Consider the following 56452-nt stretch of genomic DNA (forward strand, 5'->3'; position numbering starts at 1 on the left):
GGCGGCCGTTGACCCGCGCGCCGATGACGGCGTGGGCGTCCTCGCCGTACTGCGCGTAGGCGGCGTCGACGCAACTGGCGCCCGCGGGCAGTCCGATGGTGCCGCCGTCGGGCCGGAAGACGGTGATCTCGCGGTCCTGGGCGAGGTCCTCGCGCAGCGTCGACCAGAAGGTGTCGGTGTCGGGCGCGGACTGCTGCCAGTCGAGAAGGCGGGAGAGCCAGCCCGGCCGGGTGGGGTCGGAGCGCTCGCCCTCGGTGTCCAGGTGCTCCTCGGCGGAGGGCGCGTACGGGTTGCCGAGCGCGACGACGCCCGCCTCCGCCACCTTGTGCATCTGGTGAGTGCGGATGAGGACCTCGGCGACCTCGCCGTCGGCCCGCGCAACCGCGGTGTGCAGGGACTGGTACAGGTTGAACTTCGGTACGGCGATGAAGTCCTTGAACTCCGAGACCACGGGCGTGAAGCAGGTGTGCAGCTCGCCGAGGACGCCGTAGCAGTCGGCGTCCTCGGAGACGAGGACGAGCAGGCGGCCGAAGTCGGCGCCGCGCAGCTCGCCGCGTTTGCGCAGCACTCGGTGGACGGAGACGGCGTGCCGCGGCCGGATGAGGACCTCGGCGCTCAGCCCGGCCTCGCGCAGCACGCCGCGCACCTCGTCGGCGATGTCCGCCAGGGGGTTCTCCGGGCGGGCGGTGTCGGCGGCGATGAGGGCCTGCGTCCGCCCGTGCTCCTCGGGGCGCAGGATGGCGAAGACGAGGTCCTCCAGCTCGGTCTTCAGGGCCTGCACGCCGAGGCGCTCGGCGAGCGGGATGAGGACGTCGCGGGTGACCTTGGCGATGCGCTCCTGTTTCTCCTGGCGCATGACGCCGAGGGTGCGCATGTTGTGCAGGCGGTCGGCGAGTTTGATCGACATGACGCGGACGTCGTTGCCCGTCGCGACCAGCATCTTGCGGAAGGTCTCGGGCTCGGCCGCGGCGCCGTAGTCGACCTTCTCCAGCTTGGTCACGCCGTCGACCAGATAGGCGACCTCGGTGCCGAACTCGCTGCTGACCTGGTCGAGCGTGACCTCCGTGTCCTCGACGGTGTCGTGGAGGAGGGAGGCGGTCAGCGTCGTGGTCTCCGCGCCCAGCTCGGCCAGGATCAGGGTCACGGCCAGCGGGTGGGTGATGTACGGCTCGCCGCTCTTGCGCATCTGACCGCGGTGCGAGGACTCGGCCAGGACGTAGGCACGGCGCAGCGGCTCCAGATCGGCGTCCGCGAAGTGGGCCCGATGGGCCTCGGCCACATGGCCGATCGCGTCCGGCAGCCGGTCGCGGCCGGCCGGGCCGAGCAACGCGGCGCGGCCGAGACGCCGCAGGTCGATCCGGGGACGGCCACGCCTTCGCTGGGCTCCGGGCGTGATCGGCCCCGGGGTCGCGGGGTTGGTCGCCTCCGCACTCATGAGCACCTCCGGCTGCGTCGACCGGTGGCGGGCTGGCGGGGGCACCCGTCCGGACCGGTGCTTGATGCTACCGAGCCCATCACGTGGTGCAGTCCCGCTCTCGCCCAGCGTGAAACGGATCACCCATTCGAGCGACGGTTCACGGGTTTACGGTTTCGATTGCAGCGAACCAGTCCGTGTCGATCTCGCCCTCGGCGACGATCACGGCCGGTCCGGTCATCTCGATCTCGCCGTCGGGCCGCTCGGTGATGGTGAGCCGCCCACCGGGCAGATCGATCTCGTACGTCACCGGGGTCCCGGTGACGGTGGGGTCGACGCCATCGCGGCGGGCCGTGGCGACGGCCACCGCGCAGGCGCCGGTGCCGCAGGAGCGGGTCTCGCCGGAGCCGCGCTCGTGCACGCGCATGGCGACGTGGCCCGGGCCGCGGTCGACGACGAATTCCACGTTCACCCCCTGCGGATAGGCCTCGGCCGGGGCGAACGGCGGCGGGTCGAGCAGGCGGCCCGCGTGCGCGAGGTCGGCCACGAAGGCGACGGCGTGCGGGTTGCCCATGTTCACGTTCCGCGCGGGCCAGGAGCGGCCGTCGACCGTGACCGTGACCTCGCCCTCGGGGAGCACGGCCCGGCCCATACCGACCGTGACCAGGCCTTCCTTGTCGATGTGGACCTTCTTGACGCCGCCGCGGGTGGCGACGGCGAGGTCGCCCTCAGCGACGTGTCCGGCGTGCTGGAGGTACCGGGCGAAGACCCGGACCCCATTGCCGCACATCTCGGCGATCGACCCGTCGCCGTTGCGATAGTCCATGAACCACTCGGCCTCGTCGGCCAGGTGCTTCGCCTCGGGGTGGGCGGCGGAGCGCACGACGTGGAGGACACCGTCACCGCCGAGACCGGCGCGGCGGTCGCAGAGCGCGGCCACGGCCGCCGGGGGCAGCTCGATCGCGTTCTCCGGGTCCGGGATGATCACGAAGTCGTTCTCGGTCCCGTGACCCTTGAGGAAGGTCGTCATCTGTCGATCGTACGAGATCGGTCCGGCATCCCGGGAAGCGGTGCGCTCGCTCAGCGCAGCCGGGCCACGCGCCAGACGGCGAGGACGGTCACGGCGGCCACCACGACCACGTACGCGCCCACGACCCGCCAGTCGGGCCAGCGGCCCGAGCCGCGCGGCGGGAGACCGGGCAGCGCGTAGCCCACCCGGCGGGCGGCCATCAGGCCCCAGCCCGCCGCGCAGGAGCTGATCAGCAGGCCCAGCATGGCCACGACCGCGCCGCCGTCGCCGAACTCGAAGAACAGCGGGAAGGCGAACATCAGGGAGCCGAGGGTGGCGAGCATCACGATGGGGGCGAGCTGCCAGATCCGGAGCCTGCGCTGCGGGCGCAGCTCGACCTCGACCTCCGCCGCCTCGTTCTGCGCGGCGATCTCGTCGGCCGTGGGGCCGTCGGCGATCACGCCGTCGGGGGTCGTCCCAGGCCCGTCGGAGCTGAGCTGCTCCCCGCCTGGTGCGGTGTCACGAGGGCCGGCCTCCATCGCCACGCGCCCTCCCACTCCGGACTGTCTCGGTCGATCGAGGTCGATGATGGCACGCCCGCGGGGGCCGGGATGACCGCCCGGGCGTCCCGATGCCATCACGTGATCAGGCTGTAACCGGTCGTTCGACCAACGCCATTGCGCGGGCCGGGAGTTCCGTGCGATCGGCCACGGCCCCACTGAGCCAATGCACCCGCGGGTCACGGCGGAACCACGAGTCCTGGCGGCGCGCGAAGCGCTTGGTGGCGCGGACGGTCTCGGTGCGCGCCTCCTCCTCGGTGCACTCTCCGGCGAGCGCGGCGAGGACCTGCTGGTATCCGAGGGCGCGGGAGGCGGTGAGGCCCTCGCGCAGGCCCTGGGCCTCCAGCGCGCGCACCTCGTCGACGAGCCCGGCGTCCCACATGCGGTCCACGCGCGTGGTGATGCGTTCGTCGAGTTCGGGCCGCTCGACGTCGACCCCGATCTGGACAGTGTCGTAGACGGAGTCGTGTCCCGGCAGGTTGGCCGTGAAGGGCTTTCCGGTGATCTCGATGACTTCGAGGGCGCGCACGATGCGCCGGCCGTTGCTCGGCAGGATCGCGAGGGCGGCCTCCGGGTCGGCTGCGGCAAGGCGGGCGTGGAGGGTGCCGGAGCCGTGTTCGGCCAGCTCGGCCTCCAGGCGGGCGCGGACGTCGGGGTCGGTGCCGGGGAACTCCATCTTGTCGACGGCGCCCCGCACGTAGAGCCCCGATCCGCCGACGAGGACCGGCCAGCGGCCCGCGGCGAGGAGGCGGTCGATCTCGGCGCGGGCGAGTCTCTGGTACTCGGCGACGCTCGCCGCCTGCGTCACGTCCCAGATGTCGAGGAGGTGGTGCGGGACTCCGGCGCGCTCCTCGGGCGTCAGCTTGGCGGTGCCGATGTCCATCCCTCGGTACAACTGCATGGAATCGGCGTTGACGACCTCGCCGCCGAGTTCTCTGGCCAGGAAGACGCCGAGATCCGACTTTCCGGCCGCGGTGGGACCGACGACGGCGATGACCCGCGGGGCGGGAGCTGCGCTACTCACCGCCCCAGTCTCGCAAACCGGGGCACCACTTCTCGAACGAGCTACGTGACGGGGCGGGAGCGGGGTCGTTGCCTGTTGCGAGGTTCCGGCCGCCGGTTTTGCCGACCGGTGACCCGGGCGACGCAATGAGACGCACCGGGCAGGACGGGATTTCGCCCGCACGAGTACCACATGGAGTTGTAATGGGCGTTTTTGACATGTTTCGCCGTAAGGCCAAGGACACCGAGGCGACGTCAACCGCCGAGGGCGGGGCTGCCACTCTGACGGCCGAGCCCGAGGCGGAGGGCGTCCCGGACGCCGAGTCGGTCCCCGAGGCCGCTGAGGCCGCGTCGGACGCCTCGGAGGAGCCGCGGACCGCGGAGGCCGGGGCCGCCGACGCGGAGGAGGCCGCCGAGGCCGGCGGGACCGCCGAGGCCGGTGCGGCCGCCGTGGAGATCCCGAAGCAGCAGTCGGCGCAGCAGGCGGCCGACAACGAGGCCGGCGAGGGCGCCCGCAAGTAGGTCGGTCACATCTGGCGGACGGCCGTGAAGCCCTCGGGTTTCGCGGCCGTCGCCATGTCCGGGGTGCGCCTACGTCCAGGAGGCGACGAAGTAGCCGACTCCGTAGGGGGCGTCCTCGTAGAGCAGCTCGCCGGTGCCGCGGCCGCCGCCCCCGGCCGCCGAGAGGATCTGCCAGGGGTCGCGGCCGGAGATCTTCAGCTCGCGCGAGAGGTCGGCGTCGAGTCGCGCGAGGGAGCCGTCAAAGTCGCGGTCGCGCAGGGCGGCGGCGATCAGCGCGTCCACGCCCTCGGCGCGCTCGTCCAGATAGCCGGGGGCCTTCACCGTGCGGCAGGCCGTGCCGTCGCCCATGACGAGCAGGGCCACGCGGTCGGCCAGGGAGGCGAGGTGCACGCCGTCCTCGCCGTTGACCGGCCAGGACCGGCCGCCCTCCACCTCGTAGCCGCGTACGGGACCGGTCCAGCCCGCACGCGTGAGCAGCCAGGCACCGACCGTGAGAGACGGCGGCAGCGTGGCCGCCGGGGCGCCCGGCGCCGTACCGAGGACCACGTCGACATCGACGCCGAAGGGCCGGAAGGAGCCACGGGCCCCGGCCTCGTGGAAGGCGGTGCGCGCGCCCGTGCCGACGACCACGATCAGCTCGGGCGCGGCGGCGACGACCTTGGCCAGCGCCTCGTCGCAGGCCGCACGCGCGGTGTCCAGTTCCGGGGCCGCCCCGGCGGCGACCTCGGGCACGAGCAGCGGCGGGCAGGGGCAGACGGCGGCGGCGACAAGCATGATCGGCAGCCTACTGCGCGGGCGGGTGCCAGGGATCGTCCGGGACGGCGTCCTGCGGCTCCTGCGGCCGGGGGTCGGGCAGGAGCGCCTTCTCGGTGCTCCAGACCAGCTCGGCGAGGCGGTAACGCAGGTGGTGGCCGGAGACGGCACCCCGGACCTGCACGTAGTAGGTGTGCTCGTCCTGCCGGAACACGTGGCGCGAGCGCTGGCGCAGCGATTCGCGGTGCTTGTGTTCGCACGCGTACGTGTACAGGCGGCGCCGGGCCTCCTCGTGGGTCGCCGCGAACTGCGTGAGCGGTTCGAAGCGGTGTCCCTCCCCCGTGCCGTACTCGATCGTGATCACCCAGTGCGTCGTCATGCCGTCCCCCGTCTCCGGTGCCTCAGTCGATCGCGCAGCCCCCGGTGACCGCCGGCAGCGGCTCGGGGACGCCCACCTTGGGCAGGCCGAGGAGGACGCCCTGCTGCTTGTCCTGGGTCTCCTTGGTGCGCTTCTCCCAGGCGTCGCCCGCGCGCGTGGGCCGCACGTTCAGCACCGCGCCCTCGGCGAGGAGGTGGTGCGGGGCGGCGTAGGTGATCTCGACCGTGACCACGTCGCCGGGGCGGACCTCCTGGTCGGGCTTGGTGAAGTGGACCAGGCGGTTGTCGGGGGCGCGGCCGGAGAGGCGGTGGGTGGCGCCGTCCTTGCGGCCCTCGCCCTCGGCGACCATCAGCTCCAGGGTGCGGCCGACCTGCTTCTTGTTCTCCTCCCAGGAGATCTCCTCCTGGAGGGCGACCAGACGCTCGTAGCGGGCCTGCACGACCTCCTTGGGGACCTGGTTGTCCATGGTCGCGGCCGGGGTTCCGGGGCGCTTGGAGTACTGGAAGGTGAAGGCGGCGGAGAAGCGGGCCTCGCGCACGGCGTGCATCGTCTGCTCGAAGTCCTCCTCGGTCTCGCCGGGGAAGCCCACGATGATGTCGGTGGTGATCGCGGCGTCCGGGATGGCCGCGCGGACCTTCTCGATGATGCCCAGGTAGCGCTCCTGGCGGTACGAGCGGCGCATCGCCTTCAGGACGGTGTCCGAGCCGGACTGCATCGGCATGTGCAGCTGCGGCATCACGTTCGGCGTCTCGGCCATGGCGGCGATCACGTCGTCGGTGAAGTCGCGCGGGTGCGGGGAGGTGAAGCGGACGCGCTCCAGGCCTTCGATCTTGCCGCAGGCGCGCAGCAGCTTGCTGAAGGCCTCGCGGTCGCCGATGTCGCTCCCGTAGGCGTTCACGTTCTGGCCGAGCAGGGTGATCTCGGAGACGCCCTCGGCGACCAGGGCCTCGATCTCGGCGAGGATGTCGCCGGTCCTGCGGTCCTTCTCCTTGCCGCGCAGCGCGGGGACGATGCAGAAGGTGCAGGTGTTGTTGCAGCCGACCGAGATGGAGACCCAGGCCGCGTAGGCGCTCTCACGTCGTGTGGGCAGCGTGGAGGGGAACGCCTCCAGGGACTCGGCGATCTCGACCTGCGCCTCTTCCTGGACGCGGGCGCGCTCCAGGAGGACCGGCAGCTTGCCGATGTTGTGCGTGCCGAAGACGACGTCCACCCAGGGCGCCTTCTTCACGATGGTGTCGCGGTCCTTCTGGGCGAGGCAGCCGCCCACGGCGATCTGCATGCCGGGGCGCGAGGTCTTGCGCGGGGCGAGCCGGCCGAGGTTGCCGTAGAGCTTGTTGTCGGCGTTCTCACGCACCGCGCAGGTGTTGAACACGACGACGTCGGCGTCGCCGTCGGAGCCCTCGGGGGCACGGACGTACCCGGCGTTCTCCAGGAGGCCGGACAGGCGCTCGGAGTCGTGGACGTTCATCTGGCACCCGTAGGTGAGCACTTCGTACGTCTTGGGGTCCGCTACGTCCACTGCCTGGCTCCGGTCGCTGCTGCTGGTCATGCACACAAGGGTAGGCCGTTGCGGGGACGCGCCTGTCGCCGAGCCCGCAACGGCCCACTGGCTCACTGTGCGACCTCGGCCCCTTCCGCCGGCTCGTGCTCCTTCCCGTCGACCAGGAAGCCGCCGGACTGGTGCAGCCAGAGCTTGGCGTAGGTGCCGTCCTCGGCGAGGAGGTCGTGGTGGGTGCCCTGCTCGACGACGCGGCCGCGGTCCAGGACGACGAGGCGGTCCATGCCGGCGACGGTGCTCAGGCGGTGGGCCACCACCAGGGCGGTGCGGCCCTCCATGAGGCGCCACAGGGCCTCCTGGACGAGTCGTTCGCTCTCGGAGTCCAGGGCGCTCGTCGCCTCGTCGAGGAGCAGGACCGGGGCGTCGCGCAGGATGGCGCGGGCCAGGGCGACGCGCTGGCGCTGGCCGCCGGAGAGCTTGACGCCGCGCTCGCCGACCAGGGTGCCGAAGCCGTCGGGGAGGGTGTCGGCGAACTCCGTGACGTGGGCGGCCTCGGCCGCGCGGCGGATCTCCGCGTCGGTGGCGTCCGGCCGGGCGAAGGCGATGTTGTCGCGCAGGCTGCGGTGGAACATGGCGGGGCTCTGGGGCACGTACGCGATCAGCTCGCGCAGGTCGCGCTGGCGGAGCCCGCTGATGTCCTGGCCGCCGATGCGGATCCGGCCGCCCTCGATGTCGGACATGCGCAGGAGCAGCCGGGTCAGGGTCGTCTTGCCGCCGCCGGACCGGCCGACGAAGCCGACCTTGGCGCCGCCGGGCACCTCCAGGTCCAGGCCGTCGAAGAGCCGGGAGGCGCCCGCGTGGGCGAAGGTCACCTTCTCGAAGCGGACGTCGGTGCGGTTGGGGTGCGCGGGCAGCGGCGCGGGCGGGTCGAGGACCGTCGCCGGGACCATCAGCAACTCCGTGAACTGGGCGGCCTCCGTCGTCGAGCTCTCCAGCCGGCGGTAGATCTGGTTGAAGTCGAACATGATCCGCGTCGCGTTGGAGAAGTACGTGAACGCCACCACGACGCCCTCGACGCCGTGCCCGCCGCCGAGGGTGACCGCGAGCAGCAGGCCCAGCGCGTTGGTGAGCACGGACAGCGGGGCGACGAGCGTGTCGATGCGCAGGTTGCTGTAGTCCCACGACCTGAGCATCCAGCGCTGCGACTCGGCGACCCGGCTGCGGTGCTCGGCGGCCTCCCGGTCCTCGGCGGCGAACGCCCGGATCGTCTCCATGTTCGACAGGCTGTCGGCGACATGGCCGGACACCCGGGCGATCGCCGCCTCCCGCGCGTCCACGATCCGCTGCCTGCGGCGGATCAGCGGGGCCACGGTCAGCCCGGTGAGCGCGATCATCGCCAACAGGGCGACGACGAGCCAGGGTTCGTACGTCCAGAGCACCACCGAGCCGAACATCAGCGGAATCAGGCTTCCGGTCACCTGGAAGACGAGGGTGTCGGCGAACTCCTCGAAGCGGGCGGCGAAGCTGGAGACCCGCTTGGTCAGTGATCCGGCGAAGTTGTCGTGGAAGAACGTGGCGTCCTTGGCGTACAGCTCGTCCATGCCGTACACATACAGCCGCTCGACGCCGCGGGCGTCCACCCGGTTGAGGCAGTGGATGCCGAGCCGCCACAGCGTCTCGGAGAGCAGCAGCACGCAGGCGAAGACCGCGACGTACGGCAGCGCGCCCCGGGCGTCGATCGCGCCGTCGCCCGCGAAGCGGCCGACGAGGTGGGCGACGACCAGGGGCGCCAGATAGTTGATGCCGAGGTTGCCCAGTGCGGGCAGCAGCATCGCGGGGACGGCCAGTCGGCGCTGACGGACCATCTCACCGATGTACATGCGCCAGGCGAGCAGCACCGCGCTGCGGCGCGGTGCCGTCCTCGGGGCTCCGGGCGTCTCCAACTTCCCACTCCTGTCAGGCAGATGGATGGCCCCGGCCGGTGCGCGGGGTCGACAGGGTGGGAAGTGTCCCGCGGCCGGAACGATGGCGGCCAAGGGTTTTTTCGAGCCCCTTGTCCGGCTTGTTCCGGCCCCTGGTCACTGCGCCGGAGGCAGCGCCACCCCCTTCTCCCGTGCGGCGTCGGCGAGTTGGGCCCAGACCTTCGGGGCGATCGGGATGCCGCGGGCCCCGCGTTCCTCGGCCGTCGCCGCGCTGCGTTCACCCGGATAGTGGACGGCGGACGCGCCGTCCGCGACCGGGAGGCCCTTGAGGGTGTCCAGGGTGGCGTCGACGTCGGCGACGAAGCCGTCCGCGCCGCCGAAGGCCGCCGGGTCCACCGCGATCAGCAGGGCGTTCTGGCGGTGCTTGCGGCCCGCCGGGTCGTCGGAGTGGAACGCCGCGAAGATGGGGGCGCCGACCAGGACGCTGGTCAGCAGTTCGAAGGCGAGGGACATGCCGGAGCCCTTGGCGCCGCCCAGCGGCAGCGGCATGACGGCCTGCTCGGGATCGGTGGTCGGGGTGCCGTCCCCGGTGGCCGCCGCGCCCTCCGGCAGCGCGGTGCCGCTCGCCCTGGCCTGCCGGATCTTTCCGAGGGCGATGGTGGCGGTGGCCATGTCGAGCAGGAGCGGGGCGTGCTCGCGCGCGGGGACGGCGACGGCGAGCGGGCTGGTGGCGACGGCCGGTCCCTTGACGCCGGTGTAGCCCATGTTGGGCATTCCGGCGACGAAGCCGATGCCGACGAGTCCCGCCTCGGCGATCTTCGACACGTAGTAGCCGATGGCGCCGGTGTGCACGGTCTCCCGTACGCCGACGGAGGCGATGCCGTTGGTCCTGGCCCGGGTCGCCGCCTCCTCGGCGGCGGCGGTCAGTGCGACCGGTCCCGGTGCGCGGTCGGCGTCGAGGACGGCGGCTCCCGGGGCGGTGGAGGTGAGCCTCAGCTCGGGCGCGGCGTTGGCCACTCCCTTGGCGAGCAGTTCGAGATAGGCGGGTACGCGCGCGATGCCGTGCGATTCGACGCCGCGCTGCGCGGCCCAGACGAACACGTCGGCCGTGGTCGCGGCGTGTTCGGCGCTCAGGCCGCCCTTCTCCAGCAGGGCGGCGGCGAACGTGCGCAGGTCGGCGGCGGCGACCAGGGGCTTGTCGGGCATGGTGAGGGGTCCTTAACGATCCGGGGCGGCTCAGCGGGAGACGAGGACGTCGACGACGGCGGTGGTGCCGGCCGCGACGGCCTTGAGGGCTCTCTCCAGGGCGGGGACGAGGGCGTCGGGCGTGTCGACGGTCTCGGTGTGCATGCCGAACGGTTCGGCGAAGGCGGCGAGCCGGGGCAGCCGGTGCAGATCGGTGCCGAGCCATTCGCCGGTCCCGGCCGCGGCGCCGTCCGGGTAGAACCGGCGGTGGTTGAGATTCATCGACTTGTAGACACGGTTGTTGAACACCACGACGAGGAGCGGCAGTTCGTACGTCCTGGAGGCGTCGTACGACGGGATCACCGGGTTGTACGTGAAGGCGCCGTCGCCGACGGTCAGCACCACGGGCCGCTCGCGCGCGGCGAGTTTGACGCCGAGGGCGACGGCCATGCCCTGGCCGAGTCCGCCCTGTACGTAGAAGTACGAGTCCGGGGCGGAGGTCTTGAGGTGGCGCTTGACGACCCGGCTGTGGGTGATGGTCTCGTCGACGACGATGCCGTCACGGCCTTCCAGGAGGGTGCGCAGGGAGGCGGCCACCAGGACCGGGTCGAGGCCGGCCGGCTGCTGGGCCGCGTGTGTTTCGCTCTTCTTTTGTGCCGCGTTCGTTTCGGCCCGCCCTATGGCGACCTGTTCGGCTGCGTGCCGTTCCTCCTGTGCCGCGCGCCGGGCGGCCACCGCTGCCTGGTCGAGGTCCTTCGCCCGCTTGGCCAGCTGGCGCAGGGAGTTGGTGACGTTCCCCTCCAGGTAGTGGTCCGCGTACAGGACCTGGTAGACGACGTGCGGGCGCTGCGGCACCTCGTCGATCACGACGACCGTGGCCTTCGCGGGGCGGCGCGAGGGCGGGTAGAACGGGGCGCGGCAGTTGGCCAGGAGGATCAGGTCGGCCTCGGCCATCCAGGGCCCGATGTCGCCGCCCGCGTGCAGCGGGTGGTTGCGCGGGAAGTTGGCGCAGACCGCCGAGTCGGGTTCCACGACCGGGATCTGCCAGGCCTCGGCGAGGGCCACCAGGGCCTCGAAGCCGCCCTCCTCGCGGCCCGCGGTCTCGGTGACGATCACGGGGTTCCGGGCCGTGCGCAGCAGCGCGGCGACGGCGTCGGCCTGTTCGGGCGAGCTGTGCGTGGTGCCGGGTTCGACGAGCTGCTTGGCCTCGCGCCCGTCCCAGTCCTCCAGGAGGATCTCCAGCGGGATGTTGAGGTAGGCGGGTCCCGCCGGGGCGCGCCGGGCCAGTTCGGCGGCGCGGGTGACCATGGTCGGCAGGGTGTGCACGCTCGCGGCCTCGGTGGCCCACTTGGTGAACGGCTGGGCGATGCCGTGCGGGCCGCCCACGATCGACAGGTTGCGGTACCACTGGCCGCCGGGGTCGTGGCCCGGCGCGTCGCCGTACGTCGTGGACTCCGACGACGCGACGACCATCGGGACCCCGGCGAGGAGCGCGCCGTGGACGGCCATGGAGCCCTGGAGCAGGCCGGGGGCGGCGTGCAGGAGCACGCCCTGGGGGCGGCGCGTGAGCAGCCCGTAGCCGGTGGCCATGCCGGCCGCGACGGTCTCGTGGGTGAGGTCCAGATACTCCGGCGCGGGGTCGCCGTCGCGGTGGCGGCGGGCCAGGGACTCCCACACCGGGGCCCATTCGGACCCCGAGGAGCAGAACAGGTAGTCGGCGCCGACGGCGTTGAAGGCGGAGACGAGCGCGTCTCCGCCGTCGACGCCGCGCGCCTCGTGCGCGTACGTCATGAGTGCGTCCTCAGCCCTCGATCGGCCAGTTCAGGACCTCGGCGATACCCCGGCCCATGATCCATTCGAGCTCGTCGGGGGTGAAGTCCCAGTGCTTGGTGAACTGCTCGATGGTGTCGGTGTACGTGATGCCGTGGCCGAGCAGGCGGGTGATGTCGGTGCCGTAGAAGCAGCGCTTCGGGCCCATCTTGTCGACCATCTCGCGCACGTACTTCTCGATGTTGTGGTTCGGGAAGGGCTGGGTGGAGTAGCCGGGCAGCGCCGAGACCTTGACGTAGATGTTGGGGTGTTCGTGCAGGTCGGCGGTCTCCTGGACCCAGTAGCCGATGGCGTCGTCGACGCAGCGGGCCATGATGCCCATGTGGTCGATGATGATCTTCAGGCCGGGGTGGCGGCCCGCTATGTCGCCCAGTTCCCGCTTCCAGATGGGCGCGTGCACCATCGTGGGGATGTTCAGCTCCTCGGCGACCGGCCAGTACCAGTCGTTGGTGCCGTCGATCATCCAGTTGCGGTCGATGGGGCGGTGGAAGGTGAGGCGGGTGCCCTTGACGTGCGGGTTCTGGGCGAAGTCCTTGAGCATCGCCCTGCCCTCTTCGGGCTTGTTCTGCGGGATGCGCGCCATGATGCCGAACCGGTCCGGGTGCGCCTCGCACGCTTCGAGGGCGTAGTCGATGCGGTCGCCCTCCCAGGACGGCGGGAGGATCAGCGCCCGGTTGACGCCGGCCTCGTCCATCAGCTCCAGGGCCTCCTCGTAGCTGAAGGGGTCCTCGCGGTGGCCGTTGAGGCGGATCCGCTCGCGGGCGCCGGGGACCCAGGGGCGGTCCGGGGTCTCTTCCTTCCAGATGTGGATCTGGGTGTCGACGACGAACATGCCGGTGCTTCTTTCTCTAGGACTCCGGGAGACAGGACTCCGGGAGAGCGGAGGTGGTGTGCGGTGAGACCGACGTTAGGTACGCCGCGGGGCCTTGCGCAGAGCTGGGAGCGCAAGCAGTTCTTGCGCGAAAAGGCGCAGTACGCGGGGGTGTTCAGCCCTCGTCGAAGACCGCGTCCACGATGTGCTCGGCGATCGCCAGACTGGCCGTCGCGGCGGGCGACGGCGCGTTGCGCACGGCCGTGATGCGGCCGGCCCGGTGCAGCCGGAAGTCGTCGACGAGGGTGCCGTCGCGGTCCAGTGCCTGGGCCCGCACACCGGCGCCGCCGCGGACCACGTCGTCGACGCCGACCCCGGGGACGTACTGTTTCGCGTCCTTCATGAAGGCGGCCGTGGAGAACGAGCCCTTGTACTCCTTGATGCCGGTGCGCCAGTGTCTGGCCGCCATGCGCCAGACACCGGGGTAGGCGGCGAGCCCCACGAGGTCCTTCGGGGACACGCGCGCGCGGGTGTATCCCTCGCGGGCGAGGGCGAGCACGGCGTTCGGGCCGACCTCGACCGACCCGTCGACGCGCGGGGTGAAGTGCACGCCGAGGAACGGGTAGCGGGGGTCGGGCACCGGGTAGATCAGCCCGCGCACCAGGTCCGCCCGCTCCGGTTTGAGCAGCATGTACTCGCCGCGGAACGGGACGATCCGGGGTTCGGGTCCGCCTCGCGCGAGCCGGGCCACGGAGTCGGAGTGGAGCCCGGCGCAGAGCACGAGCCGGTCGACGCTCACGCGCTCCTGTGCGGACGCCACCTCGATGCCGCCGCCGGTCTCGGTGATGCCGGTGACGCGGAAGCCGAGCCTGACCTCTCCCCCGGACCGCTCGACGTCCCGGGCGAACGCGCGGGCGATCGCCGGGTAGTCGGTGATCGCGGTGCGCGGGGAGTGCAGGGCCGCGATGCCGCCGGCCTGCGGTTCGAGCTCGGCGATCTCTTCGCGGGAGACCTTCCGCAGCTCCGGTACGTGGTTGTTCCTGGCCCGCTCGTAGAGGCCGTTCATCCGGTCCAGCTCGTCCTCGCGGACGGCCATGACCAGCTTGCCGATCTCGCGGTACGGGAGCTGGTGCTCCTGGCAGTACTCGCGCAGGAGGCCGACGCCCCGTACGGTCAGGTTCGCCTTGAGGCTGCCGGGCGTGTAGTAGATGCCGGCGTGCACGACGCCGGAGTTGTGGCCCGTCTGGTGGTGTGCGACGTCCTGTTCCTTGTCGAACACGACGACGCGGGTGCCGGGGCGGCGCAGGGTGATCTCGCGGGCGGTCGCGAGGCCCACGATGCCGGCCCCCACGATGCCTATCGTCTCGTCGGCCAACACCCGCCTCCTTTCTGGAAGATGGGACTCTGGACGCGCTCTACCCAACTACGCGCCGTAGTGGATCGCGACCGTCTTCACACGGGTGTAGAAGTGCAGCGCCTCGGTGCCCTGCTCCTTGAACGGGGAGCCGGAGGCGTGGAAGCCGCCGAAGGGGTGGTGGACGTCCCAGCCCGGGGTGGTCAGGTTCACGGCGATCTGGCCGCACTCGGCCTCGTCGGCGAAGCGGTGCGCGGCGTGCAGGTCGCGGGTGAAGACGGCGGCGGCGAGGCCGAAGTCGGAGTCGTTGACGGCGGCGATCGCGTCGTCGAGGGAGTCGACGGCGCGCACCGCGAGCACCGGTCCGAAGACCTCCTCGCGCCAGATGTCGACGGCGTCGGTGATGTCGCCGAGGACGGTCGGGTTGAGGTAGCAGCCGTGCGCGAGGGCCTCGTCGGCGGGCGCGTCGCCGCCGGCCAGGATCGTCGCGCCCTGCTTGACGGCGCGCTCGATGTGCTCGGCGACGCCGTCGCGCTGGCGCGGCCCGGAGAGGGGGCCCACGCTCGTCCCCTCCGCGAGTGGGGCCCCCGGCCTGAGTGCCGCCACCTCGGCCAGCAGCAGCCGGACGAACGCGTCGTGCACCGGCCGCTCGACGACGACGCGGCTGGTGGCGGTGCACCGCTGTCCTGCCTGTCCGAAGGCGGCGGCGACGACGGTCCGCGCGGCCTTGGCCAGGTCGGCGTCGGCCAGGACGACCGAGGCGTTCTTGCCGCCCAGCTCGCCCTGGAAGCGGATGTTGCGGGTCGCGAACGCCGTCCGCAGCCGGTCGCCGACCGCGTTGGAGCCGGTGAAGGTGACGGCGGCGATGCGCGGGTCGTCGAGGAGCGCGCCGGAGATCTGTCCGGTGCGGCCGGTGACGACGTTGAGGACCCCGGCGGGCAGGCCCGCGTCGTGCAGCGCCCGCGCCAGGTGGAGCCCCGACAGCGGGGTCTCGCCGGCCGGCTTGAGGACCGCGGTGTTGCCCGCGGCGAGCGCGGGGGCGAGCTTGCGGGCCGGGGTGATCAGCGGGTCGTTCCACGGGGTGATCGCCAGGACCACGCCGAGCGGTTCGGCCTGCGCGCTGGTACGGGTGTCGGGGCGGATGTCGTTCAGGAGCGTGCCGTAGCCGCCCCTGCCGACGAGCAGCCCGTAGTACTCCAGGAAGTCGGCGGCCTTCAGCGTCTCGCCGCGGGCCTCCGCGCGCGTCTTGCCGTTCTCCGTGGCGATGTCCTCGGCGATCGTGTCGGCGCGCTCGCGCAGCAGTGCGGCGGCGGCGGTGAGGACCGTGGCGCGGGCCAGCGGGCCGGTGCGCTTCCAGGCGGGGAAGGCGCGCTCGGCGTGGTCGTAGGCGCGGGTGACGTCGGCGGGGGTGAGCGCCGGGACGCGGAAGGCGGGGGTGCGCAGGTCGGCCGGGTTCTGGACCTCGATCCACTCGTCGCCGGCCGTCCACTCCCCGCCGACCAGGGTCTCCACGGAACGCATCTGGATCACTTCTCTCTCCGGCATCTGCGGTACCGGCATCTGCGACATCTGGAACCGGATGTACGACACACCACGCGCGGCGTCGCGGGCAGATCCGGGGAGGCAGTCATTGGTTGCGCGGCGCGCGGGTGGCCGCCGTGGCTTTCTGTGCTGCAATCGGAGCGCTGTCGAACCTTTGAACTGGTCTTTTGTGGTGAGGAGCCCACCGTGGCGTACGCCGTTTTCGCCCACTACCGCTGTGCCGCCGACGACGCGGGGACCGTGCGGGACGCGTTGCTGAAGATGCGGGAGTTCACGCGGTCGGAGCCGGCCAATGTCGCCTATGAGGTGCACGCGGAGGCTGAGGTGCCGGGTGGGTTCGTGCTGTACGAGGTGTACGAGGACCGGGCGGGGTTCGACGCGCATGGCGCTGCCGCGCATTTCGCGGAGTTGATTGTGGGGGTGGTGCGGCCGTTGCTGGTGTCGCGTGAGGTGACGTTCGGTGAGGTGCTGTAGCGGCTGCGGGTCTCGTTGTGGTTGCTCGCGCTCACGCGGCGGAGCCGCATATCAGAAACAGCCCCGCGCCCCTGAGACGAGCTCCGCTCGCCCAGGGGCGCTGTCCATCGGCCTCAGAACTCGTTGCCCCATACGTACCGGGCCAGCGTCTCCACCAGGACCAGCTTGGCGTGCTGCTCCGGCTCGGTCAGGAGGGGGCGGGAGGCGATGTCGGCGAAGCCCTGGGCCGGGGAGATCGCCGCGTCCTCCAGGTCCTTCAGTTCGCCCGCCGCGTCCAGGCGGTCGAGGACCGTGTCGATGTCCTCCAGGTCCGCGACGGCCGCGTCGACCACGCCGAAGCACACGTCCCGGTCCTCGGGCAGGGCGCGGACGAGGTCGAGTTCCGCGGCGGAGGCGGTGCGCAACGGGAGGATCCAGCGGTCGGCCGGGATGTGGTTGAACAGCCGCTCCGCCGCCGCCCGGTCGACCGTCTCCGGAGCCGTGGCGCCCGGGAAGCAGCCGATGCGGACGCCCTCGGGCCGGGAGTCCAGGCGCACGGCCGCGGCGTCGATCGCGAGCGCGTCGGCGTACGGGAGCGAACCCGTAAAGGCAGCGGCGGCCGCGCCGGGGGCCGTCCCCGCGAGCAGCAGGGGGTTGTCGAGCTGGACGAGGCGGACCCCCGCGTCGACCAAGCGTGCGATCTCGGCGCGGACGATCTCGGCGAAGGCCTCCCCCAGTTCCCGTACGTCCAGGGGGCTTTCGAGGGTCGCGGCGAGGTACGACGGGGCCGGCAGCGTCACCTTCGGGGCGATGACGGTGAGGCCGGCCAGGTGCCTGGCGTGGTCGACGGCGAGCGGGCCCTCGGCCTCGGGCAGGGTGTCCGCGGCCCAGACGGCGAGCCCGTCGGGGCCGGTCCGGTCCGTGCGGCGCACCCCGGCGACGTTCTCCAGGACGGCGCCGCGGAAGTCCTCGTAGGGGTAGCCGCCGTCGGTGACGACCGTGGAGCGGAGCTTGCGCTGGTGGGCGACGGCGGCGGTGAGCGCGGCGGTCAGGGAGTCGGGGTCCGTGCGGTTCAGGCCGGCCGGGCGGACCAGGCTGCCGAGGTGGTCGATGCGGTAGTTGAACGTGTCCGCCATGGTTCAGGACCGCCCTTCGGTGGGTGCGCCCGCGACGCCCCAGGCGGCGAACTCCAGTTCGTAGCCGAGGGCTTTGAGGACGTCCTCGGCGATGACCTGGTCCTCGTCGGCCGTGCCGCCCGCGATGCCGAGGCCGCCGATGATCTCGCCGTCCTTCTTGATGGTCATGCTGCCGTCGGCGGCCATGATCGGCAGGGCGGCGCCGGGCAGCTGGGAGAGCTGGGAGAAGAAGACGGGCTGGCTCTCCTGCCACTTCTTGAGCATTGTGCCGGGGCGCTGCATGACGGCCGCGGTGTAGGCCTTGGCGCGGGCGATGTCGGGGGTGAGCGGGCGGGCGCCGTCGGGGCGGCGGACGGCGATGACGAAGCCGCCCGCGTCGACGACGGCGACGCTGACCGCCTTGCCGATGTCCTGGGCGCGCCGGTGCGCGGCGCTGATGATCTCTTCCGCGGCGTCGAGGGTGAGGGCGGCGGTCATACGGAGTCCTTCGCGGGGGTGAGGGTGCGGCGCAGCCGGGCGACGGCGGCGTTGTAGGCGTCCGGGGTCTCCCAGTACAGGGAGTGCGGGGCGCCGTCGACGATCTCCAGGTGGGAGCCGGGCAGGAGGTCGTGGGCGCGGGTGACGGTCCTGACGCTGAGCACGGCGTCCTTCTCGCCTGCGAGGAAGGCGACCCGGACGCCGGACGCGGTGATCTCGTCGAGGGTCGGGCCGTCGGCGTCGAGGTTGCGCAGGTCCTGCATGGTGGCGGTGTTGAAGGTGCCGAGCTGCTTGAACAGGAAGGTGAGATCGGCCCGTTCGGTGCGGAACCGCCGGGTCAACAGGCGGTCGATGACGGGCAGTTTGACGGCCTCCGCGCGGTCGGCGGCGGCGAGTTCGCGCAGCTCGGGGTGGTCGATGCCGCCCAGCGAGTGGCCGAGGACGACGGAGGTGACGCGCTCGGGGCGGGTGAGTCCGGCGCGCAATGCGGCGACGGAGCCGATGGACTGGCCGACGAGCATCGCATCGGTGAGGTCCTCCTGGTCGAGGACGGCGACGACGTCCCCGTAGAAGGCCTGGCCGTCGAACTCGGTCTGCGGCTCGGCCAGTTCTGTCCGGCCGAAGCCGCGCAGGTCGAGCGTGACGACGGTGAACTCCTCGCGCAGCGCGGCCACCTGCTGCCACCAGATGGCGTGGTGGCCGCCGGAGCCGTGCACGAACACGATCGCCGGTCCTTCACCGTGCCGCTCGTAGTAGATGGACGCACCGTCGGAATCGACGTAGGGCATGAGACACGAACTCCTGAACGATGTCGACGGTGTGGGTCAGTTGGGGCGCTTGGCGTGGTACACGAGTTCGATCATGGTGTGGTCGGGATCGTGGATGTAGCAGAACTTCGACTGGTTCTCGGGCCGCTGGATCGGCCGGGTGTGCCGGATGCCCAGCTCTTTGAGGTGGTCGAGGAACTCGTCCCAGTCGTCGACCTCGACGGCGAAGTGATAGGGCGCCATGCGCTCCATCTCCTCGACGGGGGTGAAGTGCAGGTCGAAGGTGCCGCGGGTCATGAGCACCACGCGCGTGTTCGACTTCGGCATGATGCGCTTCATCCCGAAGACCTTCGCGTACCAGGCGGCGGTGCGGTCGGGGTCGGTGGTGGGGAAGTTGACGTGGTGGATGTAGCGGGGTTCCTTGCTCATCGGGCAGGACCTTCCTGTGGCGCTTCCTCTTGTACGGGGTTGGTGAGCACCCCGATGCCGCTGATCTCTACGGCGACGGTGTCCCCCGGCTTCAGCGCGCAGGTGGACTCGGCGCCCATCCACAGCACGTCCCCGGGGTGCAGGGTGAGGCGACGGCTCATCGCGACGATGTAGTCGTACGGGTCGAACACCATGTCGCCGGTGGGGAACCGGGCGCGTACCTCGCCGTTCACGGACAGCGTCGTGGTCTGCGCGAGCGCGTCGACGGCCGTCTCGATCCAGGGGCCCATCGGCTTGAAGGTGTCGCTGTTCTTGGCGCGCCAGAACGTGCGGTCCTCGTGCTGCCAGGTGCGGGCGCTGACGTCGTTGCCGATCGTCCAGCCGAAAACGCCCGCGCGTGCCTCGTCGTACGTGGCGTGCCGCATCCGCCGGCCGATGACGGCGACGAGTTCGGGCTCGGCCTCGAACCGGCCGGTGACGTCGGACGGCTTGACGATCGGTGAACCGTGGCCGGTGAGGGCGTTGTTGGCGCGGTAGCCGATCTCGGGCCGGTCCGGTGTCGTGGCGCCGTGCTCGGCGATGTGACGCGGGTAGTTGAAGCCGACGGCGTAGAAGACGGGCGGGACCACCGGGGGCAGCCAGCGGGCCCCGGCCACGGGCAGCTCGCCCGTGACCGAGGGGGCCGGGCTCTCCAGCGGGGAGGCCGAGAGCAGTTCGAGGGTGCCGGGGGCGGCGGCGCGGGCCCAGCGGGCGCGGCCGTCGACGTCGACGCGGGCGTATTTCACGGGCGTCAGCTCAGCTGGTGCGCGACGCGCTTGGTGACGAGGTAGGAGTCCAGGGCCTCGGGGCCACCCTCGCGTCCGTAGCCGCTCTCCTTGACCCCGCCGGACGGCGCCTCGTGGACGGATCCGCCGCAGTGGTTGATCGACAGGATGCCGGCCTCCAGTTCGGCGGAGAGCTTCTCGGCGGTGGCCGCGGACTCCGTGAACCCGTACGCGGCGAGGCCGAACGGCAGGGAGTTGGCCACGGCCAGCGCGTCGTCCAGGTCGTCGAACGGCACGATCGGGGCGAGCGGCGCGAACGGCTCCTCGCTCATGATCTGCGCGTCCTGCGGTACGTCGGTCAGCACGGTCGGCGCGAAGAAGTATCCGGCCCGGTCGGGCCGCAGGCCGCCGGTGCGCACGGTCGCGCCGCGCCGCACGGCGTCGGCGGTGAGGCGTTCGGCGGCGGCCAGGCGGCGTTCGTTGGCGAGCGGGCCCATGGTGGTCGCGGGGTCGAGCCCGTCGCCGACCACGATCTCCTCGGTCGCCTTGACGAAGGCGGCGGCGAAGTCGTCGTGGAGCGAGGAGTGCACGAGGAAGCGGCTGGGCGAGGTGCAGACCTGGCCGGCGTTGAAGAACTTGGCGCGGGCGGCGCGCTGGGCGGCTTGCACGGGGTCGGCGTCGGCGCAGACGATCACCGGGGCGTGGCCGCCGAGTTCCATCAGGGCCGGCTTCATGACCTGGCCCGCCGTGGCCGCGAGCAGCTTGCCGACGGGGACGGATCCGGTGAACGCGACGAGCCGGGTGACCGGGGAGGCGATCAGCCGGGCCGAGACGGCGGCGGGGTCGCCGAAGACGAGGTTCAGGACTCCGGCGGGGAGTCCCGCGTCGGCGTAGCAGGCGACGAGCGCGGCGGCCGTGGCCGGGGTCTCCTCGGAGGCCTTGAGGACCATGGAGCAGCCCGCAGAGAGGGCGGAGGAGATCTTCCGGTTGGGGCCGCCGACGGGGAAGTTCCAGGGCACGAACGCGGCGACGGGGCCGATCGGCTCGCGGCGCACGGACAGGATCGTGCCGGGCGCGGAGGGGATCGTGCGGCCGTAGGCGCGGCGGGCGTCCTCGATGTGCCAGCGCAGGGTGTCGGCGGTGCGGCGGGCCTCGCCGATCGCCTCCTTGAGGGGCTTGCCGCCCTCCAGGGTCATCACGCGGCCGATCTCGGGGGCGCGTTCGGTGATCAGGTCGGCGGCGCGGTGCAGGATCTCGGTGCGGGTGGCCACGGGGGTGGCGCGCCAGGTCCCGAAGCCCCGGCGCGCCGCTTCGAGGGCGTCGTCGAGGTCGGCGGCGGTCGCCAGGGGTACGGTGCCGATGGCTTCTTCGGTGGCGGGGTTGAGGACGGGCGCGGTCGCCCGGTCGGCGGCTTCGCGCCACTCGCCGCCTATGTGGAGGCGGACGGTGGGATAGCTGTACATGGGCGTCGGCCCTCTCGGATCAAGCCCCTCCGGCGATTGAGGAGCGGGGTCCGGGGCAGAGCCCCGTGGCCTTCGCGCCGTTGCCGGTCGAGGTCGCGTCGGCGGCTGCTACGCCGTCGTGGCTGGTCGCGTAGTTCCCCGCGCCCCTGGCGGGGTGATCGACTCAGGCGCGATGGGTGCGCAGCGACCAGATGGTGTGCGGCGGGGCCGTGTCGTGGACGCGGGTCTCGTACGAGGCGTCGGCCCGGTCCATGTCGCAGGCGTACTCGACGCGGCCGCCGCACGGCGCGTGCAGGAAGCGGAAGATGTTGGAGCCGATGGTGTGCCGGCCCAGCTTGCGGGCCTCGCGCCAGCCCTTGTCGATCATGTTGTTGCCGCCCTCGATGACGTCGTCGACGCCCGGGACCTCGTACGCGATGTGGTTGATGCCGGCCTTGTCGGGGCGGTGGCAGAGCAGGAAGGTGTGCTGGTCGTCGTCGCCGGGGGCCTGGAGGAAGACGCCCATGGGTTCGACGACGTCGGTGGGCCGGAAGCCGAGGCGGCCGGTGTAGAAGGCGACGGCCTCCGCGCGTCCGGCCTTGGGGATGTTGAGGGCGACGTGGCACATCCGCAGCGGCCTGACCTGTCCGACCGGTGCCAGCGGGGCGTTCCAGCGGCTCACGCTGCCCGACACGTTCGCCGGGCGCGGGGTGATGTCGAGGGGGCGGGGCCTGGCGAGGGTGAGGCCGACCCCGAAGCCGGTCTCGTCGACGGTGTGGTGGACGCCGTCGGCGCTCTCCCGGACCGGGCGGTCCTTGCCGGCCTCCCGGACCAGGCGGTCGAGTGCGTCGGCGGTGTCCACCCCCCAGACGATCTCGCGGAGGGTCGGGCCGTCCTCGACGGGCGGCGGGAGCAGCGGGCCGGGGTCGCCGTCCAGGTGGACGGTCTGTCCGGCGAGCGTCTCCAGCACGGCGTGCTCGTCGGTCCGTTCCACCAGGAACAGTCCGAAATCCTCGAAGAACCGCACAGTCTCTTCGAGAATCCCGACGCTGCCGACGACCGAGTAGGTGACCGACTCTATGCGCTGAATCCCCATCGATTCCTCACTCCAGATCTCCCCCGTGCTTTCCCTCGGCGATCGTAGATTTGCCGGACGACCGCCTCAACAGCCCTGCCGTACAGGGTCTGCAACCGTTGATTGCATCCGCCGCGGGTCAGGCGTCGACGGCGATCCGCGGAATGGGATTCCTGGAGAACCATTGAGTGAGGAACTCCAGGAACACCGCGATCTTCTTCGGCGTCGACTGCCCGGGCCCGTAGATCGCGTACAACGGCCGGTCGGGCACGCCGAGTCCGGGCAGCAGTACTTCCAGGGCGCCGGAGAGCAGGTCGTCGTAGGCGGGCCGCTGGGGCAGCAGGCCGATGCCGCGGCCGTGCACGGCGGCCTTCTGCAGCGCGATGTACGAGTTCGACGAGAAGGCCACATTGCGGATCTTGTGCAGCGTCGAGGAATGCCCGTGCCCGATGCGCCAGACGGGATCGTTCACGTGGACCAGGCAGTCGTGCGTGGCGATCTCGTTCGGCTCGGTGAGCGGTCCGTGCCTCTCCAGGTATTCCGGCGACGCGCACAGCACAAAGGGCAGTGAGGCGATTTTCTTCAGACGGACCCCGGAATCGCGGAGATCCCGGGTGTGGAACGCCACGTCGAATCCGCTGTCCAGAAAGTCGTACGTGCGGTCGGACATGCCGCCGAGTTCGAACCGGATGTGAATCTTCGGGTGGGCGGCGGAGAACGCGGCGATGGCGTCGCCCAGATCCAGACTGCCGATCCATTTGGGGCAGATGATGCTCAGGGCCCCTTCGGCCCGGTCGTGGAGCTGGGCGATGGAAACGTCCTCCGTCGCTATTTCGTCGAGTATGCGTGAGCAGAACTCGGCGTAACGCAGGCCCTGTTCGGTGAGGCTGACCGAGCGGGCCGTGCGGTTGACGAGCCGGACGCCGACCTGCCGCTCCAGCTCCGCGACATGCCGCGACACCAGGGAGCCGGAGGAGCCGAGCTTCTTCGCGGCCCCGTTGAAGCTCCCGTTCTGCGCGACGGTCACAAAGCTGTGCATGAGCAGCAGGCGGTCCATGAGTCCTCGTTTTCAGGCAGTGCTGGAATTCAGGTGCTTCTCACAGAGCGGCGCTTTACTCGGGGCAGTACTGAGGCGCCTGGTCCACGGTGTCCCGCGTGATCAAAGTAAGTGGAACCTTACTTACTTTGTCAACCTTCTTGTCAGCAAGAAGGTCGACGCTTTGCTTCACCGCGGTCTGCCCGATGGTGAGGGCCGAGTTGGAGACGGTCGCCTGGAGCCGGCCGTCCTTGATCGCGGCGATCCCGTCCTCGGAGCCGTTCACCGAGACGATCTTGACGTTCTTCGCACCGGCCGCGTCGAACGCCTTCCGGACGGCGAAGGCCATCTCCTCGTTGGCGACGAAGGCGTAGTCGAGGTCCGGGTGGGCCTGGATCATGTTCTCGGCGACGTCCTGGGCCTTGGCCGGGTTGAACATGCCGGGCTGGTTGGCGACGACCTTCGCCGTGGCCGGCAGCCGCTTGGTGAAGCCGCCGACGAGCAGGTCGGAGGCGGCGCCCGGGGCCCCGGCGACGACGCCGACCTTGACGCTCTTCGAGCCCGCGTCCTTGGCGATCCAGTCGGCGTCCATCTGCCCGACCTCGGTGAGGTCCACGACGGCCGCGCCGAGGATGTCGGAGATCTTGTCGGTCGAGACGGACGTCAGATAGATCGGGATGCCGGCCGCCTTGGCCTTGGCGATGTCCCCGTCGAGGGCGTCGACGTTGACCGTCTGCACGATCAGCGCGTCCACGTTCCGGGAGATCATGTCCTCGATGTTGGACAGCTCGGTCCCGGCGTCCTGCTTGGAGTTGGCCGTGTAGACCTTGGCGTCCTCCTTCTTCGCGGTCTGCTCGACGGCCTTCTGCAGACAGGTGTGGAAGTGCGTGTTGGCGCCGTTGACGAAGCCGAGCGAGACGGAGCCCTTCTTCGAACCCCCGCTGTCGGCACTGGTGTCGGCGTCTTGCGCGCAGCCCGCGAGCACCAGCGCGGTGACACCGGCGAGCGAGGCCGCGAGGGCTCTGCGGGAGCGGGGGGCGGTGGACGTCATGGCGTACTGCCTTTCCTCTGGAAACCGTTGATGACCGCGGCGACGAGCAACACGGCTCCGGTGACGACGAGTTGGTAGTTGCTGTTGACCTGGAGCAGATTGAGGGCGTTGGCGACGACGCCGAGCAGGACCACGCCGAGCGCGGTGCCGGCGACGGTTCCGCGCCCGCCCGCGAGCGACGTTCCGCCGATGACCACGGCCGCGACGGCCGTCAGCTGGGTCTGGAGCCCCGCGGTGTTGGGCGCGCTGGCGCCGAGCCGGGAGAGCAGCATCAGTCCGGCGAGCCCGGCGAGCGCCCCGGCCAGCGCGTACAGCGCCAGCTTGCGGGCGGGGACGTTGATGCCGCTGAGCCGGGCGACGTGTTCGTTGCCGCCCATCGCGAACGCGTCGCGGCCGAAGGTCGTGAACCGCATGACGAGCCCGATGAGGACCAGCACGAGCGCGGCCACGACGAGCAGCCAGGGCACGCCGGCCACCGTGGAGTTGCCGAGGGCCTGCATCTTGTCGCCGATGGTGACGCTCATGCCGTTGAGCACGAGCAGCGCGACACCGTCGAGCAGCATGGCGGTGGCGAGGGTGGCGACGAACGGGGCGACGTTCGTGAACGTGACGACGAGCCCGTTGACCAGCCCGACGACCGCGGCGAGGAGCAGCGCGACGACCACGGTCACCGCGGTGGAATGCCCGCCGGAGAGCATCTGGGCGGCGACCGCCGTGGTGACGGCGGCGTTCGACCCCATGGAGAAGTCCATGCCGCCCGCGGTCATCAGCAGGGTGAGCCCGCCGGCGATGACGGCGTTGACGCTGATCTGCCGCAGGACGTTGAGCAGGTTCTGCGAGGTGGTGAACGAGTCGGCGCGCAGCGCGGTGAACACGATGACGACGACGAGTACGGCGATGAGCCCGGCGTGGGGAAGGCGGAGCGCCATCGGCGCCCTGACACTCACAACCTTGACACTCACAACAGAGACCTTCCGGAAGGGCGCCCCGTCAGGGGCGCGGGGAACGGCGCGAGCAACCACGACCGAGGCGGCAGCCGGGGGGTCCGGGGGCGCAGCCCCCGTTTTCGGGACGGGAAGGGGAGGAGGGGGCGACCCCCACGACCTCGGCCCCCACCCACGCGCACCCTTCATGAGCCCCCACCCCCCACGGCCAGCGAAACCAGCCCGTCCTGGCTGACCTCGGCGACGGACCGCTGAGCGACGACGCGCCCGGCGCTGACCACGACGACCCGGTCGGCGAGCCGCACGACCTCCTCGGCGGACGACGACGCGAGCAGCACGGCGACCCCCCGCCCGGCCAGTTCGTCGACCAGGGCGTGGATCTCCGCCATCGCCGCGATGTCCACGCCGTTGGTCGGGTCCTCCAGGAAGCAGGCGACCGGCGCGGTCTGCAGCCATTTGGCGAGCAGCACCTTCTGCTGGTTGCCGCCGGACAGGGTGCCGACGGCCGGGTTCCCGGCGAGGGCGACGACTCCGTAGCGGCGGCGCAGCGGCGCGGCCCGCCGGGCGAGATCGCGCCCGCGGTGCCAACTGCGCCGCTCCAGCCGGTCCTGGGCCAGCATCAGGTTCTCGTCGACGGACAGTTCGGGGACGAGCCCGAGCGTGCGCCGGTCCCCGGTGACGCAGCGCAGCCCGCCCGCGAGGGAGGCGGACACCTTGCCGAACGGCACCTCGACGCCGCCGACGCTCAGTTGCCCCGCGTCGGGCGCTACCCGGCCGGACAGCAGGTCGAAGAGGCTGGACTGGGCGTCCCCGGCCGGACCGAGGACCGCGACGACCTCGCCCCTGCGGACGTCCACGGAGAAGCCGCGGATGGCGCGCCCGTGGCTCAGCGCGCGCACGGAGATCCCGGGTTCGTCCGTCGGCGCGGGCCGTTCGGGCCGCGCCGAGACGACGTCCCGCCCGACCATCCCGCGCACCAGCGAGGCCGCGTCGAACTCGGCGGCCGGCGCACTGCGCACGACACCGCCGTCGCGCAGCACGGTGATCCGGTCGGCGATGCCCATGACCTCGTCGATGTAGTGCGAGATGTAGACGACGGCGACCCCGTCGTCGCGCAGCCGACGCACCAGCCCCCGAATCTGCGCGGCCGCTTCGGCGCTCAGGCAGGCGGTCGGCTCGTCCAGGACGAGCACCCGCCCGCCGCGCCGCACCTCGCGCGCGACCTCGACCATGGTCTGTTCGGCGACGGTCAGCTCACCGGCTGCCCTGCGTACGTCGATGTCGATGCCGAGGCCGGAAAGGGCTTGCTCAGCCTCGGAGTTGACGGCACTCCAGGTGACGACACCGTGTCTGCGGGGCAGGTCGCCGAGCATGATGTTCTCGGCGACGGTGAGTCCCGCGGCCAGTTCGCGGCGCTGGGGCACGGAGGCGATGCCGAGCCGGCGGGCGCGGCGCACGGTCAGGCCGGGCTGGGCGTGTCCGTCGACCTCGACGGTGCCCCGGTCGGCCTGGTGCACGCCGGAGAGGATCTGTACGAGCGTGGACTTGCCCGCGCCGTTCATACCCATCAGGGCGTGCACCTCGCCGGGGTGCAGATCGAGGTCGACGTCGCGCAGGGCCGCCGCGCCGCCGAAGGTCTTGGTGACGCCGCGGACCCGGACGACGGGCCCGCTCACGCGGGGTTCACCCGGCCGTACCCGCGGATGTCCGGGAACGGGGGCTCCTTGTCGGCCTGCAGGTCCACCTGGAAGGTGTTGAGGCACATGCCGAGCATGGTGAAGTTGCCGAGCGCGCCGACGGTGTCGACCAGTCCCTGCGGCCCGAAGTGCTTCAGCGCGGCGGCGAAGGTCTCGTCGGAGACGAAGTGTTCGTCGAGCACCTCGTGCGCGAACCGGAAGAAGGCCTGGTCGGCGGGGTCGTCGAAGACCACGTCTGCGTCCCGCCGCTCGGCGATGGCCTTGATGTTGGCCTCGCTGACACCCGCCTCGACGGCCTGGTGGACGTGGGCGTTCCAGGAGTACTGGGCGTCCCAGTTGCGGGCGGCCATCAGCAGCGCGAGCTCCCGCAGCCGCTGGGGCAGGGAGCAGTCGAACCGGGCGAACGCGCCGAGCGAGTCGGCCCGTTCGGCCATCTCGGGGCTGTGCAGCCAGACGCGGAACGGACCGCGCACGGCACCCCGCTTGCCGGCGATCCGCGCGGCCAGTTCCCGCTGGCGCGGGGTCATGTCCTCTTCGTCGAGTACGGGGAGCCTCATGGCCGGGAACCGCCTTCACATCCGGTGCACGGTCCTGGTCCGCCGTGCGACGGTGGCCGACCGTACCCCCGGAAAAGGGCCCCACCACCCCTCCGGGAATGCAAGGTAAAGCTGCACGCCGGACGGCATCCGCGAGCCGGGAACGGCTTCTAACCTCGGTCGACACACGCCCTGGCCCGGGCACTCGCGCACCCTGTGAAAGGACCGCCGGATGACGACGATCATCAAGGCCGCAGCCGTCCCCCTCCTCGACCGCGGCGGCGCCGTCGTGACCACTCCGCTGATCACCACCGCGTCCGCGGCCGGCGAGAACCGGATCACCAGCGGGATCAGCGTCTATCCGGTCGGTTCGGGCGCCCCGCTGCACTCGCACAACTGCGACGAGCACGTCACGATCCTCGACGGCGAGGCCGAGGTGGTGGTCGACGGCGAGGTCACGAAGCTGGAGCGGCACGACACCACGTACGTCCCGTCGCCGGTCCCCCACCTCTTCCGCAACGTCGGTGACACCCCGCTGCGCATCCTGTGGGTGTACAGCTCCGGCCATGTGACCCGTACGTTCACCGAGACCGGCCGCACCGTGGAACACCTGTCGGCCGAGGACCAGATGGGCGAGGACTGACCGCACCCCGCTCGCCGCCGGGTGCCGCGTCCCTCACGGAGTGTGACCGCCTGCGGACACTTCGCCCCTGGTCAGCCCCGCCCCCACCTGGCAGGATCGCGACATGCCGCAGGCCCCCCTCCGACCGTTCCCGCTGACCCGCCGCCGCGCCCTCACCGGCTCCGCGGCGGCGCTCGTGGCGTTCGGGCTGCTGCTGTGGTGGCTGCTGCCGCTGGGCCCGGCATCGCCGTCCGGCGAGATCAGGTTCAGCACGGGCACACGGAACGGCGTGTACGTGCGCTACGGCAACCTCCTCGACGAGGCGCTGGCCGACGATCTGCCCCGGCTCGACGTGCGGCTCGACGAGAGCGAGGGCTCGTGGGACAACGTCACACGGGTCGCCACCGGCAAGGCGGACTTCACCATCGCCGCTGCGGACGCCGTCGCCAAGTACCAGGAGGAGGACCGGTCCGGCGCGGACCGGCTGCGCGGCTGCGCCCGCCTCTACGACGACTACATGCAGCTCGTCGTGCCCGCGGGTTCCAGCGTGAAGAAGGTGGCCGACCTGCGCGACAAGAGGGTCGCCGTGGGCACCCCCGGCTCCGGGGTGCGCCTGATCGCCGAGAAGGTGCTGGCAGCGGCTGACCTGGACATCGACAAGGACATCGTGCCGGTCGACCTCGGCATCGGCACCATGGCCGACGCCCTGAAGTCCGGGAAGATAGACGCCTTCTTCTGGTCGGGCGGCCTGCCCACCAACAACGTGAAGACCCTCTCCGAGGACTTCCCGATCCGCCTGGTCGAGATGGGCAGCCTGCTCGACCGCCTGCGCAAGATGAGCGATCCGTCGGCCCGCTACTACCGCGCCGCCGTGATGCCCGCCGACACCTACCCGGACGCCCAGCAGGGCCAGGCCGTCAACACCCTGGCGGTGGCGAACCTCCTGATCACGACGGACCGCACGGACCCGAAGCTGACCGAGGCCGTGACCCGCACGGTCATCGACAGCCGCGACTCGATCGGCAACACGGTGCACGCCGCGCAGCTCGTGGACCTGCGCACGGCCGTCTACACGGACCCGCTCGCCCTGCACGAGGGCGCGCGCCGCTACTACCGCTCGGTGAAGCCCTGACGGCAGCCGGGCCCGCCGGAGCCCGCGGCTCCGCGCTCACCCACCGGCCGAGCCACTTCCCGGCCGCGCCCGCGGCACCCGTACCGTCACCTTCAGGCCGTGCGGCTCGTTCGGGGCGTACGCGATCGAGCCACCGCCCGCCGTCAGCAGGGCGCGGGAGATCGACAGGCCGAGACCCGAGCCCTTGATGTTCTGGTGCCGGCCGCTGCGCCAGAACCGGTCGCCGATGCGGGACAGCTCCTCCTCGCGCAGGCCGGGGCCGCCGTCGGCGACCTCGACGGCCGTACTGCTGCCGTTCGCGGCGACGACGACGCGGACCTCCTCGCCCCGCGGGGTGAACTTCAGCGCGTTGTCGACCACGGCGTCCAGGGCGCTCGACAGGGCGACCGGATCGGCCCAGCCGGTCGCGGCCGGGCAGTCCGCGACGAGACGTACCCCCTTGTCCTCGGCGGTCAGCCGCCACGCCTCGACGCGCTCGGCCGCGAGTTCACCGATGTCGGTCAGCTGGAGGTCGGCGGCCGCGTGCTCGGCGAGCGCCAGGTCCAGCAGGTCGTCGAGGACCCGGGCCAGCCGCTTGCCCTCGGCCTGTACGGACGCGATCTCCTCGTTCCCCTCCGGCAGTTCGTAGGACAGCACCTCGATGCGCAGCAGCAGCGCCGCGAGCGGATTGCGCAACTGGTGCGAGGCGTCGGCGACGAAGGCGCGCTGCTGCTCCAGCACGTCCTCGACGTTGTCCGCCATCTCGTTGAACGACCGGGCCAGGCGCCTGAGTTCCGGCGGACCGCCGGCGGCCGCGACCCGTGACTTCAGCCGCCCGGTGGCGATGTCGTGCGTGGTCGCGTCGAGCACGCGTACGGGCCGCAGGACCCAGCCCGTCAGGCGCAGCGCGGCCCCCACGGCGAGCAGCATCGCGGCCACCTCACCGAGTGCGATGACCGCCCAGCCGCGTAACGTCTTGGCCCGCATCGTGGCGGTGGGCGAGTCCGTGACGACGACGGCGACGACATCGCCGTCCCGGATCACGGGCGAGGCGACGACGATGCGGCCCTCCCGCTGCCACGGCCACACCTGAGGCGGATCGTGGCTCCCGCGCGAGTACAACGCCTCCTCGAAGGCGGCGTGCAACTGCCCGTCGGCCGGAACCCGGAACGCGCCGGGCGCCCGCCCCATGGGAGGCACGTCGGGTTCGCGGTAGAAGACGCCGGCCCTTATCCCGTAGACGTCGTAGTAGCGGGCGAGTTCCTTCTGGAGGGTCTGCCGGCGCTCGTCGGTCTCGGTCTCGCCGCTGCCCTCGGAGCGCGTGGTGACGAACTGGGCGAGGGAGGCGAAGCGGGCGGTGTCGTCGATGCGGTCCACGACGACCTTCTGCTGCTGCGCGGAGGCCAAGCTCACCGCGAGCGGGAAGCCGAGCGCGAGCAGCACGCCCGCCATGAGGACGATGAGCAGCGGAAGCAGCCGTGCGCGCACCGGTGGATCCTGTCCGCTACGCGGCCGGGGCGACGAGCCGGTAGCCCACGCCGCGCACGGTCTCGATGAGGGCGGGCATGCGCAGCTTGGAGCGCAGGGACGCCACGTGCACCTCGAGCGTCCGCCCGGTCCCCTCCCAACTGGTCTGCCACACCTCGGAGATGATCTGTTCCCTGCGGAAGACGACACCCGGCCGCTGCGCGAGCAGCGCCAGCAGGTCGAACTCCTTGCGGGTGAGCTGGACGACCGTCCCGTCCACCGTCACCTGCCGCGTCGGCAGATCGACGGCGACGCCCCCGAACCGCACCTCGTGGCCGACGGCCACGGCGGCCTCCTCCGGCACGCTGCGCCGGCTGACGGCATGGATGCGCGCGAGCAGCTCCCCGGTGTCGTAGGGCTTCACCACATAGTCGTCCGCGCCGAGATTGAGGCCGTGGATGCGGGACCGCACGTCCGCGCGCGCGGTCACCATGATCACGGGCGTCGACGTCCGCTTGCGGATCTTGCCGCACACCTCGTACCCGTCCTGGTCCGGCAGGCCCAGGTCGAGGAGGACGACCCCGAAGGCATCGGCCTCCGGGACGAGGGCCTGGAGCGCCTCCTCGCCGTTGCGCGCGTGGCACACCTCGAAGCCGTGCCGGGACAGGACCGCCGACAGGGCCGCTGCCACGTGATCGTCGTCCTCGACGAGCAGCAGTCTCATTCCGGCCCCCTCAGGTTCATCGTCCGTCCGGCCGCGCGACTTCGTTACGCGCGACGCTCAAGGCATCCACGCCGATATATAAGGACGGCGTCAAGGGACTTCTGGTTACGTCCGTGTTCCGTTATGCACCCGGTACGCAGGGGCGCGCCCCCTTCACACATAGTGTCCGGTTGCGGCCCGATCGTTATGCTCAATTTCCCCTCAGATGTAATGACGCTGGTCGTACGGGGTTACTACTGTCCTCCCAACCGAGGAGGATGGAGCAAGACCCCGATGACCGAAGTTTCGGTGACCAAGGACGCCACTCCCCCCGCGGGCGACGCGCTGGTCGCGCTGAGCGAAGTCAACAAGCACTTCGGCTCGCTGCACGTGCTCCAGGACATCGACCTGACCATCGCCCGAGGCGAGGTCGTGGTCGTCATCGGCCCGTCGGGTTCCGGCAAGTCGACGTTGTGCCGCACGATCAACCGGCTGGAGACCATCGACTCCGGCGCCATCTCGATCGACGGCAAGCCGCTGCCCCAGGAGGGCAAGGAACTGGCCAGGCTGCGCGCGGACGTGGGCATGGTCTTCCAGTCCTTCAACCTCTTCGCGCACAAGACGGTGCTGGAGAACGTGACGCTGGGACAGATCAAGGTCCGCAAGGTGTCCAAGAGCCAGGCCGAGGAGAAGGCCCGCACGCTCCTCGACCGGGTCGGCGTCGGCGCGCAGGCGGACAAGTACCCCGCGCAGCTCTCCGGCGGCCAGCAGCAGCGCGTCGCCATCGCACGGGCACTGGCGATGGACCCCAAGGTGATGCTCTTCGACGAGCCGACATCGGCGCTCGACCCGGAGATGATCAACGAGGTCCTCGAAGTGATGCAGCAGCTCGCCCGGGACGGCATGACCATGGTCGTGGTCACGCACGAGATGGGCTTCGCCCGCTCGGCGGCGAACCGCGTCGTCTTCATGGCGGACGGCCGCATCGTCGAGGAGGCCGTCCCCGACCAGTTCTTCAGCAACCCGCGCAGTGATCGGGCCAAGGACTTCCTGTCGAAGATCCTGCACCACTGAACACGCGCCGCACACGCGCCCTCAAGTGAGGTCCCGCGCGCGCGTGTTGTGATTTCCGACTGCCGATTCTGCCGACACGAAGGATGTTCACCATGAAGCTCCGCAAGTCCGCCGCGATCGCCGCCACGGTCGCCGCCCTCGCCCTGACCGCCACGGCCTGTGGCGGCGAGTCCGGCAACGCCGGTGACAAGCCGGCCGGTTCCACCGGCGGCAAGGACCAGCCGAAGCTGCCCACCTACAAGGTCGCCTCGAACGTCAGCATCGACTCGGCGACCCTGAAGAAGGCCCAGAAGGCCGGCAAGCTCGTCATCGGCGCCAAGAACGACCAGCCGTACCTCGGCTTCGAGGACACCGACGGCAAGCGGTCCGGCTTCGACATCGAGATCGCCAAGATGGTCGCCGCCGACCTCGGTTTCAAGCCGTCGCAGCTCGAGTTCAAGACGGTCGACTCGAACGTCCGTGAGACCACCATCTCCAAGGGCGAGGTCGACCTCTACGTCGGCACGTACACGATCAACGACGAGCGTAAGAAGCAGGTCGGCTTCGCCGGTCCGTACTTCAAGGCGGGCGCCGACCTCCTGGTCCGCACGGCGGACGAGAAGAAGATCACCGGCACCGACTCGATCAAGGGCAAGACGGTCTGCTCCATCAAGGGCTCGACCCCGCTGCAGGAGATCAAGAAGCCCAAGTACGGCGCGAAGACCATCGAGCTGTCCAAGTACTCCGAGTGCGTCCAGCAGCTGCTGAACAACGAGGTCGACGCCGTCACCACCGACGACGCCATCCTCAAGGGGTACGCGGCCCAGCGTCCGACCAAGCTGCACGTCGTGGGCAAGCCCTTCACCGAGGAGCCCTACGGCGTCGGCATGAACAAGGACGACAAGGCGCTGCGCGACGCGGTGAACAACGCCCTTGAGGCGCACGAGAAGAACGGCGACTACAAGAAGGCGTACGACGCGACGCTCGGCCTGTCCAACTCCGCGTACACCGAGCCGCCGGCCCTCGAGCGCTACTGATCACCCTCCTCAGTTACTGAGGAGCAGGTCCGGGTCACGGGCACACCCCCGCGGTGTGCCCGTGGCGCGGCCCCAGTCGCCCGTCCGCCGCCGCCCACGAGGACATCCCCGTGAACGTATTGCTCGACTATCTCCCGGAGTTCCGCGAGGGGTTCATAGGCACCGTCCTGCTGACCCTGGCCAGCGGGGTTCTGGCGATGGTGCTCGGCGTTCTCATCGCCGGGTTCCGTGTCTCCCCCGTCCCTCCCCTGCGCCTGTTCGGCACCGCGTGGGTGACGCTGTTCCGCAACACCCCGCTGACGCTGCTCTTCCTCATCATCTGGTTCGTCATCCCGCCGCTGTTCGGGCTGAGCATCAGCCCGTGGGCCAAGGCGCTCATCGCACTGGGCTGCTACACGTCGGCGTTCGTCTGTGAAGCCGTGCGGTCGGGCTTCAACACCGTGCCGCTGGGCCAGGCCGAGGCCGCCCGGTCGATCGGGATGACCTTCTCGCAGACCCTGCGCATGATCATCCTGCCGCAGGCGACGCGGACCGTACTGCCGCCGCTCAGCTCGATCTTCATCGCGCTGACCAAGAACTCCGCCATCGCGGGCGCGTTCAGCGTCGCCGAGCTCTTCGGCGTGCAGAAGCTGCTGAGCGACAAGGGCTACGCGGCCGGCCTGATCTTCGTCTGGGTGGCCCTCGGCTACCTGATCATCACCTTCGCCATCAGCGGTCTGTTCCGGCTGCTCGAGCGCCGCATGGGGGTCGCACGATGAGTGGTTCGAGCGTCCTGTACGACGCGCCCGGCCCCAAGGCCCGGGTGCGCAACCGGATCTACACGATCGTCGGTTCCCTCGCGGTGCTCGGCCTGATCGGTTTCACGCTCTACCGGATGAACGTGACGGGCCAGCTGAAGCCCGAGGTCTGGAACATCTTCAACAACGCGGGTGTGCGCACCAACATCCGCGACGGTGTGCTCACCACCCTGAAGGTGTTCGCCGTCGCCGGAGTGCTCTCCCTGGTGCTCGGCCTGCTGCTCGCGGTCGCCCGGCTCTCCGAGCACAAGGCGGTCAGCTGGGTCGCCACCGGCTTCATCGAGCTGTTCCGCGCGATCCCGCTGCTGATCACCATCTACGCCTTGTGGGTGCTTTTCCTCACCTACAAAGAGAACCTCGGGACCGTCGGCGACAACGCCGCCTTCTGGGCCCTGGTCATCGGCCTGACCGTCTACAACGGCTGTGTCCAGGCCGAGGTCATCCGGGCCGGTATCAACGCCGTACCGCGCGGTCAGGTGGAAGCGGCGTACGCACTGGGTCTGCGCAAGACCCAGGTGATGACGATGCTGCTGCTGCCGCAGGCCGTCCGCGCGATGCTGCCGACGATGATCAGCCAGCTCGTGGTGACCCTGAAGGACACCTCGCTCGGCTACATCATCACGTACAGCGAGCTGCTGTTCGCCGCCCGCACCCTGGCCAACAACATCATCGTCAACGGCGAGAACCCGATCACCGCGGTGGTCATCGTCGTCGGCGCGATCTACATCGCGATGTGTCTGGCCCTGTCCGGCCTCGCCAACTGGATCGAGCGACGCGGCCGGCGCACCCCGAAGGGCATCGCGGTGGCCCCGGCGGCCGAGCCCATCGTGGAGATGTCGGAGATCCAGCAGACTCTGCGCGGGCCGTCGGGCGGCGGCACCGGCAACTGACCTGACGGATCCTCATCGACCGTTGAGGTATCACGGAGGCAGTGGCGTACTCGCCACTGCCTCCGTCACTTGACGCAAGCACCGGCAATGGGTTGCATACGCTCTGTGAACGCGCACCCCGCTCCAACTGCCCCTTCCTGTAAGTTCAGTACTTCGCCCGCGCCGTGCAGCGCGGCGCCGCACGGGGCAGGAGGGGCCGCGCCGTGGATCCGGTGATCGTCGTCGGCGCGGGCCCGGTGGGTCTCACGCTGTCCCTGGCTCTGGCCCGCCAGGGCGTACCGTCCGTGGTCCTCGACGAGGGGCCCGGCAAGGACGAGCCGCGCCCCGCCCGCACGGTCGTCCTGCGCGAGGACACCGCCGCGCTCGCCGAGCGCCTGTCCGGTGCCTCCTTCGACGCGCTCGGCTCCCGCTGGACCGGCTGGCGCTCGCTGCGCCGCAAGCAGGAGATGCGGGTCCTCACGTTCGGTGAGGACGACGCGCTGCCCGCCCCGCTGCACATCGCCCAGCACGATCTGACCGGCGCCCTGCGCGCCGCCGTCGCCAGGGAACGCCTGGTCAAGCTCTCCACCGACAGCCGCCTCGACTCGATCGAGGAGGACAGGAACGGGCTGACGGCACACACGCGCGGCCCCAAGGGGGCCTACTGGCGGGGCAGTTATCTGGTCGGCTGCGACGGCCCCCGGTCGACCGTGCGCAAGCTCCTCGACATCCGCTTCCCGGGCCGCACGGCCGTCGAACGGCACGCGGTCGCCGCGCTGCGCACGGAACTTCCCTGGCCCGGTCAGGCGTTGCTCCATCGCAACCCTCCGTGGCGGACGTCGGGTCCTTCCGGCGCGGAGGTCGTCGGCCGCCCACTGGCCGACGGCGTCTGGCGCCTGGACTGGCTGCTGCCGCCGCGCAGCGACCTGGTCACGCCCGACGTACTGGTGACCCGCATCCGGGAGACCCTCGCGGGCTGGTGCGGCGGCTCCACACCCCCGTACGAGTTGCTGGACACGGGCGTGCACACCGTGCACCACCGCCTCGCCCGACGCTGGCGCGTGGGCCGCGCCTTCCTCGCCGGGGACTCCGCGCATCTGCTCGGCGCACTGGGCACCCAGGGCCTCGACGAGGGCCTGCGCGACGCCGACAACCTCGCCTGGAAACTGGCCCTGGCCTGGCACGACGGTCGCCGCCCCACCCCGGACGCCCTCCTCGACAGCTACCAGACGGAGCGCCGCGCCGCCGTCGCGGGCCGGCTGCGCGCCGCCGACCAGGCGCTGCCGATACTGCGGGGCGGCGGCGGACTGCGTTCGTACGTGCCCGGATCCGCCCGCGGCCATGACGCGCTGCTCACGGACGGTCACCTGGGATACGGCCCGCTGGGCGCGCCCGGGGCGTACGCCGACTCGCCGCTCGCGCCGCCGCGCGCCGAGTCGCAGGTGGACGTGGGCACGGCGCCCGGCGGCCCGGCCGCCGATGTGCGGGTGACGGCGCCCGACGGCTCGTTCGTCAGTCTGCGCGACCGGTTCGGCCTGGGGCCTCTGCTCGTGGTCCTGGTGGCGCCCGGCACCGGCGTGTGGGACCGCAAGCACTGGATGTCGGCGGGGCTCATGCCCCGGCTCGCGGCCGCGGTCTCCGCGCTCCCGCACGAGGCCGAACTGCTCGTCGCGGAGAGCTACCCGGACGCCCCCGCCCACACGGTGCTGCTGATCCGGCCCGACGGGCACCTCGTCACGGCGCTGAGCGGAGTGCGCCCGGCCGAGCTGTACGAAGCGGCGCGGACGGCGCTCGGCGACCCGGAGCCGGCCGTGGAGGAGCCCGCGCGGGCCGCGTCGGAGGTGAGCGGCGCTTCGTGAGCTTCGCGCGCCCCTTGAACAAGAGTTGACCGGCCCCTACCGCCATGGTGTACTCCGGAACGTGACGACGATCGACACGAATGTGCGCCTGTGGCGGAGGGTCCATATGGACCTCGTCCGCTATGCGGGCTGCGTGTGTCGCCCGTCCTGCTGAATTCGCCTTCTTCCTTTTCGCGCCCCACCGCTCCCCGGCCGTCCGCCGGGCGGTGGCGCGCGGTCTTCGCGAACCCCAGGACGGTTTCCGTGTCTCTACCCACCTCTGCGCCCGCTGCCTCCGCGTCCCCGGCCGCGGCGCCCACTCAGGCCGACCTCTTCGACTTCGTCCGCCGCACCGCCGCGGACCAGGACCTCATCGCCTCCCTGCCGCTCGATCCCGAAGGCCGTACGTGGGTGCGTCTTGAGGGCCCCGGCGGCAGCGAGGCGTGGCTCATCGGCTGGCCGCCCGGAACCGGCACCGGCTGGCACGACCACGCGAACTCGGTCGGCGCCTTCCTGACCGCGTCCGGCGCGCTGACGGAGAACTCGCTCGCCGCCCGGCTGCCCACCGACGGCTGGAAGACCCTGGAGCTGTCCGAGGGCTTCGACAGGGTGCGGCGGTTGCGGACGGGCCAGGGCCGCGGCTTCGGCCGCCACCATGTCCACGAGGTCCTGAACGAGTCACCTACCGAGCACGCCGTCTCGGTGCACGCCTACTACCCGCCGCTCCCGCAGATCCGGCGCTACAGCCGCACCGGCCCGCTGCTGCGCCTGGAGTCGGTGGAGCGCCCGGAGGACTGGCAGTGAGCGCCGCGGACCGCCCGGTGGGCATCGACGAACTGCTCGAACGCGTACGGTCCGGCCTCGACCGGGTCGAGGCGCCGGAGGCGTACAAGGCGGCGACGGCGGGCGAGGCCCTGATCGTCGACATCCGCTACGCGGCACTGCGCGAGCGCGACGGGCTGATTCCCGGGGCCCTCGTGGTCGAGCGCAACGAGCTGGAGTGGCGCCTCGATCCGCAGGGCAGCCACCGCGCCCCCGAGGCGACCGGTCACGACCTGCGGGTCGTGGTGGTCTGCAACGAGGGCTACGCGTCGAGCCTCGCGGCCGCCTCCTTGCGGCAGTTGGGGCTGCACCGGGCGACGGACCTGGTGGGCGGGTTCCAGGCGTGGCGCGCGGCGGGGCTTCCGGTGTCCGCGCACTGACTCCGGTCACCCCTCGACCGGGGCGACGGTGACGGGGTCACTCCTTCGCCGTCGCCACGGTCACGGGCCGGACCCGCAGGGCGGCCCGGCCCGGCAGTGCCGTCGCCGTGAGCGCGAGGACGGCGGCGGCCGCGACCACGGTGACGTACGTCAGGGGCAGGACGGCCGGGGCCGCCGTGCCGGTCATGCCGAGGCTGAACGCGCTGAGGACGGCGGCCGCGATCCCGCTGCCGAGGCCCACTCCCATGAGGACGACGGTCAGCGCCTCGACCCGCAGCATGCGCAGCACCTGGCGCCGCGTCGCTCCGGCGAGCCGGAGCAGGGCGAACTCGCGGATCCGCTCGGACACCGACATCGCGAGCGTGTTGACGACGGCGATGGCGGTGAAGGCGAGGACCAGGGCCATCGCGATGATGTTGACCTCGGCGTCGGCCTGCTGCCGCTCGGCCCGCAGCCCGTCGGCAGCGCTCGGCGAGAGAACGCGGACGCCCGGGAACTCATCCAGGGCGGCCGTGAGTTGTTCCTGTGAGCGGCTGGTGGAGACGAGCACGGAGGAGGCGAGCGGATTGTCGACGTGGCGCGAGAGCAGATCGTGGGCGAGGGTCAGATCGCCGAAGCCGAGACCCCGCGCGTAGACGGCGGCGACGGTCAGGGTGACGGGCGTGCCGTCCCCGAGCGTCAGTTTCAGGGTGCTGCCGGGCTTCAGCTGCTGCTGATCGGCGGCGAGTTCACTGACGGCGACCGAGCGCGCCCCGAAGCGCTTCAGCGATCCCGCGGTGACGTCCGGGTCCCAGGTCCGGGTGAGGCCGGCCGTGGTGAGGCCCTGCACCGGGTACTTGTCGAGGCCGACCCGGACGGTGGAGCGGACGACCTCGGTGGCGGTGGTCCCGCGCTCCCGGCGCAGCTCACGCACGGCCGCCGCCGGGACACCGGGGCCCTGCGCGGTGACCACCGAGTCGGCGCGGACACCTGCCCGCGCCTGGGCCCGGGCGGCGTCCCCCAGGGTGGGCTGGACGAACAGGACGGTGCAGGTCATGCCGACGAGGAGGGTGAGCGGGGTGACGACGGCGGCCATCCGCGCCGCGTGCCCCTTCAGGTTCGCCGTGGCGAGCCGGGCCGCGGGACCGACCATGCGCAGCGGCCGCCCCAGGACGGCGGCGGTCGCCCGGACCAGGAGCGGGCCGAGCAGGGAGACGGCCACCGCGAGCACGACGACGGACAGAAACGTCACCGGGGTCGAGGCGGCCTCGGTGCGCAGCCCGGCCAGCACGACGACGAGCACGGTGCCGCCGGCCAGGGCGACGAGCCCGGCGACGGTCCTGAGCAGCGCGGGCCGCACCGGCGCGGCGCTCGCTTCGGAGAGGGCGGCGGCGGGCCTGATCCGGCCGATGCGCCGGGCGGCGACGCGGGTGGCGGCCCAGGCGCCGAACAGGGTGGCGGCGAGCCCGGCGGCGACCGGGAAGAAGCTCACGGTGCGCTCAAGAGTGGGCGGTACGGACCCGAGCTCGACGAAGCGCCCGTACAGCCATCCGCCGAGCGGCAGCCCGGCGAGGGAGCCGACGGTCCCGGCCGCGGCGCCGACGACCAGCGCCTCGCATCCGAGGAGTCTGCGGATCTGGCGCGGGGTGGCGGCGATGGCGCGCAGCAGGGCCAGTTCGCGGTAGCGCTGCTGCACGGACAGGGCGAAGGTGCCGACGACGACGAGAACGGCGACGAGCAGGGACGTGCCGCCCATGGCCCCGCCCATGCTGACGAGCTTGACCCGCGCTCCGGCCGCGTCCAGGAACTCGACGGGTCCGCGTGCGTCCCCGGCGGTGACCTGCGCCGTCGTCCCGTCGAGCGCCGCGGCGACGGCCTGCTTCAACTCACCGACGTCCCGGCCCCGTTCGGGCAGGACGCCGATCGCCGTCACCTGCCCGGGATGCCCGGCGAGCCGCTCCGCCTCCGCGGTGGAGAAGAACAGCGAGGTCTGGCGGGCGACCGTGGCGCCGGCACCGGGTTCGGCGATCCCTGTCACCCGGTACGTACGGGGATCCTGGGTGGACTGCACCGTGAGCCGACCGCCGACGGTGAGACGGGCGCGGTCGGCGAGATCGCGGTCCACCACGATGTCCCCGCCGGATGTGGGTGCGGTGCCCGCGGCCAGTGTGTAGGGGGTCAGGGCTGCGGAGTTCCAGGCATGTCCGTAGGCGGGCCGGTCGGGATCGGCGGCGCCCGACGCCAACGGCTCGGCGAGGAAGGTCAGTTCGGGCACGGCCCGCCGCACGCCGGGCACGGCGCGCACCTTCCGCACGATGTCCTGTGACAGCCAGGCCCGCTCGGCGATGGGCTTGGCCTTGTGCTTGACCTTCGTCTTGCCCTTCTTGTGCTTGACGATCGTCCGGTGCACGGACTGGTCGGCGGAGACCAGTACCGGGGCGGCCCCGTAGCGCTCGGTGCGCACGGTGCCGCGCAGGCCCGTCTCCAGCAGGGTGCCGCAGGCGGTGACCAGGGCGGCGGCGCACATCAGCGCGAGAAAGGCCCCCAGGAACCCGCCCTTCCGGTCGCGCACGGTCTGCAGTGCGTAGCGCAGCATCATGACGTCATCCGGTGAACCGTGCGCAGCTTCAAGGTCATGCGCCCACGATGGCCCGCGCACCACGCCCCGCACACTGCGGCGTCCAGGCGTCTTGGGGTGGGGTAAACCCCACCCGCCCGCCGATCAGTCCACCGCTCGGTCCTCCGCCACTCGCTACTCCGCGAACCCCAAGTCCTCGGTGTCCTCCCCCTCTTCCTCCAGCGCCTGCCGGACCACCCGAAGCGCCATGCCCTCGGGATAGCCCTTGCGGGCGAGCATCCCCGCGAGGCGGCGCAGCCTCTTGTCACGGTCGAGGCCGCGTGTGGAGCGGAGCTTGCGGGCGACGAGGTCGCGCGCGGTCTCCTCCTCCTGCTCGGAGTCGAGCTGCCCCACCGCTTCGTCGATCACAGTGGAGTCCACTCCCTTGGTGCGCAGCTCACGCGCGAGCGCCCGGCGCGCCAGGCCCCGCCCGTGGTGCCGGGACTCGACCCAGGCGTCGGCGAAGGCACTGTCGTTGATCAGTCCGACCTCCTCGAACCGGGACAGCACCTCCTCCGCCACGTCGTCCGGGATCTCCCGCTTGCGCAGCGCGTCGGCGAGCTGCTTGCGCGTGCGCGGGGTCCCGGTGAGCAGCCGCAGGCAGATGTTCCGCGCCCGCTCCGCCGGGTCCCCCGAGGGCTCGCCCCGCTCGGCTCTAGGAGAGTCGGGCGGACCATCGTCCTGCGTGGCGCCGGACGGATCCCCGAATCCGCGCCTGCGCCGCCGCCCGCGCGGTCCGGCCCCGCCGCGCGAACGTCCACCACGGCGCGGCCCGTCCACCGCGCCGTCCCCCGCTTCGACGTCGTGACCGGCCTCCCCGTCCACGGCATCGTCGTACGCCCTCTCGCCCGCACGCCCCCGATCGGCGGTGGGGAGGGCGTCGTACTCGGCCCAGTCGGTTCGTCGTGTCACGGACTAGCTCTTGGCCGCCGCGGCCTTGGACTTGGCGGCCTTGGGAGCGGGGACGGTCTTCGCGTCCTCGGCGGCGGGGGCGGCCGCCGCTTCCTCGCCCGCCTCGACGGCCGGCTCCTCCACCTTCTTGACGCCGACGCCCAGCTTCTCCTTGATCTTCCGCTCGATCTCGTTGGCCAGGTCGGGGTTGTCCTTCAGGAAGTTGCGGGCGTTCTCCTTGCCCTGGCCGAGCTGGTCGCCCTCGTACGTGTACCAGGCGCCGGCCTTGCGGACGAAGCCGTGCTCCACGCCCATGTCGATCAGGCCGCCCTCGCGGGAGATGCCCTGCCCGTAGAGGATGTCGAACTCGGCCTGCTTGAAGGGCGGCGCGACCTTGTTCTTGACGACCTTGACGCGGGTGCGGTTGCCCACCGCGTCCGTGCCGTCCTTCAGGGTCTCGATGCGGCGGATGTCCATGCGCACCGAGGCGTAGAACTTCAGCGCGCGGCCACCGGTCGTGGTCTCCGGCGAGCCGAACATCACGCCGATCTTCTCGCGGAGCTGGTTGATGAAGATCGCGGTGGTCTTGGACTGGTTGAGCGCGCTGGTGATCTTCCGGAGCGCCTGGCTCATCAGTCGGGCCTGCAGACCGACGTGCGAGTCACCCATCTCGCCCTCGATCTCCGCGCGCGGGACGAGCGCGGCGACGGAGTCGATGACGATCAGGTCGAGGGCGCCGGAGCGGACCAGCATGTCGACGATCTCCAGAGCCTGCTCGCCGTTGTCCGGCTGGGACAGGATCAGGTTGTCGATGTCGACGCCGAGCTTCTTGGCGTACTCGGGGTCGAGGGCGTGCTCGGCGTCCACGAAGGCCACCGCGCCGCCCGCCTTCTGGGCATTGGCGACGGCGTGCAGGGTCAGGGTCGTCTTACCGGAGGACTCCGGGCCGTAGATCTCCACCACGCGGCCGCGCGGGATGCCGCCGACGCCCAGCGCCACGTCGAGCGCGGTCGAGCCGGTCGAGATGACCTCGATGGGCTCGTTCGTCCGCTCGCCCATGCGCATGACCGCGCCCTTGCCGAATTGCCGTTCAATCTGTGCGAGCGCGGCGTCGAGCGCCTTCTCGCGGTCGGTTCCTGCCATGGGTTCCACCCGGTTTGCTTGAGTCGATCGCTTCACGTCAAAGACGCTAACGCCTGCCACTGACAATCGGCCTCGACGCCCGTCAGCCTGTGGATAACTCGAGGCTCTTCGCCCGGCGACTCTCCCCGAATCCCTTGGGATTACTGGCACGAAGAGCCCCTGGACCTTCCATAAGAAAGGATGTTCGATTTTGGTGTCAAGCGCACCACGCGGCACAGGAGCAAGTCCTGCCCCGTCTCCGCCACACCTCCGGCCCTCCGCCACGGGTACTCCCCGGGGCGTACGCCGAGTGACTCCGGCCGGAGGACGCCCGTGCGGGCCCGCGCGACGAGCCTTGTCCTCATGGACCTCTCCCACCCCTGCCCCGTGGAACGCCGGAGCACCCCGGTCGAGCGGCTCTGTCACACGACCGGAGCCGTCCTGGTCGTGTCGGGGCTCGTCCATGCCGTGGTGTTCGCGGTCGACGGCGGCCCGTGGGACGGCCCCGTCTCCTGGCGCAAGCCCGTCACCTTCGGGCTCTCCTTCGGCCTGACGCTGATGGCCCTCACCTGGGTGACGTCGTATCTGCGCGTCGGCGCCCGGCTGCGCGGCATCCTGCTCGTGGTGTTCGCCGCGGACTGTGTCCTGGAGGTCGGCGGCATCACCCTCCAGGCGTGGCGCAAGGTGCCGTCGCACCTGGACATGGAGACCGGCTTCGACACGGCGGTCTCCCTGTCGCTCGCCGTGGGCGGCGGTGTCCTGCTGGTGCTCCTGACGGTCTTCGCCGTGCTCTCCTTCCGCACGCGTCCGAGCGGGTGCACGGGGATGCCGCTCGCCGTGCGCGCCGGTTTCGCCGTCCTCCTCGTGGGTCTCGCCTCGGGCGCGGCCATGATCGCGCGGGGTGTCGTGCTGACCAGGAGCGGACATCAGGAGGCGGCGTACCACTCGACGGCCGCGCTCAAGCCGCTGCACGGGGTCAGCCTGCACGCCGTGCTCGTCCTGCCGGCCCTGGCCTGGCTGATGTCGCGTACGGCATGGCGGGACCGCACCAAGGAACGGGTCATGTACGGCGCGGTGGCCTGCTACACGGTGGCGGTTCTCGCGGCGGGCGCCTGGGCCGCCGTCACGTACTGACGCCCGGCCCGGCCGCCCTCAGGCCGGCTATTCGGTCCCGGAGTCCCGGGACTCGGAGGAGTCCCGCGCCTCGGAGTCGGCAGCGGACGCGGCGTCCGGATGGTTCGGCCCGTTCAGGGCGCGCCGCATGCGCGCGAGGAGCGACGCACCGCCTCGCCTGCGCGGCCCCCGCACGCGCGGGTCGTCCGTCACGTCGTACCGCTTCACGTACGCCCCGAGGAACGCCTGCAGCGTGGCGACGGCGGGGATCGCGATGAGCGCCCCCACGGCGCCGAGCAGCGCGGTGCCCGCGATGACCGATCCGAAGGCGACGGCGGGGTGGATGTCCACCGTCTTCGCGGTCAGCTTCGGCTGCAGCATGTAGTTCTCGAACTGCTGGTAGACCACCACGAAGATGAGCACCCACAGCGCGTACCAGGGGTCCACCGTGAAGGCGATCAGCATCGGCAGCGCGCCCGCCAGATAGGTGCCGATCGTCGGGATGAACTGCGAGACGAGTCCGACCCACACGGCGAGCACGGGCGCGTACGGCACTCCGAGCGCCTGCAGCAGGATGTAGTGCGCGATCCCGGAGATGAGCGCCATCAGTCCGCGCGAGTACAGATAGCCGCCCGTCTTGTCGACGGCGATCTCCCACGCGCGCACCACCTCGGCCTGCTTGGCGGGCGGCAGCACCGAGCACAGCGCGCGTCTCAGGCGCGGGCCGTCCGCGGCGAAGTAGAACGAGAACAGGGTGATCGTCAGCAGCTGGAAGAGCGCGCCGAGCACCTGCCCGGACACATCGAGGACACCGGTCGCACTGTTCTGCACGTACTTCTGCAGCCAGTCCGAGTGCAGCAGGCTGTCCTGGACCTCGACGCGGCTCAGGTCCGTGTGGAACGTCGTGTTGACCCAGCTGATGAGCTGGTCGAGATACTTCGGGAAGTCCTCGACCATGTCGACGACCTGGCCGGCCAGCATCGAACTGAGCAGGAAGACGAACCCGGCGGTCGCGATCATCACGCCGAGGAAGACGAACCCGGTGGCGAGGCCGCGGCGCAGCCCGCGCGCCGCCATCCAGCTCACCGCGGGCTCGATGGCGAGCGCCAGGAAGAACGCGATCAACACGTTGATCAGCAGTCCTGTGACCTGGTGGAAGGCCCAGCTGCCCAGCTGGAAACAGGCGATGAGGGCCAGGGCGAGCACCATGGCGCGCGGCAGCCAGCGCGGCATCCCCGCGCGCGCGGCGGACACCGGACCCGAGGGCGGCTCGGGCGGCATCGTGCCGGGCGGTGCGGCGTCGGTCTTCACCTGGAGGTTCTCGTCTGTCGCTGCCACGCTGCCCAGTCTCACCCACACCACGGACAATCTGTGCCACGCGCCGGGAATCGGGCCCGCTCAGCGCTTGTCCTGAGGCACGTCCATCGTGGTGCACACCACCTGCCAGACGTCCTTCGCGTCCCAGCCGGCGTCCAGCGCCTCGTGGACCGTGTGCCCGCCGAGACCCGCCATCACATGGTCGCGCGCGAAGGTGTCGGCGTACCCGGACCCGAAGTGATCCGCCATCCGCTGCCAGAAGACCGTCAACCGCATGACTCCAGTATCCCGCCCCTGAGAGTGCAGCCGTGCCGGGGAGTCTTGTTGAGAACGCTTTCCGTCCTACGGTCGGTGCATGGCCGAAACCGGAGCATCTCCACTCCCCTCATCGCCGTCGCCGCACTCCCCGCTCTCCCGTGCCGAGCACTTCGTCTGGCTGACCGCGCGCGTCCTGGAGCAGCGCCGGTTCGCCTATCACTTCCTGTCGGGTTCGCCCGCCGCGGCCGACGCCGTGGAGACCGCCCTGGCCGCCTACCGCAACGAGGACGACGGGTACGGGCACGCTCTCGAACCGGATCTGCGCGGCCCCGTCAGCCAGCCGCTGCACACCGGTCACGCGCTGCGCGTGCTGGACTCCATCGGGCGCTGTTCGGGGCAGCGGGTGGAACGCGTGTGCCGTTACCTCACGACGGTCTCCACCCCGGAAGGCGCCCTTCCGGCAGTGCATCCCAGCCAACGCGGCTACCCCCACGCCCCGTTCGTGCCCGTCGTGGACGATCCGCCGAGCGACCTGCTCGCCACCGGTCCGGTGGTCGGTCTGCTGCACCGCAACGAGGTCTGGCACGCGTGGTTGTTCCGCGCCACCGACTTCTGCTGGTCGGCCGTCGAGTCACTGAAGGTCTCGCACCCGTACGAGATCCATGCGGCGATCGCCTTCCTCGACGGTGTACCGGACCGCTCACGCGCGCGGGCGGCCGCCGACCGGCTGGGGCGGCTCGTACGGGAACAGCGGCTCGTGGTGCTCGATCCGGAGCGGGTGGGCGACTACCCGGTGGCCCCCGGCTACGCGCCGGGCGAGCATCACTACCCGTACGACTACGCGAAGGCCCCCGAGTCGCTGGCGCGCTCCTGGTTCACCGAGGAGGAGATGGCCCGCGCGCTCGACCATCTGCGGGGCGAGCAGCAGGAGGACGGCGGCTGGCCGGTCAACTGGCGGCAGTGGGCGCCGGGAACGGCCCTGGAGGCACGTCCCATGGTGACGATCGAGGCCCTGTGCACCCTGCGTGCCTACGGCCGTCCCTTGTAGCCGTCCTCACTCTTGGAGGTGCCGGTTCCGTTCTCGGAGTCGCGCAGCAACAGGGCGGCGATCGCGAGGGCGGTGCCGCGCGGCGAGGCCAGGTCGATCGCGGTGAGTTCGGCGATCTTCGCCAGCCGGTTGTCGACGGTGTTGGGGTGCAGGCCGAGCGTGTCGGCGGTGGCCCGGCGGTCCTGCCGGTGGGCCAGGTGCGTGCGCAGCGTCTGCAGGAGTTCCGGCCGCTCGGCCACCGGGTCGAGGAGCGCGGCGATGCGCGGGCTGCTCTCGTCGGGCCGCGACAGGTGGAACTCGAGCAGGACGTCGTCGAGCCGGTGCAGCCCCGGCGGCAGGCCGCACACGCGCGTGATGCGCAGGATCTCGGTCGCGGTGCGGGCCGCTCCGGTGATCTGCTCGGGACCGTCCGCCGGCACCGCGGCCACCCGCACGCGCAGGCCGCTGGCCCTGCTGAGACGCAGGGGCAGGTCCTCGGGCGGGACGTCGTCCCCGGGGACCACGACACGGCCCCCGTCGCCGTCCAGGAGCGCGAGGACGTCCACGCCGAAGACCTGGTCCAGGACGGTCTGCATCCGCCGCAGCCGGCGCCGCACCGCCACGGGACCCTCCGCGGGCGGCGCGTCCACGCCGAGCGCCAGGACGAGGGAGGGCCCTTCGAGCCGGAGCCGGTCGAGGAGGACATGCCCGGGCGGCACCATCCCGTCGAGCAGACCGCGGACCAACGACCGCTGCTGTGCGCGCTGTTCGGCCTCCAGGGCGGAGCGTTCGTCGAGGTACGTCTCGGCGACCGCTCCGACGACGCCGGGATGGCTCTCCAGCAGGACGTCGACCAGCTCGACCAAGGCCGCCTCCTCACCCGGCCGCGCCGCGTCGCGCAGCGTCTGCCACAGGGCGTAGACACCAAGTGCGTGGGTGCGCAGCAGGAGGTGCAGCGGCATGCCCTCCTCGGCGCGCTGAGCGGCCCGCTCGCGGAACAGCCGGTGGTCCCCGGACCTCTCGGACCGTTCCGGCTCGTTCACGCGCTTCAGGAACAGTCGTACGCCGTGGCGCGCGGTCGCCGCGATCTCCAGGTCCTTCACGTCGTCGGGCAGCTGCGGGTAGCCGGGCAGTTCCTCGAAGGACTCACGGGCCATCCGGCGGGCCAGTTCGTTGACGTGCGGTGCGCAGCGCGCGGCGAGGGAGCGGGCCTCCGGCGACAGCGGCACGGTTCCTCCCTGGGGCGCTGCGGGACATGTCGTCGTGAGGCGTCACATTAACCGGCGGCATCCCTTCCCGTACGTGTCGAAGGGCCCCTCACCCGGTGAGTGCCCGCACGCCCGCCGTGGCCACCACGGCGGCCGCGACGATCACCAGGAAGGGCGCGCGCAGCAGCAGCGCCACGGCGGCCGCGGCGAGTCCCGCGGCCTTGGCGTCGAGAACGAGCGTGCGGCCGTCCGCGAACGTCTGCTGGGCGGTGAGCGCGGCGAGCAGCGCGACCGGCAGCAGCGCCGCCAGCCGCTTCACCACGGGCCGTTCCAGCGCCCCCGCGGGCACGAGCAGGCCGATGAGCTTGACGGCGTAGCACCCCACCGCGGTGACGCCGATGGCGATCCAGATGTTCAACGGTTCTCTCCTTGCGGCGTGTTCGGGGCCCCGCCCCGGCGACGTCCCTCTACGTAGAGCACGGCCGGCGCGGCGAGCGCGGCCACCAGAACGGGCACACCGGCGGGCAGCACGGGCAGCAGCCCGAGCATCAGGAGGACGGCGAGACCCGCCACAGCACGCTCCGTGGTGGTCCGCAGCATCGGAGCCAGCAGGGCGAGGAACACCGCGGGTCCGGCCGCGTCGATCCCCCAGGCGTCGGTGTCGCCGATGGCCTCGGCCCCGAGGGCGCCGAGCAGCGTGGTCACGTTCCACAGGACGTAGAGGGTCAGCCCGGTGACGGTGAAGCCCAGGCGCACGCTGCGCCGGTCGGGCTGGGCCAGCGAGACGGCCGACGTCTCGTCGATGACCCAGTGCGCGGCGAACGGCCGCACCGCGCGCGGGAGGGCGAGCAGTTGCGACAGGCGCAGTCCGTAGAAGGCGTTGCGCACCCCCAGGAAGAAGGCTCCCGCGGCGGCGGTGAACGGGTTGCCGCCGGCCGCGAGCGCGCCGACCAGCGCGAACTGCGAGGCGCCGGTGAAGACGAGGAGGCTGAGCGCGCAGCTCTGCAGGACGCTGAGGCCGCTGCCCGCCGAGGTCACCCCGAAGGCGAATCCCGAAAGGCCGACGGCGATCCCTACGCCGAGCGCGTCCCGGACGACGGCGGCGGTGGGCTTCCCGGCTGCTCCGGGGTGTTCCCCGTGCCGGTCGGGGGCCGCGTCGGGCGCCCTTCCCGCGGGGCGTATGTCGGTGGGTGTTGTCTGTTCTGCCACGCCTCGGACGCTACGAGCAGGTGTCCGTCCGCGTCTTGTACGTTCTTGCGCTCCCGCTGGTACGCCCCGGGAGGCACACCGACGATCCGGGTGAAGTGCCGGTTCAGGTGCGGCTGGTCGGTGAAGCCGACGACGACCGCGGCCTCGGCCGGGGCCGTGCCCGTCTCCAGGAGGCGCCGGGCGGCCCGCACGCGCGCGCTGGTGAGCCAGGTGTGCGGCGGCATCCCGTAGGCGTCGCGGAAGGCCCGCAGCAGCGCGAAGGGGCTGGTGTCGAGTTCGGCGGCGAGCGCTTCCAGGGACGGCGGATCGGCCATGCGCTCCTCGAGGAACTCACGCGCGCGTGCCGCGGCGCCGACCCCCGCGGTCCTGCGGGGACGCTGCGCGAGCGCCGTGCCGTGGTCGCGCAGCAGCCGGGCGAGCACGACGCGCAGGAGGCTGTCGGCGGCCAGCGCGTTGCCCTGCTCGGCGGCGCGGTGCACGTCGCTGATCATCCGTGCGGCCTGCGGGTCAGTGACGATGGGCTCCCGGAAGGCCGGAGTGCCGCGGACCGCGCCGGTCTCGGCGGCGATCTCGGCGACGACGCCCGCCGAGGGGTAGAGCGTGGAGTACGACCAGCCGTCGGGGCCGCCCGCCTGCGCGGTGTGCGCCACCTCCGGGTTGATCATGACGACGCTGCCGGGTCCGGCGAGCAGGGTGCCGCCGGGCATGCCGACCTCCTCGACACCGCCCGTGACGGCGCCGAAGACATAGCCCTCGTGGCTGTGGCGGGGGAACGTGTGGCCGAGGTAGCGGGCGCGCAGCAGATCCAGGCCCGGCAGGTGTTCGTACCGCCAGTGCCGTGCCCATTCGCCCTTGCCCGCCATACCCTCCATTGTGCGGCAGGCCCGGCGCGCCGGACCACTCGTTTGCGCTGGTCACGGCGGTTGTCAGTGGTCGGGTGCAGGATGGAGCCATGGTCAGGTCCAGTCAGGGGGCGAGCAGCGCCCGCAGCGCACTTGAGGGGTTCTCCCCCGCGACCCGCGGTTGGTTCGCGGGGGCCTTCTCCGCGCCCACGTCCGCCCAGGCCGGGGCGTGGCGGGCGATCGGGGAGGGCTCGGACGTGCTGGTGGTCGCGCCCACCGGCTCGGGCAAGACGCTGGCCGCGTTCCTGGCCGCCCTGGACCAGCTGGCCTCCACTCCACCGCCCGCCGACCCCAAGAAGCGCTGCCGGGTCCTGTACGTGTCCCCACTGAAGGCCCTGGCGGTCGACGTGGAGCGCAATCTGCGCAGTCCGCTCACCGGCATCCGGCAGGAGGCGGTCCGTCTCGGCCTGCCGGAGCCCGAGGTGAAGGTCGGCATCCGCTCCGGCGACACCCCGCAGGCCGAGCGCCGCGCCCTGGCCACGCGTCCGCCGGACATCCTGATCACGACGCCCGAGTCGCTGTTCCTCATGCTGACGTCGGCCACGCGTGACGCGCTGACCGGCATCGAGACGGTGATCCTTGACGAGGTGCACGCGGTGGCCGGCACCAAGCGCGGCGCCCATCTGGCGCTCTCCCTGGAGCGTCTGGACCAGTTGCTGCCCCGCCCGGCCCGCCGCATCGGCCTGTCCGCGACGGTCCGCCCGGTCGACGAGGTGGCGCGCTATCTGTCCCCGCAGCGCCGGGTGGAGATCGTCCAGCCGCCTTCGGGCAAGGAGTTCGACCTGTCGGTGGTCGTCCCCGTCGAGGACCTGGGCGAGCTGGGCGGCTCCCCGGTGGCCGACTCCGACCAGGGCGCCGAGCGTCCGTCGATCTGGCCCTCGGTGGAGGAGCGCATCACGGACCTCATCGAGGCCCACCGCTCCACGATCGTCTTCGCGAACTCCCGCCGCCTCGCGGAGCGCCTGTGCAACAGGCTGAACGAGATCGCGTACGAGCGCGCCACCGGCGAGGCCCTCCCCGAGGACCACTCGCCCGCCGAGCTGATGGGCGGTTCCGGCGCGGCGACCGGCGCTCCCCCGGTCATCGCCCGCGCCCACCACGGCTCGGTCTCCAAGGAGCAGCGCGCACAGGTCGAGGAGGACCTGAAGGCGGGCCGGCTGCCCGCGGTCGTGGCCACCTCCAGCCTGGAGCTGGGCATCGACATGGGCGCCGTGGACCTGGTCGTCCAGGTCGAGTCACCGCCCTCCGTGGCCTCCGGCCTGCAGCGGGTCGGCCGTGCGGGCCACCAGGTGGGCGCGGTCTCCACGGGCGTCGTCTTCCCCAAGTACCGGGGCGACCTGGTGCAGTCGGCCGTGGTGACCGAGCGGATGCGGAGCGGCTCCATCGAGTCGCTGCGCGTCCCGGCCAACCCGCTGGACGTGCTCGCGCAGCAGCTGGTCGCGATCACGGCCCTCGACAGCTGGCAGGTCGACGACCTCCTCGCGCTGGTCCGCCGGGCCGCGCCCTTCGCCTCGCTCCCCGAGTCCGCGTTCACCGGTGTCCTCGACATGCTGGCGGGCCGCTATCCGTCCGACGCCTTCGCCGAGCTGCGGCCGCGCGTCGTCTGGGACCGCGTCGCCGGCACCGTCACCGGCCGCCCCGGGGCGCAGCGCCTGGCCGTCACGTCCGGCGGCACGATCCCCGACCGGGGCCTCTTCGGGGTCTTCCTCGCCGGAGCCGACCCGAAGAAGGGCGGCGGCCGTGTCGGCGAGCTGGACGAGGAGATGGTCTACGAGTCCCGGGTCGGCGACGTCTTCACGCTCGGCACCAGCTCCTGGCGCATCGAGGACATCACGCGCGACCGCGTCCTCGTCTCCCCCGCGCCCGGAGTCCCCGGCCGGCTCCCCTTCTGGAAGGGCGACCAGCTGGGCCGCCCGCTCGAACTGGGCAGGGCGCTGGGCGCGTTCCTCCGCGAGATCGGCTCCCAGAAGCCCGACGACGCGCGCGTGCGGCTCAGCGCGGCGGGTCTCGACCAGTGGGCCGCGGACAATGTCCTGTCGTACCTGGCCGAGCAGCGCGAGGCGTGCGGCCACATCCCGGACGACCGCACCATCGTGGTCGAGCGTTTCCGCGACGAGCTGGGCGACTGGCGGGTCGTCGTCCACTCCCCCTTCGGCGCCCAGGTGCACGCCCCCTGGGCGCTCGCCCTGGGAGCCCGGCTCAGCGAGAAGTACGGCATGGACGCGCAGGTCATGCACGCCGACGACGGCATCGTGCTGCGCCTGCCGGACGCGGACCTGATGGGCCTGGACCTCCTCGACCAGGAGCCCGCCAAGCCGGGCCTGGAGTACGACTCCGATCAGGCCCCCATCGGCGCGGCGGACGTCGCCTTCGACAAGGGCGACGTCGACCAGATCGTCACCGAACAGGTCGGCGGCTCGGCCCTGTTCGCCTCCCGTTTCCGCGAGTGCGCGGCCCGCGCGCTGCTGCTCCCCAAGCGCAACCCGGGCAAGCGCACCCCGCTGTGGCAGCAGCGCCAGCGGGCCTCCCAGCTCCTCGAGGTGGCCAGCGAGTTCGGCTCGTTCCCCATCGTCCTGGAGGCGGTGCGCGAATGCCTCCAGGACGTCTTCGACGTGCCCGGGCTCGCCGAGCTGATGGGCGACATCGAGTCCCGCAAGGTGCGCCTCGTCGAGGTCACCACCCCGGAGGCGTCCCCGTTCGCCCGCTCGCTGCTGTTCGGTTACGTGGCGCAGTTCCTGTACGAGGGCGACTCCCCGCTCGCCGAGCGCCGTGCGGCCGCGCTGTCCCTGGACTCGCATCTCCTGGCCGAGCTGCTCGGCCAGGCCGAGCTGCGCGAGCTGCTCGACGCGGACGTGCTGGCCGAGCTGGAGCAGGAGCTGCAGTGGCGCACCGAGGACCGCCGCATCAAGGACGTCGAGGGCGTCGCGGACCTGCTCCGGCTCCTCGGCCCGCTCACCGACGCCGAGCTGACCGAGCGCGGCGCCGAGCCGGGCTGGGCCGAGGACCTGGCCGCCGCGCGCCGCGCCATCCGCGTCCGCGTCGCCGGCACCGATCACTGGGCGGCGATCGAGGACGCCGGCCGACTGCGCGACGCCCTGGGCACGGCGCTGCCCGTGGGGGTCCCCGAGGCGTTCACGGAGCCGGTGAAGGATCCTCTGGGCGATCTCCTGGCCCGCTTCGCCCGTACGCACGGCCCGTTCACCTCGGCGCAGGCGGCCACCCGCTTCGGCCTGGGCACCGCGGTCACCGAGGGCGCCCTCCAGCGCCTCGCCGCGAACGGCCGGGTGGTGCAGGGCGAGTTCCACCCGGCGGACATCGGCCAGGAGTGGTGCGACGCCGCCGTGCTGCGCCGCCTGCGCCGCCGCTCCCTGGCCGCGCTCCGGCACGAACTGGAGCCGGTGCCGCCCGCCGCGCTGGCCCAGTTCCTGCCCCAGTGGCAGCACTTGGGCAGCCACGGCCTGCGCGGCATCGACGGCCTGGTCCGCGCCGTCGAGCAGCTTCAGGGCGCCTCGGTCCCCGCCTCCGCGCTGGAGAAGCTGGTCCTCCCCTCCCGCGTCTCCGGCTACGTACCGGCGATGCTGGACGAACTCACGGCGTCCGGCGAGGTGGTGTGGGCCGGAGCGGGCTCACTGCCGGGCAAGGACGGCTGGGTCAGTCTCTACCTCGCCGACGCGGTGCCGCTCCTGCTGCCGCCCCCGCACCCGCTGGAGCCGACACCGCTCCACGAGTCGGTCCTGGACAGCCTCGCGGGCGGCTACGGCCTGTTCTTCCGGCAGATCGCCGACCAGGTCCGCGCCACCCACCCCGAGGTCGGCGATCCCCAGCTGGCCGACGCCCTGTGGGAGCTGGCCTGGTCGGGCCGGCTCACCAACGACACACTGGCACCGATGCGGGCCGTCCTGGGCTCCGGCCGCACCGCCGGGTCCACCGCCCACCGGGCCCGCCGGTCCGTCCCGCGCGGCCGCTACGGAAGCCTCACGGCGGCCGCCCGCGCCAGTTCGCGCACCGGCCCGCCCACGGTCGCGGGCCGCTGGTCCCTGCTGCCCGCCCAGGAGCCGGACCCGACGCTGCGCGCCCACGCCCTGGCCCGCACCCTCCTCGACCGGCACGGCGTGGTGACCCGCGGCGCCGTGGCCGCCGAAGGCGTCGAGGGCGGCTTCTCGGCGACGTACCGGGTGCTGTCCGTCTTCGAGGAGAGCGGCCAGGCCCGGCGCGGCTATGTCGTGGAAGGGCTCGGCGCGGCCCAGTTCGCCATGGACGGCGCCGTGGACCGCCTGCGCGCGGCGGCGAACGCACGGGAGCGCGGCACCACCCCACCGGACCCCTGGGCCCCGGCCGACACACCCGCCCCGAAGAACGGAGCGCCGCGGGCGCTGGTCCTTGCGGCGGCCGATCCGGCGAACGCGTACGGGGCGGCCCTGTCCTGGCCGGAGCCGCCCACCGGGGCGGGCCACAAGCCGGGCCGCAAGGCGGGCTCCCTCGTGGTCCTCGTCGACGGCGAGCTGACGCTCTACATGGAGCGCGGCGGCAAGACCCTGCTGTGCTGGCCGGCCTCCGACGGCGGCACCCCCGCGGCGGAGGCCCCGGCCCCCACCTCCGCCGAGCTGGCCGAGGATCCCCGGCTGCCCGCGTCGGCGAAGGCGCTCGCCGACGCGGCCCGCTCCGGCGCACTCGGCACGATCACGGTCGAGCGGATCAACGGCACGGCCGCGCTCACCTCCCCGTACGCCTCCCTCCTGGAAGGAGCCGGCTTCCACGCCACACCGCGCGGGCTGCGCCTGCGGGCCTGAGTCGGCGCTTCAGACACCGGGCGTCCCGTCGGAGGACACCTCCGTACCGGATACCGGCAGCGCGTCCAGCGCCTCCACCGCGGCGACCAGATCCGCCCGCACCCGCTCGAGATCGGCCGGGACATCGGCAGCACGCGGATCGTCGGCGCCGGTCACCGACATGCAGGACAGCAGGTTGAGCAGCGCGTTGGAGGCGTGGGCGCCGACGGTGCCGAGCGGCTCGTGGTCCTCCTCGCTCATAGTCTTCAGGGCGTTCCAGACGTGGCCCGTCTGCCAGTGCAGCAGACCGATCACCCCGGTCCAGTCGGCCCCCGACGCCTTGAACACCTGCTCCCGCGCGAGCGCCATCTCCTCCGAGCCCGCACCCGCCTCCAGCATGTTCCCCTCGGTGACCATCCCGGTCCCGATGGAGGCGCCGTAGAGAGCGTTGGCTAGGACGGCGGCGAGGACGTGTTCACCACCGACGGAGACGGCCTGCCGCTCCAACTCCTCGGGGTCCGGCTGCTGGGCGTAGACACCGAGGGCGGTCATGGCCGCGGCTATCTCGTCCGGCCCGGGCGCGGGATGAGGTTGATCATGAGCTGTCATGACGAGGACCGTATCCGCTCCCCTCACCGAGACGATCAGAAGTGAGTGCTGATCCCGAAGACCCGGCGCAGCTCCGCCATGTCGTGTCGGTCGCGCTCAGTGGGTCCGTAGCCCTGATGGAAGAACACCTGCTGCTCGGCGGAGAGGCAAGGAACGGAGGTCCCCCGCACGGTGCCGGTGACGAAGCAGGAGGAGGGATAGACGAAGGGACGCTCCGGATCGGGCGACGCCTGCACCGCCGAGCCGTCATTACTGAAGACCAGCGGATGAAGGTCGATCTCCAGGCCGCCAGGATCCCGCACGACGAACCGAACGGGCCGCCAGTTCAAGGTCTCGACGAAACCCTCCGCGGAGAGAGCCGCCAGCACCACGGCCTCCTGGTCCTGCCGGTGCATCAGGTCCAGATCCCGATGGTCCCGGGTCTGCTCACCGACCAGCGCGTCGATCCCCCACCCACCACCGACCCACACATCGGCCCCCGCCCGCCGCAACAACCCCAGCACGGCCAACACGTCCTCAGAAGTCATCATCAGCCGCACCCTAAAAGCCCCGCTGCCAAGGGGCGACCCATATTCCACGGGCCCTTCAGGCACACGCTCAGCGTCGCCTCCCCGGGGCGAGCGGAGCTCGCTCCAGGGGCGCGGGGAACTGCGCGACCAGCCCCCACCGACCCACACACGAAACACAACCCGAAGCCCCCCAGGGGCGCGGGGAACTGCGCGACCAGCCCCCACCGCCCCGCACACGAACGACAACCCGGCAACCCGGCAACCCGCCCCGACAGACATGCCACCCCACCCGCCCCCACCTACGCTGAACCTCATGCCCGAAGGAGACACCGTCCTGCAAGCAGCGAAACGGCTGCACACCGCCCTCGCGGGCCAGGTACTCACCCGCTCCGACCTGCGCGTCCCCCGATTCGCCACGGCCGACCTGACCGGCCGCACGGTCCTGGACGTCACCGCGCGCGGCAAGCACCTGATGACCCGTGTCGAGGGCGGCCTCACCCTCCACTCGCACCTGCGGATGGACGGCTCCTGGAAGATCTACGCCCCGGGCGAGCGCTGGCGCGGCGGCCCCGCGCACCAGATCCGCGCGATCCTCGGCAACGAGACCCGCACGGCGGTCGGCTACCGCCTCCCCG

54 protein-coding genes (2 of these 54 running past the window's edge) are annotated in these 56452 nt (G+C 71.8%); 16 read left to right on the plus strand and 38 right to left on the minus strand.

Annotated features, from left to right (window positions below):
- From K377_RS08635 to miaA, 4 genes are all read right to left on the minus strand, one after another.
- Positions 1–1435 carry the 5' portion of a bifunctional (p)ppGpp synthetase/guanosine-3',5'-bis(diphosphate) 3'-pyrophosphohydrolase gene (locus tag K377_RS08635; protein WP_111662587.1) on the minus strand. The gene continues 689 nt to the left of window position 1, outside the view, so the window shows 1435 of its 2124 coding nt (coding positions 1–1435); its start codon is at positions 1433–1435; its stop codon lies beyond the left edge, outside the window.
- A gap of 139 nt (positions 1436–1574) precedes the next feature.
- Entirely contained in the window at positions 1575–2444 is an 870-nt protein-coding gene (dapF, locus tag K377_RS08640; protein WP_111662588.1) for a diaminopimelate epimerase, read from the minus strand.
- A gap of 50 nt (positions 2445–2494) precedes the next feature.
- A complete protein-coding gene (locus K377_RS08645; RefSeq protein ID WP_111662589.1) occupies positions 2495–2962 on the minus strand; it encodes a hypothetical protein in 468 nt (155 codons plus the stop codon).
- Positions 2963–3068: 106 nt separating this feature from the next.
- Positions 3069–4007, minus strand: a complete 939-nt coding sequence (gene miaA, locus K377_RS08650; protein ID WP_111662590.1) for a tRNA (adenosine(37)-N6)-dimethylallyltransferase MiaA — start codon at positions 4005–4007, stop codon at positions 3069–3071.
- 197 nt (positions 4008–4204) lie between these two features.
- Between miaA and K377_RS08655 the strand changes: the two genes are divergently transcribed.
- Positions 4205–4507: a hypothetical protein gene (locus K377_RS08655; RefSeq protein ID WP_309252216.1), complete on the plus strand. Its 303-nt coding sequence runs from the start codon at positions 4205–4207 to the stop codon at positions 4505–4507.
- Between the two features lie 69 nt (positions 4508–4576).
- Here the strand turns inward: K377_RS08655 and K377_RS08660 are convergent, their stop codons facing one another.
- The 9 genes from K377_RS08660 to K377_RS08700 all read right to left on the minus strand — a co-directional run bounded on the left by K377_RS08660 (position 4577) and on the right by K377_RS08700 (position 15760).
- Complete coding sequence (locus tag K377_RS08660) at positions 4577–5281, minus strand: class III extradiol dioxygenase subunit B-like domain-containing protein (RefSeq protein ID WP_111662592.1); 705 nt, start codon at positions 5279–5281, stop codon at positions 4577–4579.
- 10 nt (positions 5282–5291) lie between these two features.
- Entirely contained in the window at positions 5292–5639 is a 348-nt protein-coding gene (locus K377_RS08665) for a hypothetical protein (protein ID WP_111662593.1), read from the minus strand.
- Positions 5640–5661: 22 nt separating this feature from the next.
- Entirely contained in the window at positions 5662–7188 is a 1527-nt protein-coding gene (gene miaB / locus K377_RS08670) for a tRNA (N6-isopentenyl adenosine(37)-C2)-methylthiotransferase MiaB (protein ID WP_111662594.1), read from the minus strand.
- Positions 7189–7250: 62 nt separating this feature from the next.
- Positions 7251–9002 (minus strand): ABC transporter ATP-binding protein, encoded by a 1752-nt coding sequence (locus tag K377_RS08675; RefSeq protein ID WP_111662689.1) that lies wholly within the window; start codon positions 9000–9002, stop codon positions 7251–7253.
- A 213-nt stretch (positions 9003–9215) separates the two neighbouring features.
- Positions 9216–10265, minus strand: a complete 1050-nt coding sequence (locus tag K377_RS08680) for an Ldh family oxidoreductase (protein ID WP_111662595.1) — start codon at positions 10263–10265, stop codon at positions 9216–9218.
- A gap of 30 nt (positions 10266–10295) precedes the next feature.
- Positions 10296–12035, minus strand: a complete 1740-nt coding sequence (locus K377_RS08685) for a thiamine pyrophosphate-dependent enzyme (protein WP_111662596.1) — start codon at positions 12033–12035, stop codon at positions 10296–10298.
- Positions 12036–12045: 10 nt separating this feature from the next.
- Entirely contained in the window at positions 12046–12906 is an 861-nt protein-coding gene (locus K377_RS08690; protein WP_111662597.1) for an amidohydrolase, read from the minus strand.
- 154 nt (positions 12907–13060) lie between these two features.
- A complete protein-coding gene (gene lhgO / locus K377_RS08695; protein ID WP_111662598.1) occupies positions 13061–14260 on the minus strand; it encodes an L-2-hydroxyglutarate oxidase in 1200 nt (399 codons plus the stop codon).
- Between the two features lie 48 nt (positions 14261–14308).
- On the minus strand, positions 14309–15760 hold the full coding sequence (locus K377_RS08700) for an aldehyde dehydrogenase (RefSeq protein WP_181512506.1): 1452 nt from the start codon (positions 15758–15760) through the stop codon (positions 14309–14311).
- Positions 15761–15967: 207 nt separating this feature from the next.
- Between K377_RS08700 and K377_RS08705 the strand changes: the two genes are divergently transcribed.
- Positions 15968–16255, plus strand: a complete 288-nt coding sequence (locus tag K377_RS08705) for a putative quinol monooxygenase (protein WP_111662599.1) — start codon at positions 15968–15970, stop codon at positions 16253–16255.
- Positions 16256–16368: 113 nt separating this feature from the next.
- Here the strand turns inward: K377_RS08705 and K377_RS08710 are convergent, their stop codons facing one another.
- The 12 genes from K377_RS08710 to K377_RS08765 all read right to left on the minus strand — a co-directional run bounded on the left by K377_RS08710 (position 16369) and on the right by K377_RS08765 (position 27609).
- On the minus strand, positions 16369–17370 hold the full coding sequence (locus tag K377_RS08710) for a methionine synthase II (cobalamin-independent)-like protein (RefSeq protein ID WP_111662600.1): 1002 nt from the start codon (positions 17368–17370) through the stop codon (positions 16369–16371).
- A gap of 3 nt (positions 17371–17373) precedes the next feature.
- Entirely contained in the window at positions 17374–17847 is a 474-nt protein-coding gene (locus K377_RS08715) for a heme-binding protein (protein WP_111662601.1), read from the minus strand.
- A complete protein-coding gene (locus K377_RS08720) occupies positions 17844–18635 on the minus strand; it encodes an alpha/beta fold hydrolase (RefSeq protein WP_111662602.1) in 792 nt (263 codons plus the stop codon). The genes K377_RS08715 and K377_RS08720 overlap by 4 nt, the downstream gene beginning before the upstream one ends.
- Before the next feature lie 36 nt (positions 18636–18671).
- Positions 18672–19043 (minus strand): VOC family protein, encoded by a 372-nt coding sequence (locus K377_RS08725; RefSeq protein ID WP_111662603.1) that lies wholly within the window; start codon positions 19041–19043, stop codon positions 18672–18674.
- Positions 19040–19828, minus strand: a complete 789-nt coding sequence (locus K377_RS08730) for a fumarylacetoacetate hydrolase family protein (protein WP_111662604.1) — start codon at positions 19826–19828, stop codon at positions 19040–19042. The genes K377_RS08725 and K377_RS08730 overlap by 4 nt, the downstream gene beginning before the upstream one ends.
- 5 nt (positions 19829–19833) lie before the next feature.
- Entirely contained in the window at positions 19834–21270 is a 1437-nt protein-coding gene (locus K377_RS08735; protein ID WP_111662605.1) for an NAD-dependent succinate-semialdehyde dehydrogenase, read from the minus strand.
- A 163-nt stretch (positions 21271–21433) separates the two neighbouring features.
- Positions 21434–22345, minus strand: a complete 912-nt coding sequence (locus tag K377_RS08740; protein ID WP_111662606.1) for a VOC family protein — start codon at positions 22343–22345, stop codon at positions 21434–21436.
- A 118-nt stretch (positions 22346–22463) separates the two neighbouring features.
- On the minus strand, positions 22464–23381 hold the full coding sequence (locus tag K377_RS08745; protein WP_111662607.1) for a LysR family transcriptional regulator: 918 nt from the start codon (positions 23379–23381) through the stop codon (positions 22464–22466).
- A gap of 55 nt (positions 23382–23436) precedes the next feature.
- On the minus strand, positions 23437–24411 hold the full coding sequence (locus tag K377_RS08750) for a sugar ABC transporter substrate-binding protein (protein WP_111662608.1): 975 nt from the start codon (positions 24409–24411) through the stop codon (positions 23437–23439).
- Positions 24408–25373 (minus strand): ABC transporter permease, encoded by a 966-nt coding sequence (locus tag K377_RS08755; protein ID WP_258394998.1) that lies wholly within the window; start codon positions 25371–25373, stop codon positions 24408–24410. Before K377_RS08755 ends, K377_RS08750 begins: the two co-directional genes overlap by 4 nt.
- A 167-nt stretch (positions 25374–25540) precedes the next feature.
- The gene (locus tag K377_RS08760; protein WP_111662610.1) at positions 25541–27031 is read right to left on the minus strand and encodes a sugar ABC transporter ATP-binding protein; all 1491 of its coding nucleotides are present in this window, start codon (positions 27029–27031) and stop codon (positions 25541–25543) included.
- On the minus strand, positions 27028–27609 hold the full coding sequence (locus tag K377_RS08765; RefSeq protein ID WP_237551820.1) for a carboxymuconolactone decarboxylase family protein: 582 nt from the start codon (positions 27607–27609) through the stop codon (positions 27028–27030). Before K377_RS08765 ends, K377_RS08760 begins: the two co-directional genes overlap by 4 nt.
- Before the next feature lie 211 nt (positions 27610–27820).
- On the opposite strand from K377_RS08765, the gene K377_RS08770 reads away from it, so the two are divergent.
- Together K377_RS08770 and K377_RS08775 are read left to right on the plus strand one after the other, a co-directional pair.
- On the plus strand, positions 27821–28231 hold the full coding sequence (locus K377_RS08770; protein WP_111662611.1) for a cupin domain-containing protein: 411 nt from the start codon (positions 27821–27823) through the stop codon (positions 28229–28231).
- Between the two features lie 103 nt (positions 28232–28334).
- Entirely contained in the window at positions 28335–29342 is a 1008-nt protein-coding gene (locus tag K377_RS08775) for a TAXI family TRAP transporter solute-binding subunit (protein ID WP_111662612.1), read from the plus strand.
- Positions 29343–29378: 36 nt separating this feature from the next.
- Here the strand turns inward: K377_RS08775 and K377_RS08780 are convergent, their stop codons facing one another.
- Both K377_RS08780 and K377_RS08785 read right to left on the minus strand, forming a co-directional pair.
- Positions 29379–30809: a HAMP domain-containing sensor histidine kinase gene (locus K377_RS08780; RefSeq protein ID WP_111662613.1), complete on the minus strand. Its 1431-nt coding sequence runs from the start codon at positions 30807–30809 to the stop codon at positions 29379–29381.
- Between the two features lie 16 nt (positions 30810–30825).
- Positions 30826–31512, minus strand: coding sequence for a response regulator transcription factor (locus K377_RS08785; RefSeq protein WP_111662614.1), 687 nt, complete (start codon positions 31510–31512; stop codon positions 30826–30828).
- A 273-nt stretch (positions 31513–31785) separates the two neighbouring features.
- Here K377_RS08785 and K377_RS08790 point away from each other — a divergent pair, with 273 nt between their 5' ends.
- The 8 genes from K377_RS08790 to K377_RS08820 all read left to right on the plus strand — a co-directional run bounded on the left by K377_RS08790 (position 31786) and on the right by K377_RS08820 (position 38287).
- On the plus strand, positions 31786–32565 hold the full coding sequence (locus tag K377_RS08790; RefSeq protein WP_111662615.1) for an amino acid ABC transporter ATP-binding protein: 780 nt from the start codon (positions 31786–31788) through the stop codon (positions 32563–32565).
- Between the two features lie 92 nt (positions 32566–32657).
- Positions 32658–33581 carry a glutamate ABC transporter substrate-binding protein gene (locus tag K377_RS08795; protein WP_111662692.1) on the plus strand — a complete coding sequence of 308 codons (924 nt, stop codon included), beginning with the start codon at positions 32658–32660 and terminating at the stop codon, positions 33579–33581.
- Between the two features lie 110 nt (positions 33582–33691).
- Positions 33692–34339: an amino acid ABC transporter permease gene (locus K377_RS08800; protein WP_111662616.1), complete on the plus strand. Its 648-nt coding sequence runs from the start codon at positions 33692–33694 to the stop codon at positions 34337–34339.
- Positions 34336–35268 (plus strand): amino acid ABC transporter permease, encoded by a 933-nt coding sequence (locus K377_RS08805; RefSeq protein WP_111662617.1) that lies wholly within the window; start codon positions 34336–34338, stop codon positions 35266–35268. The genes K377_RS08800 and K377_RS08805 overlap by 4 nt, the downstream gene beginning before the upstream one ends.
- A gap of 203 nt (positions 35269–35471) precedes the next feature.
- Complete coding sequence (locus K377_RS08810; protein WP_111662618.1) at positions 35472–37106, plus strand: FAD-dependent monooxygenase; 1635 nt, start codon at positions 35472–35474, stop codon at positions 37104–37106.
- Positions 37107–37188: 82 nt separating this feature from the next.
- The gene (locus tag K377_RS42825; protein ID WP_309544753.1) at positions 37189–37260 is read left to right on the plus strand and encodes a putative leader peptide; all 72 of its coding nucleotides are present in this window, start codon (positions 37189–37191) and stop codon (positions 37258–37260) included.
- An 89-nt stretch (positions 37261–37349) separates the two neighbouring features.
- Positions 37350–37889 (plus strand): cysteine dioxygenase, encoded by a 540-nt coding sequence (locus tag K377_RS08815; RefSeq protein ID WP_111662619.1) that lies wholly within the window; start codon positions 37350–37352, stop codon positions 37887–37889.
- On the plus strand, positions 37886–38287 hold the full coding sequence (locus K377_RS08820) for a rhodanese-like domain-containing protein (RefSeq protein WP_181512507.1): 402 nt from the start codon (positions 37886–37888) through the stop codon (positions 38285–38287). The genes K377_RS08815 and K377_RS08820 overlap by 4 nt, the downstream gene beginning before the upstream one ends.
- 37 nt (positions 38288–38324) lie before the next feature.
- On the opposite strand, the gene K377_RS08825 is transcribed toward K377_RS08820, so the two are convergent.
- The 3 genes from K377_RS08825 to recA all read right to left on the minus strand — a co-directional run bounded on the left by K377_RS08825 (position 38325) and on the right by recA (position 42917).
- Positions 38325–40865 carry an FtsX-like permease family protein gene (locus tag K377_RS08825; protein ID WP_111662620.1) on the minus strand — a complete coding sequence of 847 codons (2541 nt, stop codon included), beginning with the start codon at positions 40863–40865 and terminating at the stop codon, positions 38325–38327.
- A 153-nt stretch (positions 40866–41018) separates the two neighbouring features.
- The gene (gene recX, locus K377_RS08830) at positions 41019–41795 is read right to left on the minus strand and encodes a recombination regulator RecX (protein ID WP_111662621.1); all 777 of its coding nucleotides are present in this window, start codon (positions 41793–41795) and stop codon (positions 41019–41021) included.
- A gap of 3 nt (positions 41796–41798) precedes the next feature.
- Positions 41799–42917 (minus strand): recombinase RecA, encoded by a 1119-nt coding sequence (gene recA / locus K377_RS08835; RefSeq protein ID WP_111662622.1) that lies wholly within the window; start codon positions 42915–42917, stop codon positions 41799–41801.
- Positions 42918–43259: 342 nt separating this feature from the next.
- On the opposite strand from recA, the gene K377_RS08840 reads away from it, so the two are divergent.
- Positions 43260–44030, plus strand: a complete 771-nt coding sequence (locus tag K377_RS08840) for a hypothetical protein (RefSeq protein WP_111662623.1) — start codon at positions 43260–43262, stop codon at positions 44028–44030.
- Positions 44031–44057: 27 nt separating this feature from the next.
- Here the strand turns inward: K377_RS08840 and K377_RS08845 are convergent, their stop codons facing one another.
- Positions 44058–45347, minus strand: coding sequence for an AI-2E family transporter (locus K377_RS08845; protein ID WP_258394999.1), 1290 nt, complete (start codon positions 45345–45347; stop codon positions 44058–44060).
- A gap of 60 nt (positions 45348–45407) precedes the next feature.
- Positions 45408–45602, minus strand: coding sequence for a DUF3046 domain-containing protein (locus tag K377_RS08850; RefSeq protein ID WP_111662624.1), 195 nt, complete (start codon positions 45600–45602; stop codon positions 45408–45410).
- 79 nt (positions 45603–45681) lie between these two features.
- Here K377_RS08850 and K377_RS08855 point away from each other — a divergent pair, with 79 nt between their 5' ends.
- Positions 45682–46632 (plus strand): hypothetical protein, encoded by a 951-nt coding sequence (locus K377_RS08855; protein ID WP_111662625.1) that lies wholly within the window; start codon positions 45682–45684, stop codon positions 46630–46632.
- Here the strand turns inward: K377_RS08855 and K377_RS08860 are convergent.
- The 4 genes from K377_RS08860 to K377_RS08875 all read right to left on the minus strand — a co-directional run bounded on the left by K377_RS08860 (position 46614) and on the right by K377_RS08875 (position 49900).
- The gene (locus K377_RS08860; protein WP_111662626.1) at positions 46614–47840 is read right to left on the minus strand and encodes a CdaR family transcriptional regulator; all 1227 of its coding nucleotides are present in this window, start codon (positions 47838–47840) and stop codon (positions 46614–46616) included. The two genes, K377_RS08855 and K377_RS08860, sit on opposite strands and share 19 nt — an antisense overlap.
- An 88-nt stretch (positions 47841–47928) precedes the next feature.
- On the minus strand, positions 47929–48237 hold the full coding sequence (locus tag K377_RS08865; protein WP_111662627.1) for an AzlD domain-containing protein: 309 nt from the start codon (positions 48235–48237) through the stop codon (positions 47929–47931).
- Positions 48234–49001, minus strand: coding sequence for an AzlC family ABC transporter permease (locus K377_RS08870; protein WP_111662695.1), 768 nt, complete (start codon positions 48999–49001; stop codon positions 48234–48236). Before K377_RS08870 ends, K377_RS08865 begins: the two co-directional genes overlap by 4 nt.
- Positions 48893–49900 carry an AraC family transcriptional regulator gene (locus K377_RS08875; RefSeq protein WP_375605912.1) on the minus strand — a complete coding sequence of 336 codons (1008 nt, stop codon included), beginning with the start codon at positions 49898–49900 and terminating at the stop codon, positions 48893–48895. The genes K377_RS08870 and K377_RS08875 overlap by 109 nt, the downstream gene beginning before the upstream one ends.
- 80 nt (positions 49901–49980) lie before the next feature.
- Between K377_RS08875 and K377_RS08880 the strand changes: the two genes are divergently transcribed.
- Positions 49981–54720, plus strand: coding sequence for an ATP-dependent helicase (locus tag K377_RS08880; protein ID WP_111662629.1), 4740 nt, complete (start codon positions 49981–49983; stop codon positions 54718–54720).
- A 9-nt stretch (positions 54721–54729) separates the two neighbouring features.
- Here the strand turns inward: K377_RS08880 and K377_RS08885 are convergent, their stop codons facing one another.
- On the minus strand, positions 54730–55308 hold the full coding sequence (locus K377_RS08885) for a DUF6245 family protein (RefSeq protein ID WP_146614706.1): 579 nt from the start codon (positions 55306–55308) through the stop codon (positions 54730–54732).
- A gap of 35 nt (positions 55309–55343) precedes the next feature.
- Complete coding sequence (locus K377_RS08890) at positions 55344–55838, minus strand: nucleotidyltransferase domain-containing protein (protein WP_111662696.1); 495 nt, start codon at positions 55836–55838, stop codon at positions 55344–55346.
- A 292-nt stretch (positions 55839–56130) separates the two neighbouring features.
- On the opposite strand from K377_RS08890, the gene K377_RS08895 reads away from it, so the two are divergent.
- A protein-coding gene (locus tag K377_RS08895) for an Fpg/Nei family DNA glycosylase (RefSeq protein WP_111662631.1) crosses the window boundary here: on the plus strand, positions 56131–56452 show its 5' end (the start). 479 nt of this gene lie beyond the right edge of the window; the window shows 322 of its 801 coding nt (coding positions 1–322); its start codon is at positions 56131–56133; its stop codon lies beyond the right edge, outside the window.

Origin of the sequence: Streptomyces sp. PsTaAH-137 (assembly GCF_003259365.1) — a bacterium.
Classification (GTDB): domain Bacteria; phylum Actinomycetota; class Actinomycetes; order Streptomycetales; family Streptomycetaceae; genus Streptomyces.

What these genes read in the sequence shown, in the direction of transcription:
- K377_RS08880 (WP_111662629.1), top strand. Translation starts at nt 49,981, where the DNA reads ATGGTCAGGTCCAGTCAGGGGGCGAGCAGCGCCCGCAGCGCACTTGAG.
- K377_RS08675 (WP_111662689.1), bottom strand. Translation starts at nt 9,002, where the DNA reads ATGGTCCGTCAGCGCCGACTGGCCGTCCCCGCGATGCTGCTGCCCGCA.
- K377_RS08725 (WP_111662603.1), bottom strand. Translation starts at nt 19,043, where the DNA reads ATGAGCAAGGAACCCCGCTACATCCACCACGTCAACTTCCCCACCACC.
- K377_RS08750 (WP_111662608.1), bottom strand. Translation starts at nt 24,411, where the DNA reads ATGACGTCCACCGCCCCCCGCTCCCGCAGAGCCCTCGCGGCCTCGCTC.
- K377_RS08850 (WP_111662624.1), bottom strand. Translation starts at nt 45,602, where the DNA reads ATGCGGTTGACGGTCTTCTGGCAGCGGATGGCGGATCACTTCGGGTCC.
- K377_RS08855 (WP_111662625.1), top strand. Translation starts at nt 45,682, where the DNA reads ATGGCCGAAACCGGAGCATCTCCACTCCCCTCATCGCCGTCGCCGCAC.
- K377_RS08655 (WP_309252216.1), top strand. Translation starts at nt 4,205, where the DNA reads ATGTTTCGCCGTAAGGCCAAGGACACCGAGGCGACGTCAACCGCCGAG.
- K377_RS08770 (WP_111662611.1), top strand. Translation starts at nt 27,821, where the DNA reads ATGACGACGATCATCAAGGCCGCAGCCGTCCCCCTCCTCGACCGCGGC.
- K377_RS08665 (WP_111662593.1), bottom strand. Translation starts at nt 5,639, where the DNA reads ATGACGACGCACTGGGTGATCACGATCGAGTACGGCACGGGGGAGGGA.
- K377_RS08795 (WP_111662692.1), top strand. Translation starts at nt 32,658, where the DNA reads ATGAAGCTCCGCAAGTCCGCCGCGATCGCCGCCACGGTCGCCGCCCTC.
- K377_RS08875 (WP_375605912.1), bottom strand. Translation starts at nt 49,900, where the DNA reads ATGGAGGGTATGGCGGGCAAGGGCGAATGGGCACGGCACTGGCGGTAC.
- K377_RS08700 (WP_181512506.1), bottom strand. Translation starts at nt 15,760, where the DNA reads ATGCGTTCCGTGGAGACCCTGGTCGGCGGGGAGTGGACGGCCGGCGAC.
- K377_RS08765 (WP_237551820.1), bottom strand. Translation starts at nt 27,609, where the DNA reads ATGAGGCTCCCCGTACTCGACGAAGAGGACATGACCCCGCGCCAGCGG.
- K377_RS08775 (WP_111662612.1), top strand. Translation starts at nt 28,335, where the DNA reads ATGCCGCAGGCCCCCCTCCGACCGTTCCCGCTGACCCGCCGCCGCGCC.
- K377_RS08710 (WP_111662600.1), bottom strand. Translation starts at nt 17,370, where the DNA reads ATGGCGGACACGTTCAACTACCGCATCGACCACCTCGGCAGCCTGGTC.
- K377_RS08805 (WP_111662617.1), top strand. Translation starts at nt 34,336, where the DNA reads ATGAGTGGTTCGAGCGTCCTGTACGACGCGCCCGGCCCCAAGGCCCGG.
- K377_RS08735 (WP_111662605.1), bottom strand. Translation starts at nt 21,270, where the DNA reads ATGTACAGCTATCCCACCGTCCGCCTCCACATAGGCGGCGAGTGGCGC.
- K377_RS08840 (WP_111662623.1), top strand. Translation starts at nt 43,260, where the DNA reads ATGGACCTCTCCCACCCCTGCCCCGTGGAACGCCGGAGCACCCCGGTC.
- K377_RS08885 (WP_146614706.1), bottom strand. Translation starts at nt 55,308, where the DNA reads ATGACAGCTCATGATCAACCTCATCCCGCGCCCGGGCCGGACGAGATA.
- recA (WP_111662622.1), bottom strand. Translation starts at nt 42,917, where the DNA reads ATGGCAGGAACCGACCGCGAGAAGGCGCTCGACGCCGCGCTCGCACAG.
- K377_RS08745 (WP_111662607.1), bottom strand. Translation starts at nt 23,381, where the DNA reads ATGGACCGCCTGCTGCTCATGCACAGCTTTGTGACCGTCGCGCAGAAC.
- miaB (WP_111662594.1), bottom strand. Translation starts at nt 7,188, where the DNA reads ATGACCAGCAGCAGCGACCGGAGCCAGGCAGTGGACGTAGCGGACCCC.
- K377_RS08825 (WP_111662620.1), bottom strand. Translation starts at nt 40,865, where the DNA reads ATGATGCTGCGCTACGCACTGCAGACCGTGCGCGACCGGAAGGGCGGG.
- K377_RS08740 (WP_111662606.1), bottom strand. Translation starts at nt 22,345, where the DNA reads ATGGGGATTCAGCGCATAGAGTCGGTCACCTACTCGGTCGTCGGCAGC.
- K377_RS08715 (WP_111662601.1), bottom strand. Translation starts at nt 17,847, where the DNA reads ATGACCGCCGCCCTCACCCTCGACGCCGCGGAAGAGATCATCAGCGCC.
- K377_RS08720 (WP_111662602.1), bottom strand. Translation starts at nt 18,635, where the DNA reads ATGCCCTACGTCGATTCCGACGGTGCGTCCATCTACTACGAGCGGCAC.
- K377_RS08890 (WP_111662696.1), bottom strand. Translation starts at nt 55,838, where the DNA reads ATGATGACTTCTGAGGACGTGTTGGCCGTGCTGGGGTTGTTGCGGCGG.
- K377_RS08690 (WP_111662597.1), bottom strand. Translation starts at nt 12,906, where the DNA reads ATGTTCGTCGTCGACACCCAGATCCACATCTGGAAGGAAGAGACCCCG.
- K377_RS08645 (WP_111662589.1), bottom strand. Translation starts at nt 2,962, where the DNA reads ATGGAGGCCGGCCCTCGTGACACCGCACCAGGCGGGGAGCAGCTCAGC.
- K377_RS08790 (WP_111662615.1), top strand. Translation starts at nt 31,786, where the DNA reads ATGACCGAAGTTTCGGTGACCAAGGACGCCACTCCCCCCGCGGGCGAC.
- K377_RS08680 (WP_111662595.1), bottom strand. Translation starts at nt 10,265, where the DNA reads ATGCCCGACAAGCCCCTGGTCGCCGCCGCCGACCTGCGCACGTTCGCC.
- K377_RS08685 (WP_111662596.1), bottom strand. Translation starts at nt 12,035, where the DNA reads ATGACGTACGCGCACGAGGCGCGCGGCGTCGACGGCGGAGACGCGCTC.
- K377_RS08785 (WP_111662614.1), bottom strand. Translation starts at nt 31,512, where the DNA reads ATGAGACTGCTGCTCGTCGAGGACGACGATCACGTGGCAGCGGCCCTG.
- K377_RS08660 (WP_111662592.1), bottom strand. Translation starts at nt 5,281, where the DNA reads ATGCTTGTCGCCGCCGCCGTCTGCCCCTGCCCGCCGCTGCTCGTGCCC.
- dapF (WP_111662588.1), bottom strand. Translation starts at nt 2,444, where the DNA reads ATGACGACCTTCCTCAAGGGTCACGGGACCGAGAACGACTTCGTGATC.